Source organism: Streptomyces sp. AK08-02 (assembly GCF_033795085.1).
Lineage (GTDB): Bacteria > Actinomycetota > Actinomycetes > Streptomycetales > Streptomycetaceae > Streptomyces > Streptomyces echiniscabiei.
In genome coordinates this window covers 229,382-285,962 of the sequence record NZ_JARAZV010000007.1, presented here as the reverse complement: position 1 = coordinate 285,962, position 56,581 = coordinate 229,382, and the positions used below count along the sequence as shown (strand labels likewise).

Genomic DNA, 56,581 nt, shown 5'->3' with positions numbered 1-56,581 from the left:
CGTCGCCGCGCACGGCGAGGTCGGTCGTGAAGTCGGAGGAGTCCCGCACGAACACCTCAAGGAACAGCACGGGACGGCCGTCCGGGATGTGGGTCTGTTCGCGCTGGCTCTGTTCCTTGGCGCGGTACTCCCGAGTGCTGTGTTCCTGCGGCTCGTTCGCCACCAGGAGAAGCGGGCCGCTGGCCGCCGCCTCGTCGATGATGCGGACGGCGGCCTCGTCGAACGTCACCTCCGCGGCCCGCAGTTCGAAGGCGCGGCGCACCCGTGACGCGAACGACAGGACGAGGATCGCCAGGATGAAGATCATCGCGATCTTGATGCCGTCGGGCCGCTCGATCACGTTCGTGACCAGCGTGTACGCGAACACCGCGGTGATCGCGCCGAAGCCGATCGTGGCAGCCCGGTGGCCGCGCTGGTGCACCGCCACCGCCGACGCGAACGCCGCGGACAGCATCAGCACCAGCACACCGGTCGCGTAGGCGCCGCTCTGGTCGTCGACGTTCGCGTTGAACCAGAGCGTGATGAACACGGCCGCCGCCATGAACACCAGCACCAACGGCCGGACGGCCCGCGTCCATTCGGGCGCCATGCCGTAGCGGGGCAGATAGCGCGGTACGAGGTTCAGCAGACCGGCGAGCGCGGAGGCGCCCGCGAACCAGAGGATCGCGATGGTCGAGACGTCGTAGACCGTGCCGAACGCCTCGCCCAGGTGCTCGTGCGCGAGATAGGCGAGAGCGCGCCCGTTCGCCGGGCCGCCGCTCTCGAAGGCGGACTGCGGGATCAGGATCGTCGTCGCCAGACTGGACAGCAGCAGGAAGCAGCTCATGATGACGGCGGCCGTGGTGAGCAGCTTGCGCGTCTCCCGGATCCGTCCCTCGGGCCGTTCATAGGTGTCCGTCGCGTCGCCCTTGACCTGTGGCATCACCGCCACGCCTGTCTCGAAGCCGGACATGCCGAGCGCCAGCTTCGGGAAGACGAGCAGGGCCACGCCGATCATCGCGATCGGCGAGGAGTGCTCCGCGGTCATCGCGTCCGTCCAGTCGCCGATTTTGGCGGGGTGGCTGAACACCTCCCAGGCGGAGACGGCGAGGACGACGACATTGAGGGTGAGGTAGGCGCCCACGAGCGCCACGGCGATGCCCATGGCCTCCTTGAAGCCCTTCAGGAACACCGCGCCGAGCCCGAGGACCAGGACGAGCGTGATCCACACGTTCCCGTCGTGCGTCCAGTGCGGGGCGAAAGGATTCTCCACGACATGTGCGGACGCGTCCGCCGCCGACAGGGTGATCGTGATCATGAAGTCCGTGGCCGCGAAACCGAGCAGCACGAGCACGAAGATCTTCCCCGACCACCAGGGCAGCAGCCGCTCCAGCATGGCGATCGACCCCTCGCCGTGCGGGCTCTCCCGCGCGACCCGGCGGTAGACCGGCAGCGCGCCGAGCAGTGTCAGGGCGATCAGTACGAGGGTGGCGAGCGGCGAGAGGAGACCGGCCGCGAGAGCGGCGATGCCCGGCTGGTAGCCGAGCGTCGAGAAGTAGTCGACGCCCGTCAGACACATGACCCGCCACCACCGGTGGCCCTGATGGTCCTCGGCGGGGGTGGCGTGCGGCCCCGGATGCCGCGCCGACTGCTCGCTGAGCCCCTCCAGCAGCCAGGCCCGCCAGTGGGGCGCGGGCCGCGCGGACACCGTCGCGGAGGTCCTCGGCTCCCCGGGCCCGGCGCTGTCCTTGCCGTCCACCTCGACGCCGGTCATGCGGTGATCTCCTTGGGGTCTTCTTTGTGTGTTGTTTGCTTCTTTGTTGCTTCTCTGGGCATTCGGCCTGGCCTGCGGCCTTTCGGCAACGAGGAGTGAGTATCCACCACGTCTGCCCCCGTAGGGTGGCCGGATGCCGGACGAGTACCGCACGGTCGCCCAGGCGGGCGTGCACGAGACCGAGGTCAACCGCTCCCGCTTCCTGTGCGCCCTCGCCCCGGCGGCCACCGAACAGGAGGCCCAGGAGTTCGTCGCCGCCGTCCGCAGGGAGAACGCCGACGCCACCCACAACTGCTACGCGTACGTCATCGGCGCCGACGCCTCCGTCCAGCGGGCGAGCGACGACGGCGAACCGGGCGGCACCGCCGGCGTCCCCATGCTCCAGATGCTGCTGCGCCGGGACATGCGGTACGTCGTCGCCGTCGTCACCCGCTACTACGGCGGCGTCAAACTGGGCGCGGGAGGCCTGATCCGGGCCTATGGGGGAGCGGTCGGCGAAGCCCTCGACATCCTCGGCACCCGCACCCGCCGCCGCTTCCGGCTGGTCACGGTGACCGTCGACCACCAGCGGGCCGGAAAGGTGCAGAACGACCTGCGGTCCACCGGACGCGAGGTGCGCGAGGTGCGCTACGGGGAGGCCGTCACGATCGAGATCGGGCTTCCGGACGCCGATGTGGACGCCTTCAGGGCCTGGCTGGCGGACGTGACCGCGGGGACCGCCGGGTTCGAACTCGGGGGAGAGGCGTACGGGGACGCGTGAGTGCTACGACGCCCTCGGGGGCCGCACATCGGGCCGATACGGGAGTAACCGCCCGTGATGTCAGACCCGGCTGTTAGTTTCGGGGATCATGAGACTGCTGCACACGTCCGACTGGCATCTCGGCCGCGCCTTCCACCGGGTCAACATGCTCGGGGCGCAGGCCGAGTTCATCGGCCATCTCGTCTCCGTCGCGCGGGAGCGCGAGGTGGACGCGGTGGTCGTGTCGGGTGACGTGTACGACCGGGCGGTGCCTCCGCTGGCCGCGGTCGAGCTCTTCGACGACGCCCTGCACCGGCTGGCCGACCTCGGTGTGCCCACGGTGATGATCTCCGGGAACCACGACTCCGCCCGCCGCCTCGGCGTCGGCGCCGGGCTCATCGACCGTGCCGGCATCCACCTGCGCACCGACCCGTCGGCCGCCGGCACCCCCGTGGTGCTCCGGGACACCTTCGGCGACGTCGCCTTCTACGGACTGCCGTATCTCGAACCGGCGCTGGTGAAGGACGAGTTCGGGGTGACGAAGGCCGGCCACGAGAGCGTCCTCGCCGCCGCCATGGACCGGGTCCGCGCCGATCTCGCCACGCGCGCGGAGGGCACCCGTTCCGTCGTCCTCGCCCACGCCTTCGTCACCGGCGGCGAGGCCAGCGACAGCGAGCGGGACATCACCGTCGGAGGGGTCGCCGCCGTGCCCTCCGGGGTGTTCGACGGCGTCGACTATGTGGCGCTGGGCCATCTGCACGGCTGCCAGACCATCACCGGGCGCGTGCGCTACTCGGGCTCCCCGCTGCCGTACTCCTTCTCGGAGGCCGACCACCGCAAGAGCATGTGGCTGATCGACCTGGCGGGCGACGGCTCGCTCACCGCGGAGCGCCTCGACTGCCCGGTGCCGCGCCCGCTCGCCCGTATCCGGGGGGCGCTGGACGCACTGCTCGCAGACCCGGGCCTCGCCCGCCACGAGGACGCGTGGGTCGAGGCGACCCTCACCGACGCGGTGCGCCCGGCGGACCCCATGGCCCGGCTCACGGCACGGTTCCCGCACACCCTCGCCCTCGCCTTCGATCCGGAGCGCTCACCCGGAGACCCGGACGTGACGTACGCGCGGCGACTGGCGGGGCGCGGGGACCAGGAGATCGCGGAGGACTTCGTCCTGCATGTGCGGGGCGCGGGGGCCGACGAGCACGAACGGGGTGTGCTGCGGGAGGCGTTCGACGCGGTGCGGGCCGACGAGACGGTACGGGAGGTCGCGCGGTGATGCCGGCGCGGGCTGTAGGGACTGGGCGGGAAAGTGCGGGGCAGCAGGTCGGGGGCGGGTCGGTGGGGCTTCTCGCGCAGTTCCCCGCGCCCCTGAAAGGCGGGGGCTGCGCCCCTCGCCTTTCAGGTCACGGCGCGGGCCATGACGCGGGTCGTACCGATTCGCGCAGCGACTGGCACACGGAGGGCGCCCGGTGAGGTTGCACAGGCTGGATATCACGGCCTTCGGGCCCTTCGGCGGCTCCCAGCGGGTCGACTTCGGCGAGTTGTCCGCCGCCGGGCTCTTCCTCCTGCACGGCCCGACGGGCGCGGGCAAGACCTCCGTCCTGGACGCCGTCTGCTACGCGCTGTACGGCTCGGTGCCCGGCGCCCGCCAGGGCGGCTCGCTGCGCAGCGACCACGCCGATGCCGGCACCCGCACCGAGGTCACCCTCGAACTCACCGTCGCGGGACGCCGGTTGGAGCTCACCCGGCAGCCGCCCTGGGAGCGTCCCAAGAAGCGCGGCGCGGGCACGACGCTGGACAAGGCCCAGAGCTGGCTGCGCGAGTACGACGCCTCCGCCGGCGCCTGGAAGGACCTCAGCCGCTCCCATCAGGAGATCGGCGAGGAGATCACCCAGCTACTCGGGATGAGCCGCGAGCAGTTCTGTCAGGTCGTGCTGCTGCCCCAGGGCGACTTCGCCCGCTTCCTGCGCGCCGACGCCGAGGCGCGCGGCAAGCTGCTCGGCCGCCTCTTCGACACCCACCGCTTCGCCGAGGTCGAGAAACGCCTCGCGGACCGCCGGCGCGCCGCCGAGGCCGAAGTGCGAGACGGGGACGCGGAGTTGCTGGCCGACGCCCACCGTATGCACCAGGCCGCAGGAGACGCCATGGAGCTGCCCGGCCTCGCGCCGGGCGAACCGGGGCTGGCCGAGGCCATCATGGGCGCCGCCGCCGTCGCCCGCTGCACCGCACGTGAGCTGCTCACCATCGCCCACTGCGCCCGCTCCGCCGCCGAGTCCGCACAGGGCGCCGCCGACCGCGCGCTGGCCGACGTACGCGAAGTGGCCCGGCTGCAGAGCCGGTTCGCCGAGGCACGGGAGCGGGCCGGGAGGCTGGAGGAACGCGCGGACGCCCATCGGGAGGACCGGGCGCGGATGGAGCGGGCCCGCAAGGCCGAGGCCGTGGCGCCCGCGCTGGAGCTGCGGGAGGAAGTCGAGAGCGAGCATCGGCGCGCGGCCGACGCCGAGACACGCACACGGGCCCTGCTGCCGGACGGCTTCGCGGACGCCGGCGCCGCCGGACTGGCCGCCGCGGCGCGCCGAACCGCCGAAGAGCTGGGCGGGCTCGAATCCGCGCACCGCGCCGAACAGCGGCTGGGGCGACTCGTCGCCGAGCGCGCCGACCTGGACCGCCAGGAGCGCGCCGACGAGGACGTCCTGCACGACGCCGAGACCTGGCTCGGTGAGTGGGAGACGACAAGGGCGGACCTCCAGACCCGTATCGAGTCGGCCCAGGAAGCCGCCACCAGGGCCGAACAGCTCGCCGTGCAGCGGGAACCCGCGCAGAACAGGCTCAGGGCCGCCCGGCAGCGCGACACGTTCGCCCGTGACACGGACGAGGCGCAGAGCCGTGTGCTGGCCTCGCGCGAGCGGGCCACGGAGGCCAGGGCGCACTGGCTCGACCTCAAGGAACAGCGACTGAACGGCATCGCCGCCGAGTTGGCCGCGGGTCTGAGCGACGGCGAACCCTGCGCCGTCTGCGGAGCCACCGAACACCCCGCGCCCGCGAAGAAGATCGCCGGGCACATCGACCGTGACGCGGAGGAGCGGGCGCTCGCCGCCTGTCAGCGGGCCGACGAGCGGCGCACCGAGGACGAACGCCGGCTGGGCCTCGTACGCGAGGCACTGGCGGCTGCCACCGCCGAGGCCGGGGACGCGCCCACCGATCAACTCACCGCACAGTCGGAGGAGTTGGAGCGACGGTACGAGGTGGCCAGGCAGGGCGCTTCCGGGTTGCACGCCGCACACGAGGAACTGCGCCGGGCCGAGCAGGAGCGCGAGCGCCGCAGCGCCGCCCAGCAGGAGGCGGCGCTCAGGGCGGCGTCCAGGACCGCCCGCCGGGACACCCTCGACGGCGAACGGACAGCTCTGGAGGAGGAGTTGACGCAGGCCCGCGGTGACGCCGAGAGCGTCGCCGCGCGAGCCGCACAGCTGGAGCGGCGGACCGCGCTGCTCACCGAGGCGGGCGAGGCGGCGCGTGCCGCCGAGGACACCGCCCAGCGACTCAAGGACGCCGACGCCCGTCTCGCCGACGCCGCCTACCGTGCCGGCTTCGAGACACCGCGTGCGGCGGCGGACGCCCTGCTGGACGACGCGGCGCATCGCGAACTGCAACGGCGGCTGGACGCCTGGCAGTCCGAGGAGGCCGCCGTACGGGCCGCGCTCGCCGAGCCCGACACGGTGGCCGCCGCGCAGCAGCCGCCCGCCGACCTCGCGCGCGCGGAACAGACCGCCTCGGACGCGGCCCGGCGGCTGCGGCAGGCCGCCTCCGCACGCGACGCCGCCGCGAGCCGTTGCGTCGAACTCGACCGTCTCTCCGCCCGCTCGGCCACGGCGGTACGCCGACTCGCGCCGCTGCGGGCCGCCCACGACCGGGTGGCTCGCCTCGCCACCCTCACCGCGGGCACCTCGGCGGACAACGAACGCCGGATGCGGCTGGAGTCGTACGTCCTCGCGGCCCGCCTGGAACAGGTGGCCGCCGCCGCGACGGCACGGCTGCGGCGCATGTCGTCCGGGCGCTACACCCTCGTCCACTCCGACGACCGGGCCGGGCGGGGCCGCAGCGGCCTCGGGCTGCATGTCGTCGACGCCTGGACCGGCCGGGAGCGGGACACGGCGACGCTGTCGGGCGGGGAGACGTTCTTCGCCTCGCTCGCCCTCGCCCTCGGTCTCGCGGACGTCGTCACGGACGAGGCCGGCGGGGTCCGTCTCGACACCCTCTTCATCGACGAGGGCTTCGGCAGCCTCGACGACCAGACACTGGACGAGGTCCTCGACGTCCTCGACTCGCTGCGCGAGCGGGACCGCAGCGTCGGCATCGTCAGCCATGTACCGGACCTGCGGAGGCGGATCCACGCCCAACTGGAGGTGGTGAAGGGGAGATCGGGGTCGGTGGTGCGGCAGCGGGGCGGTGGGTGAGGCCGCGGGCGAACGGTCGGTGGAGGCTCGGTCGCTCACTGGCCGACGGGCCGGCGGGGGAGCGGCGAGGAGTAGACGACGCTCGTGGTCACCGAGCCCAGCGCGCCGATCCTGCCCGAGACCTCCTCCAGGTGGCGCATCGACCGCGCGACGACCTTGATGACGAAACAGTCGTCGCCCGTGACGTGATGTGTCTCCAGGATCTCGGGCGTCACGGCGACCAGGTCGTGGAACGGCTTGTAGTTGCCGGTCGGGTACCTGAGCCGGACGAAGGCGAGGATCGGCAGGCCGAGCCGCTCAGGGTCGACGACCGCCGCGTACCCCTGGATGACACCGGCCTCCTCCAGCCGTCGCACCCGTTCGGTGACGGCGCTCGGGGACATCGCCACGGCGCGCGCCAGTTCGGCGAAACTGGCGCGGCCGTCCCGCTGCAGGACGTCGAGGATGTGCCAGTCGGTGGCGTCCGGGGAAAACATGCTCATGCCCGAGGAATAGCAGGGGAATCCCCGGCTGATCAAGCAGAAGCCCGTGGATCACTCCTTCAGGTGAGGTTATCGTCGGCCGTAGATTTCTGGCCACGAAGTCCTGCCCCGGACTCGCTCTCTCCTCTCCTCCCCTCCCCGGGAAAGGCCGGCTCATGAGCGTCAGCACCCCGCTTCCCAGCACTCTCCTCGCTGGTACGCCCCTCACCAACCCCGTCCTGCGCGTCGCTCCGGCCTCCCCGGCCGAAGCTGTCGCCCACTTCGGCGCGAGCCTCGCCTTCCACGCCGACGTGTCCGACGTGGCCGCCGCACTCGCGGCCGACGGCGACCCCGGGTTCGTGGTCGTCGACTCGCGCTCCACCGAGTCCTGGGACCAGGGCCACATCCCGGGCGCCCTCCATCTGCCGACGGCCCTGATCCCCGAGCGGGCCGCCGGGCTGCTCGACAGCTCCGTTCCGGTGGTGACGTACTGCTGGGGACCAGGCTGCAACGGGGCGACCCGTGCCGCCCTCGCTCTCGCGCGGCTGGGCCACCAGGTCAAGGAGATGCTCGGCGGCTTCGAGTACTGGGTGCGCGAGGGCTTCGCGTTCGAGACGTGGGAGGGAAGGGAACGCCGCGCCGCAGACGCGCTGACGGCCCCGGTGGACGCGGCGGACTGCGGCTGCTGAAGCGAAGCCGGAGCGCCGCGGTCCCTTCCCCGCCCCACGGTGGCCTCAGTCCCGCACGACTTCGGGCAGCGGCCGCAGAAAGGCGCGGTCCGCCGGGCCGAACTCCCCTTCCGGGCGGGCGGCGTGGAGGACGACATCGAGGGCGGCATCCGGATCGCAGGCGTAATGCCCGCTGGCCCAGGCCGCGTTGGCCTCGACGACCGCCCATTCCGAGCCCTCCGTCAGCAGCCCGACGTCCACGACCACGGCACTCGGCAGCCACGAGGACGCGAGGCGCCCCGCGAAGGCGAGTACCTCCGTGCGCCGAGGGTCCTCGTCGAGCGGGACGACATCCAGCTCGCCGTGGGTCAAGTAGCGGCTGCCGGTGCGGACTTCACCGTCCAGCAGGAACAGCCGGTACTCCACGGCGAACGTCACGATGTCGCTCACCAGCACCGGCGTGCCGTCGTCGACCGCGTCCGGGCCCGGTAGCCGGCTTCCGTCCGGATAGACGCGCGCGGGGAAACTCTTGTCGTTGGGCGGCTTCACGAAGGCGGGCCGCCGCAGTTCCCGGGCAGCGGCGACCGTGCTGAACTCGATCTCCCTGCACGTGAGTTCGTACGGCAGCCGGGCCAGCCAGTCCGGCGGCGCCTCCAGCAGCCCGAGCCCCAGCCCGGCGGCCACCGCGTCCGCGAACAGCGGCCCGGCGTACAGTGTCGCGCCCTCGGCCGCTCGCCACTCCTCGGGCACGCGCCACTCGCGCAGGACCTCGGCACGGATGCCGCGCCGACGCGCCGCGTCGGCCAGTGCGTGTCCGGTCGCGGTGACTCGGGGGGAGAGAAACAGAGTTCGGGCGTTCATGGCACCGAGGGTGGCCCACGGGGAGGGTCGACCGACAGCGAATTTACTCGCGCGCACAGCGTGTAGGTTGCTGCGCATGGCAGTTGAGTGGGTGGAGTCGGGCGGTGGACCGCTGATCGCGGTACCGGAAGCGGTGCTGCCGTTCTGGGCGGGGGCGGACGGCGACGAGTTGTCGACGGACTACGACCGGGCCTGTGAAGTGGACGGCCTCATCGGCTTCGTGCCCGTCGGCGACACCACCGCTCTCGTCCTGGGCGGTGAACCCGCCTCGACCGCGTTCCTGCCGGAGCACGACACCTTCGTACGATGGTGCGCCGCCGACTCCGAGGACGAGGTGCTGGCCTGCGTCCCGGCGGCGCTCGCCGCGGCCGAGTGGGAGCCGGACAGGGAGTGGGAGACACCGGGAGACGCACTCCTCTTCGACTCCGCCTGGCCCGGCAAGGAGACCGACCGGACCGATCACCTGCGGGTCGAGCTGGCGCCGGGACGGTACGCGGTGCGGGCGGCGTACGTGGAACCGGGACCGGAGACGTGGGTGGGCCTCGTACAGCTGCGGCGGCTGTCGGACTGAACCGTGAGCGGGGCAGGGACAGGGGCCGGGGGTGCGGGGCGTGCCCCCGAACCCCACGACCCCCGTGTCCCAAGGCCGAGTTGATCCCGGCCGGCTGCCTCACAGCCGGGACAGCTCGTCCACCAGGTCGTCCAGCCCCAGGGAGCCCTGCGACAGTGCGGCCATGTGCCACGCCTTCGCGTCGAAGGCGTCGCCGTGGCGGCGCTGGGCGTTCTCCCGGCCCAGCAGCCAAGCCCGTTCTCCCAGCTTGTAGCCGATCGCCTGCCCGGGGATCGTCAGATAGCGCGTCAGTTCGCTCTCCACGAAGTCCGCGGGGCGGCTGCTGTGGGCGCCGAAGAACTCCTGCGCCAGTTCCGGTGTCCAGCGCTCACCCGGGTGGAACGGGGACTCTGCCGGGATCTCCAGTTCCAGGTGCATACCGATGTCGACGACGACCCGGGCCGCCCGCATCATCTGGGCGTCGAGGTAGCCGAGGCGCTGCTCCGCGTCCGTGAGATAGCCCAGCTCGTCCATGAGGCGCTCCGCGTACAGCGCCCAGCCCTCACAGTTGGCGCTGACGCCGCCGACGGTGGCCTGGTAGCGGGAGAGGTTCTCGGCGACGTGCACCCACTGCGCGAGCTGGAGATGGTGGCCGGGGACGCCCTCGTGGTACCAGGTGGAGACCAGGTCGTACACAGGGAAGCGGGTCTGGCCCATCGTCGGCAGCCAGGTGGTGCCGGGACGGGAGAAGTCCTCCGACGGGGCCATGTAGTAGGGCGCCGCCGCGCTGCCGGGCGGCGCGATACGGGACTCCACCTTCTTGACCCGCTCGGCGAGTTCGAAGTGCGTGCCGTCCAGCGCCTCGATCGCCTGGTCCATCAGGCCCTGGAGCCACTCGCGGACCTCGTCGACACCCTCGATGTGCTTGCCGTGCTTGTCGAGATGGGCCAGCGCCACCCAGGGCGTCTCGGCGCCGGGCAGAACGTTCTCGGCCTCCTGCTTCATCTCGCCGAGGAGGCGGTGGTACTCGGCCCAGCCGTACGCGTACGCCTCGTCCAGGTCCAGATCCGTGCCGTTCCAGTAGCGCGACCAGTGCGCGTACCGCTCACGGCCCACCGTGTTCGGCGCGCCCTCGACGGCCGGTGCGTACACCTCCCGCATCCAGTCCCGCAGCTCGACGACAGCCGTGTCCGCGCCCCGGGCCGCCTCGTCCAGCTCGGTGCGCAGCGCCTCGGGGCCGGCCGCCGCGAAGTCCGCGAACCAGCCGACGCCCTTGCCGTCCAGGTCGGACCACTCGCCGAGCTGCCCGATGAACGTGGCGGTGGGGCGCGGACCCGCGTACAGCTCGCGTTCGAGGCCCAGGGTCAGGCTCTCCCGGTAGCCCCGCAGCGCGCCCGGGACCGCCCGCAGCCGCTCCGCGACCGCCGTCCAGTCCTCGTCCGTCTCCGTCGGCGTCACGGTGAACACCTCGCGCACCGAGTGCGCGGCCGTGTGCATGTTGCCGACGGCACGCAGGCCCTCACCGGCCTCGTGCACGGCGAGTTCGGCGGTGAGTCGCTCGCGCAGCAGCCGCCCGCAGCGCCGCTCGATGTCACTGTCCGCGCCCGGCCGGCCCTCGGCCTCGTCAAGCCGGGCCAGCGTCGTCCGCGCCAGCTCCGCCAGGGCCTCCTGGCCCGCGGGCGTGGTGTCCGGAAGCCTGCTCGAACTCTCCTTCACGCCGAGGTACGTACCGGTGACCGGGTCGAGGGCGATGAGGTCGTCGACGTAGGTGTCGGCGACCTCGCGGGGCAGCGGGTTCTTGATGTCTGACATGCACTCATCCTCGTATGCGACGGCGGTCGACGTCACGTCGATTGGCGCCGGGACGCGCGACCGGCCCGGCGGAAGCCGCCGGGCCGGTCGCGCGGGCGATCAGTACAGATCAGTGCGGGGGATGGATATGGGGGGATCGGTGCGGGAGGTCAGTCCCGCGCGCTGTGGTCGTACGGCCTCGGGGCGGTGGCCGCGGTCGTGTCCAGGCGGGCCGTGATGACGAGGGTGCCCTCCTCGATCTGGTAGTCGAGAGGCAGACCGAGGCCGCGCATCGCGGCGACCATCCCCGTGTTGGAGGACTGGGTGACGGCGTACACGTGCTCGCAGTTCGCCTCGCGCGCCATCGACACCAGTCGGCGCAGGAGTTCGCCGCCGACACCGCGCCGCTGCCACTCGTCCTCGACGAGCAGCGCGATCTCGGTCTCGTCGCCGTCCCAGAGGAGGTGACCGAGGCCGACCACCCGCCCCGACGCGGTCTGCACGGCGAGTGTGCGGCCGTAGCGCGGGCTGAGCAGGTGGCCCAGGTAGCGGTCCGCGTCGCCCATCGGGCCGTGGTAGCGGAGCGAGAGGGTGCGCGGCGAGCAGCGCTCGTGCATCGCCTTCGCCGCGTCCAGGTCGCGCGCGTCGGCGCGCCGTACGGTGATGGGGTTGCCCTGCGGCAGCGTCAGCACGTCCTGGCCGTGCGGGACGCGGGGACCGAGCCGCGCGTCCAGCTCCACCAGTGCCCGCGCCCGCGCGAACTCGGTCGGGGTGAACGGCAGATACGGCCGCTCCACGGTGATCACTCCACCTTCCGGCGCACGCAGCCGCATCGCCGTGGCCGTCTCGTCGAGGGCGCCCTCGACCGGTACGCCGCCCCGGGCCGCCACATCACCGCCGGGCAGCGAACGGATCGTGCACCGCCCGAGCAACTGGCGCAGCGCGAGCGGCAGTTCGGCCGCGTCCAGGGCCGTACGGGTGGCCAGGCCCAGGACCCGGGTCGGCGCGTCGACGAGATCGTGGGCGTCGGCCCGTTCGATCCATGTCTCCTGGCCGCCCGCCCGGGACACCGACCCGGAGATCTCGGCGGCGGCGAGGTCACCGGGGGCGCGCAACAGGAACTCGTCGACCGTGCCCCGGGCCAGGGGGTGCGTCTGGAGGCTGAGAATGTCGATACGTCGCTCGGCGAGGGCGATGCACAGCGAGGCGAGCGATCCCGGCTGGTCCCGCACCGTCGTCCGCATCCGCCACAGCACACTCGCGCCGGTGTCGGCGTCCGCGTCGGTGGCGCCCGGCGGTGCGTGACCGTGGCGGCTTGCCCACCATGTGCGCAGCAGGGCGGCGAGTTCCACGATGTCCCGCCGCCACCGGCCTACCGGGTGGCCGCCGTCCGTCACAGGAGTTCCCTCAGATATCTGTCGAGTCATGCAGCCACCATGCGCCAACGGTGTTGCGTGATCACGAACGGACTGTGACCGAAGGGTTAAGTTGCGTTCCGCACCTTTTGTTTACTCCTGGACGATTGCTGCCCTGCGTGCGTCTACTGTCCCACCCGCCCCGGCTGCAGCACCTTCGTGAACAGCACGGTCCCGTCCTGCTCGCGCAGCCGTACCGTCAGCTCACCGCTGCCGCCGTCGATGTCGACCTCGCCGAAGAACTGGTAGCCGCCGGCGGGCGAGACGTTCGCCGCGGTCGGCGCCTTCACGAAGACCCGCTCGGGACCGAACGTGTTGTCGAGCGCGCTGGCGGGGAACGCCCCGGCGTTCAGCGGGCCCGACACGAACTCCCAGAACGGCTCGAAGTCGGTGAAGGCCGCCCGCGAGGGCTGGTAGTGCTGCGCCGAGGTGTGGTGGACGTCGGCGGTCAGCCAGACCGTGCCGGTGATCCGCCGGTGCTTGATGAACCGCAGCAGCTCGGCGATCTGCAGCTCACGCCCGAGCGGCGCACCCGGGTCGCCCTGCGCGACGGCCTCGATGTTGGCCCTGCCCTCCGTGGCGTCCGGCACGACCAGGCCCAGCGGCATGTCGGCGGCGATCACCTTCCACACGGCACGCGAGCAGGACAGCTCCCGCTTCAGCCACTCCAGCTGCTCGGCGCCGAGGATGCCCTGCGGGTCGACGGTCTGGTCGTCGGGCGAGTTGGCATTGCGGTACGTGCGCATGTCGAGGACGAACACGTCGAGCAGCGGGCCCTGTCGCAGCACCCGGTGGACGCGGCCCTCCCGGGCGCCCGGCCGGAGCGTGGAGATCGGGAAGTACTCGCTGAAGGCCCGCCGGGCCCGGCCCGCGAGGACGTCGACGCTCTTCTCGGTGTAACGGGTGTCCGAGTCGAGGATCCGTTCCCCCGGGTACCAGTTGTTGCGTACCTCGTGGTCGTCCCACTGGATGATCGACGGGACCTGGGCGTTGAACCGCCGCAGATTCTCGTCGAGGAGGTTGTACCGGAAGTTGCCGCGGAACTCGGCGAGCGTCTCGGCGACCTTCGACTTCTCCTCGGTGGTGATGTTCCGCCAGGTGCTGCCGTCGGGCAGCGCCGCGGTCGCGGAGATCGGGCCGTCGGCGTAGATGTTGTCGCCGCTGCACAGGAAGAAGTCGGGGTCGAGCTTCCCCATCGCGTCGTAGATCCGGTAACCACCGAGGTCCGGGTTGATGCCCCAGCCCTGCCCCGCCAGGTCCCCCGACCACAGGAACCGCACCCCGTCCCGCCGCTTCGCCGACGCCGTACGGAAGGTGCCGGCCACCGGCTCACCGGTGCGGCGCGGGTCGTCCGGGTCGGCGAGCAGGACGCGGTAGTGGATCTGCTCGCCCGACGGCAGACCGCGCAACCGTGTCGTACCGGTGAAGTCCTTGTCAGCCCCGAGCAGCGGACCGTGCCAGCGGCGGGGGTTGCGGAACGACCCGGTGGCGGACGTCTCGACGACCATCCGGGCCGGCCGGTCGGACCGCACCCACACCAGCCCCGAGTCGGCGGTCACATCGCCCGTCTGGACCCCCCACCCGGCCTTCGGCCGCCCGGACAGCGCGAACGCGGGCGCCGTCGCACCGATGGCGGCGGGCAGGGTCAGGGCCGCCGAAGCGGCGAGCGAACCGCGCAGCACGCTGCGACGACCGGGCAGGGAGAAAGCTGACATGGGGCGTGCCTCCGGGGACAGGATCCGGCGAGTGTGCACAGCCACAACTACGGGGGCGTCACAGCGGCCACGCAAACCTCACGTGAACAACTGCACCCGTGAGCAAGGAAGGTGGACGAACCGGATCGTCCTCGATCACCGCGGTCAGCGGCTGCCGTCGAGGATCACCCGGGCGACCAGTGCCGGGTCGTCGTTCATCGGGACGTGGCCGCAGCCGGGGAGCCGGATCAGGCGGGCCTTGGGGATGATCCGCTTGGCGCGGATGCCCTGGCGGCGCACGAGCAGCAGATCCCGGCTGCCCCACGCGACGGTGACCGGGATACCGGGGATGTCGTCCGTGAAGAGGATGTCGCGGCCCGCTTCGAGGGTCTCGGTGAAGCGTCGGGCGTTCGCCAGGGCGAGGGTCTCGGCGACGACGGCCTCGGGGGAACGGCGGCCGGGACGGGCGTAGATGCTGCTGGTGAGGACGGCCCGCCCCGCCGCCGACCGCGACAGCCGCTCGACCAGGGGCAGCGGCATACTCCGCGCGGCCCGCCGCATCGCGAGCAGCACCCCGAACGCGTACCGCCGCTCCGTCGGCGACCAGAACCCCGCGGGGGAGAGCGTGGTGACGGACCGTACGCGCTTCTCGCGCCCGAGTTCGAGAGCGAGCAGACCGCCCAGCGAGTTGCCCGCGACATGCGGCCGGTCCAGGTCCAGCGCCTCGCACAGGGCGCCGAAGACGGCGGTCATCGTCGGCAGGTCGTGCACGAAGTCGTCCGGCAGCGCCGGGGACGCGCCGAATCCGGGAAGATCGACGGCGATCACCTCGCGCTCGGTGGCCAGAATGTCGATCACCGGGTCCCAGGCCTGCCGGTGGTGCCCGATGCCGTGCAGCAGCAGAAGGGGTTCGCCGGCGCCCACGCGCTCGTAGGACAGGGTCACGGTCCTGGTGGCGCTCGGCGGGCCGTACGGAGAGGGGACCTCGAAGGCGACGGTGGCGGACATGGGGCTGCTCCTCTTCGTACGCGTCTGCGTGGTTGCGTGGCTGTCCGCGTACCTGCCCACGGGGACCGCATAGACAGCTTGTCAGCAAATGCTACCGGCGGGTAGCCCCCAATGGGGGTCGGCCGACAACTCGCTGGACATCACCCGCGGTGCCGGGTTGGGATGGAGCGGTGACCGCCGACACCGTGACCGACGTCTTCGAAGAGCACCGGCCCGTCCTCATGGGCGTCGCCTACCGGATGCTCGGCCGGGTGGCCGACGCCGAGGACGTCGTCCAGGACGCGTGGCTGCGCTGGTCCGGCGCCGACCGGACCGACGTACGCGAACCGCGCGGCTATCTCGTGCGCGTCACGACCCGGCTCGCCATCGACCGGCTGCGCCAGGTGAAGTCGCGCGGCGAGACGTACGTCGGCCCGTGGCTGCCGGAGCCGTACGTCACCGAACTCACCGGCGCCGCGGGGACCGCCCCGGACGCCGCCGAGCGGGCCGTGCTCGCCGACACCGTGTCCCTCGCGGTCATGGTCGTCATGGAGTCCCTCTCGCCGCTGGAACGCGCGGTGTTCGTCCTCCGTGAGGCGTTCGGATACCCGTTCGCGGAGATCGCCGGCATGCTCGACCGCTCCGAACCGGCGGTGCGTCAGCTCGCCGGACGCGCCCGCCGCCACGTCGACGAACGGCGCCCCCGCTACGAGGTCGACCCGGCCCAGCGCCGCGACCTGACCGAACGGTTCCTGGTCGCCGCCGAACAGGGCGACCTCGCGGGCCTCATGGAACTGCTCGCCCCGGACGTCTGCCTCGTCGCCGACAGTGGCGGCCTGGCACGGGCGCCGCGCCGGATCCTGGAGTCGGCCGACCACGTGGGCCGCTTCGTCGTCGGCACCGCCGGCAAGGGCCTCGTGGACGCGTCCTTCCGCTTCCTGGAGGTCAACGGCGGCTTCGCCGTACTGATCCTGGACGGCGGCAAGCCCGACGCCGTGTTCCAGATGGATGTGGCGGACGGCCGTATCCAGTGCGTGTACATCATCCGCAACCCGGACAAGGTGCGCTCCCTGGCGCTTCCCCAGGACGGCTGATTGGTCTTGACCAAGCATCGGGGCCGTCCTATGGTCGCAGGAAAGTGCAACAACCTTTAATAAACAAGGGCGCCAAAACGCCGATGGACCACGGCGATTGCGGAGGACACGGTGGGGACCACGCAGTTGGAGACGGTGCCGGAGCCGAAGTACTGGCATCTGAAGACAGTCCTCAGTGAGGCACTGGACTCGGAGTTCACGGTGGGCGAGATCCTGCCGAACGAGCGCGACCTCGCGGCCCGTTTCGGCGTCGCCCGGGCCACGCTCCGCCAGGCACTGGAACAACTCGAGCTCGAAGGCCGGCTCCAGCGCCGCCGCGGTGTCGGCACGACCGTCGCCCCGCCGCGTATGGGCGTCGCCGTCGGCACGGCCCAGCACGCGTGGCCGGGCGCGGCGGGTGACGCCTGGCAGCCCGTGGACAGCGGACTGACCGTACCGTCCGTGGGGGTGGCCGCCGCCCTGGAGACGGGCCCGGACGAGTCGGTCCACACCGTGCGCCGCTCCCGCGTCTCGCACAACCAGCCGGTCGCCGCCGAACTGCTCTACGTTCCGGCCACGTCGGTGCCCGAACTGTCGGCGATAGACGCCCCGTCCGGCGCGGCACGGGCGCGTGCGGTGCTGCGCGAACTCCAGCGACTGGAGCTGGAGGGCCAGGACCGTTCCGTGGAGCTGGGTTCGGCCCGCGCGGACGACGCCAAGGAACTGGACCGCCTCCCCGGAGCCCCCGTCCTCGTCGTCACGACCCGCTTCTTCGCCCGGGGCCGCACGGCCGCACTCTCCGTGGCGACCTACAGGGCTGACACGTGCCGCTTGACTTTCGGTGACACCGGGGGAGTGGAGATCCACCACGGCCCGGAACGCCGCGCGTCCTGACGTCCCAAAGGGGCGCGGGGAACTGCGCGACCAGCCACAACGGACCCGCAGCTCTTGAAACCGCGCCCCCGCGGAGCGCTCAGCGTCGCGCCGTCACCGTCCCCTCCACCGCGAACAACTGTTCCTCGACATGGTCGAGAGCGAGCCGTAGCGCGCCCGTCGCCACGGCCGCCTCACCGAGGAGCGAGAGGGCCACGCCGGGCGGGCGCAGACAGTAGCGCGCCAGCTCGTCGCGCAACGGCTCCAGTACGCCGTCCAGCCCCGCGGCCCAGCCGCCGACGACGACCAGCTCGGGGTCGAGGGCCAGTACGAGCGCGGCCACGTCGTGGACCAGCCGCTGGATGAAGCGGTCGACGGCGGCACGCGCCTGTTCGTCACCCTCGCGGGCGCGGCCGAACACCCCGGCGACCGCCACCTCGTCGAGCGGGTGCAGCGGTTCGCCCGTGGTCGACAAGAGCGCCTCCGGGGTGGCCTCCCGGCCCAGCAGATGCAGCGCGCCGATCTCCCCGGCCGCCCCGCCGTACCCCCGGTGCAGCCGCCCGCCGATCAGCGAACCGGCGCCCGGACTCAGCCCGGCCAGGACGAACACCACGTCGTCGGAGTCGATCGCCGCGCCCTTCCAGTGCTCGGCGACGGCAGCCGCGTTGGCGTCGTTCTCGACCAGCACAGGGCACTTGAAGGACCGCCCGAGCCGCTCACCGAGCGGCAGCCCCGTCCACTCGGGCAGCGCCGTGCACAGCCGTACGACCCCGTCGGCCTCCACGATCCCGGGTGTGGCCACGCCCACGGCCCGCAGCGAGTCGCGGGCCACCCCGGCCCGGCGCAGCAACTCGGCGACCGACGACCGCAGCCGCTCCAGCCGCTCGTCGGCGGGCGCCGCCTCGTCGACGTCCTTGGAGATCGACCCCAGAAGGTGCCCGTCGAGGTCGGACAGCAGCGCGGCGACCCGATGCGAGCCGATCTCCAGCCCCAGCAGATGCCCGGCCTCGGCCCGGAACCGGAACCGCCGCGCGGGCCGCCCCTGCCGCCGGGCGACACTCTCGTCGGCGGCCTTCTCGACGACGAGCCCGTTCTCGATGAGCCCCTCGACGACGCCCTCGACGGTCGGCCGGGACAGGCCCGTCACCCGGGTGATCTCGGTCAGTGTCGCGCAGTCCGTGGCACGCAGCGCGTGCAGCACCACCGCGGAGTTGATCCTTCGCAGCAGCGAGGGATCCCCACCGGTCAGCTGCCCCAACGTACGTCCTCCCAGCTCGTGCGCGTGTGGGGCGGATCGTACTCGGCGCGGAGCGCCCGGGCGAGAGCCGGACACCTCCGACCTGTCCGACGGGCCGGGATCATCCGGGCGCCACGAACCCGGACTCGGGCTCCCGGACAGTGACTCCCCGTCGACCAGCAGCCGCACCGCACGCACGATCTGGTCTGGCGGGCCCGCTTGGGCAGAAGCACGTCCGCACCGCCTCGCAGCAGCGTGCGCATGGCCTCGATGCCGCGTCCGTCAAGGGCATCGGCACATACCCGAACTGGTACCTGCTTGTAGTACGTGGCCTGATTGATCGTTGCCAGGCTTCCGTCCGGGGCTGAGACTGCTGAAGCAGCGGTGAAGGGCAGGACGGGGCGCACGGTGAAACGCATTCACTTCACGGCGGAGGACTTGGCGCGGATCCGGGTGGCCACGACGATCGGCGTGGCGGCTGAAACCCTCGACAGCGTGAAGCTGCTGAGAGACCGTGACCTCGGTCTCCCCTTCCGCCCCTGGCAGGCGTCGGTACGTGGACGGCTGGGCGAACAGGCCGGCCCACTCAGCGCGCTGCTGCCCCCACGAGGGCCGCTGCTCGACATGGCGAGCCTGACAGGGGATACGGCCTCCATCGACGAAGCGGTGGACAATCTCCTGGCAGCCTCACGTCGCCTGGTACGCCTCGAACTGGAGAACATCGAGTTTCGTCCCGCGCATCGCTCCTGGGCTCGCAACCTGGTCGACGGAGACCGGGAGACCCGGCTGCAGGTGGCCGCAGCTCTGCGAGCCGGCCATCGCGCGACCGTCGCTCCCTACTGGAACAGAGTGCGCTCCCATCTCAGCGAGGCCCGGGCGGCGTACCTGGCCACGATGGCCGAGGGGGGAGTCGAGAAACTCCTCACCACACTGTGCAGCCCGTTGGTCCGCTGGCGGCCGCCCGTGCTGGAAGTGGACCACGTGTGCGACGGGGACCTCCACCTGAACGGACGCGGTCTCGTCATCGCGCCGACGATGTTCTCCACCCAGCACGTCGAAGTGTTGCAGGCGCCCCTGGATCCGGCCCGGGCACCGGTCCTCGCCGTCCCCACCGTCAGCGGCACCATGCTCGACACAGCACTGTGGGGGGACGTCGACGAGCCCCCGGTCGAGCCGGTCGACGACCTGCTGGGACGTACCAGGGCCGCGGTGCTGAGGGCTGCCGCCGACGGGTGCAGCACGACGCAACTGGCGCGCACCCTGAACATCGCACCGGCGACCGTGAGCCACCACACCAGGGTGCTGCGCGACGCCCACCTGATCACCACCCGACGCGAGGGCAAAATGGTCATGCACACCATCACGGGACTTGGCCTCGCTGTGCTGGCGCAGAGGATTCCCCTCGTCTGACCCTCCAGCGTTCGATTGTCGCGCGGAACACTCAAGGCTCGCGGTGGAGCGCCCCGAAGCTCTCCAACTGTTGCAACAGGGCACGGGTCGCGTCGCGTTGGACGCCCGGCGAGACGGCTCCCAGCAGCACAGCGACCGCCACCGGGCCCGTCGTGGCCAGTGCCTGGGTCAACTGGTGTACGTCGCGTTGCTCGAGCGGCGTACGCGTGTGGTGACCGTTCGCCGCGCAGAGAGTGCCGCCGTCGCTGTCCGAGCCCCAGACGATGTGAGCAAGGCGGTCGGCGCGAAGGCGATCGGTGCCCGCGAGAGGACGTGGTGGTACGGCCGCGGGCACGGGTTCGAACCCCCCGGCTGTCCAGCGGCGCAGAGAGACGGCGGTGACGCGGCGGGCTATCCGGTCCGGCTGGGCGAAGGCATGCAGACTTCCCACCGGGGCGGTGAGTCCTTCGGGGAGCGTGGGCGAGAGGAGGCCGTCGACGCCGGGACCTGACGCCGTGAGCGGTACGTCGTGGACCGGGAGCAGGTTGTCCAGGCTGCTGCGGCCGGTGAGGCGGTTCGGGTCGAGGTCGGCGAGCAGAGCCTCCAGCTCGTAGCCGACATGGTGCTCCTCCCGGGGTACGCCGACGTTGACACTCGTGGCGGGAGCAGCCGTGGCGCTCTCGCCGACGTGGTAGTAGTCGGCCGGCCAGTACAGCAGGTCGCCGGGGCCGACATCGGCGGTGAACGACTCCCCGCTGTGGTCGGCGTAGTCGACCTTGGTGGAGACGGGCTCGTTCCACGGCTTCCGCGGCCAGAACCGCATGCGTTTGCGGCCACGGAGACCGAACATGAAGGTGGCGAAACGGTCCTTGTGCACGCCGACAGGGCTGTGCTCGTAGGTGCCGTGGAACAAGGTGGTGATGGCGCCCGTCAGAGGCAGGCCGACGACGTCCCACAAGCCGGCGAAGAAGGCTCGTTCACGAGACCACAAAGCGGCATCGAAGGTGTGGAAGCTGTTGACCACGAGTGCGTGCCGACGTCCGTCGAGGCGAGCGGCGAGGCGGGCGTCGTACGCGTCGAAGGAGCCGTCCTCGCGGGTGGGCAGCAGATCGTCCGAGATGTCCCGCTGGACCCGCTCGACCATGAACTGCATATGGGACGGCATGCGCCCGTCCAGGCGTGCGGACCGGCTGCCGTCGACAGCGGCACGAAACACCTCCCCTGCAGCGAACGGGGCGGGGGACAGGGACAGGGAACGGAACAGCACGGGAGACCGGTCCCAGTACCGTTCCACGAAGGTGCCCCAGGAGAACTCCGTCTCCACCGCCACAGACCCGCTCACGCCGTGTCCTCCTGTCCGACCACGTCCACGCCGCGCAGCGTGTACAACTTCTCCAGCAGCGCCAGGACCGATGCGTCACGGTCCGGTCCGGCCACGGCGCACAACTGCCGGACGGTGGGGATGTCGCCCTGGCGCAACCGGTTCAGGACGCGCTCGCCCAGACTGCCGCGCAGGTGGAAGGCGTGACCGTCGATCGCCCACAGCCATGTCCTGCTGTTGTCGAGGGGCATGCGGACCACGGCGGAGGCCGGCCGCAGGCGGTCGCCCGGCGAGAGACGGGCGGGGGGCCGCGGGCGAGGGGCCGGTTCCAGCGCGGCGGCGCTGACCCTTCGCGCCCATACGGCACTGAGAGCGTGGTCGAGGTGTGGCGTCGCGGTCGTTTCGCGCAACAACTCCGCTGTCCGCCGCAGTTCGGGCACATCTGGTGGCGTCGGCACGTCGCCGGGAGGGAACGGCAGGTACGGGACGCGGTCGTGGTCGCGCTGCTTGTGCATCATCTCGGCCACGACATCCTTGACCCCCGCGTTCAGCAGCCGGGGCTCACGGGGAACCAGCAGGCGCATCGCCAAGGTCCGCGGCCCGAAACGCACGCGGTGTGGTCGGCCTGCCGGCCAGTGCAGCAGGTCGCCGGCCCCGGCGCTGAGAGTGGGCCCCGCCTGTGCACCCCGAGGGGTGGCGGTCACGGTGCCGTGCAGTACCCAGGTCAGCGTGGAGTGCCGCGGTTCGTGTGCGGGGCCGTCGCCCTCCGTGATCCGCTCGCCGAGGACGAGTTCTGTGATGACCGGCAGGACGGGGTAGCCTGCCCGATCCCACAAGGGTGTGACCAGAGCGCGCACTTGTGCCCACAGGATGTGGTCGAGCACGAGCGGTTGCTCCACCACGAGGAGCCGACCTTGCCCGTCCATCTGATGGTCGAGCCGCTCGCCGTACCGCTGCGCGGTGGTGTCCCGCGGGCCGGGCAGCAGGTCTCCCGGTGCCCGGATCCGGCCGCCGTCGACGAGGAAGCGGACGTCCGGCAGGGCCTGGAACCGGGTCCCGGCGCGGAACGGCCGTGCGGCCTCGACCATCGTCGTGTAGGCGCGGTCAGCGTCTACGGTGCTTTGGCCACCCGGCGCAGGTACCACTCCCGGCTTCCGCTCCCAGTGGCGAGCGGTGAAAAGATCCCACCGGGACTCGCTCATCCGCTCTGCGGCTGGTATCTGCTGCGCAAGCGGCTGGCGTACCGGGCGAGCGGTTCCATCCTCAGACTGCGCCGGAGTGCGTCCACCCGGTCGGGTTGTTCGATGGGGCACGGCTCCAGTTTTCCTTCCTGCAAGCGGAACTTGGTCCCGTACAACTGCGGCCGGCCTTCCCGGATACGCAGCGCGTCGGTCACGTAGGCCACCTGCCGCCAGGGCAGATCACCGTTGCGGGCGGCCTCCTCGATGAGCCGGAGGCACTCGTGCTGGAAGTCCGGCGGTCCCGTGGCGTGCTGGACGAGCCGGCAGGCCGCGGCCGCCGCGGCCGGGCCCACAAGCGCCCGCCCGGGCCAGCCGTGCCGTTTCACGACGTCTGCCAGCCAGCGGGCGGCCACACCGGTCAGGACCTGCAGCCTGTCCCCGGTCTCCTGGTCGCCGAAGCCGGAGGCGGTCCAACGGGCGCGCAGTGCCGCGTCCACCCGGTCCATCGCCAGAAGACGGCGCCGCACGTCGAGCGCGAGAGCTGGGCGGGCGAGCGGCTCGGTGCGGACCCTGACATTGTCCCGGTCCCAGGTGTAGATGACCCGGCGCCGGGCCTCGGGCAGGTCGAATCCGACCTCGCCGGTGTGCCGGTCGGAGAGCCGGACACGTACCCCGTCCGTGTGGAGGGCGCACGGCTCCACGCGGTCGTACACGTAATGGGCCGCATCACGCAGTGCCACACCGAGCCCGGCCAGGTCGCGGCCCCGCTCGTCACGTACGGCTGTCGACGGTGGGCACTGCGCGAGTGATGGCACCGATACGGGAGTGTGCGGTGGGCCGACGCGCAGCAGTGGGCCGCCGCGGACCGGGCGGAGGAAGTAGGGGACGTCCATGGCGTCGAGTTGAACGGCCTCGTCCGGGCCGAACACGGAGTCGTGTACGGCATCGGGTCGTGCGGCGATGCCCGGTTCCGTCCCGGTGAGCCGGTCGGCGAGCACGTCGGTGTACGCCGCTGTCGGTTTGAGCAGCACGCGGACGTGACTGTCCTGTCCGGAGCGTGCCAGGAAGCCACGGATCGCGTCATGGTGGCGGCACATGAGGGTCCAGGCGTCGAACATGCCTTGGAGGAAGACGGCGAGGTAAGGCCCGTATCCGGTGCGGCCCTGAGTGTCGGCGACCACCGTGCGGGTCTGCGGGCGGGCACAGGGACGCCTCCGCCTGACCAGTCGCAGGCCACCGCCGGTGGTCTCGGTGAAGTGAGCGACGGGACCGTCCACGGTGCACCAGCGAGCCTGGTCCTCGAGCCCTGGGTGATGGTGGTCCCCGGCTTCGGCATCGGCGATCAGCCCGGTGTCGTAGAGGCGTCGCAGCGGTGCGAGGAAGATTTCCAGGTCGACGGGGTAGTACTGGGGGTCCTGCTGTCCGGGCCGTGTTCCGGACAGCACATTGCCTTCGCCCAGGTCAACGATGCCGAAGCGGAAGGCCGCAGCGGCGAGAGAGCCCGCTCGATGCCAGAAGCATTCCGCCCGGCGGCGGTCGAGCCTGGTCCCAGTGAGTCGCCTTCCGGGCGCCGACCGGATCACCCCCCACTGCGAAGGCGGCTCGATCCACTCCTGCCAGGTGTACTCCAGCCGATCGGGGCCGGTGCCCGCCGTGCAGCGCACGACGGGGAGGACGACCGGTCCCGTCACGGGCGGCAGGGAATTGAGGAACGCGAAGACGGAGCGCTCGGGGGCGAGGAAGAGCAGTTCGCCGCCTGGCGGGCGGGGCTTGTAAGCGACAGTGCCGCCGCCGCGCATGCTCACGCGCAGGACCCTGCGGCGCCCGTTGTGTGTCTCCCCGTTCTGGGCCTCGATGGCTGTCACGGGCGTTCGTAGCGAGGGCTGGTCGAACCAGGGGCCTGTGACATCCCGGGCGAGACGATGCAGGAACTGGTCGAGGAAAGTCGTCCAGCGGACATGCTGCTCGTCGGCCGGGTAGGGGACACCTGCGGCACAGGCGGTGAATGCCTCGGTCACAAGCGGACCGAAGAGGCCGCCGTCGGTGACGTCGAGCAGACCGGGGGCGAGCAGGTCGCCGTACCGCGTCGCGGCCCGGTGACACCAGGTGTCGAGGGCGTCGAGCAGCCTGGTGAGCGGGGCGAACCGAGGCGAGGCGAAGGCCGCCTCCAGGACGGCCGCATCGCTGTCCCCCGCCAGGAAGCGCTCATGCGCGAGCAGACCGTCGTCGGTGGGTCGCATCACCATGGGGAACAGCGGGCCGGCGATGCCCGCCCGTACGGCCTCCACCACCTTCTCGGCGGCGACGGAGCCATGCGGACGTGTGTGCTCCGAACCGGATGGCGGTGTGGTGTCCCACAGCACCTCGATCATGGTGGTGTGCCTCCCGTACGCGGTACCGCCCCGCATGTCGCGGAGCGGCACCGCGTGCTCTTCAGTGGGGTGTGGCGGCCGGGGCCAGGGTCAGACGCAGTACCAGCCGATACACGTGCCGGCCGCGGCGTCGGAGCGGTCCGGGATCTGCTGCTCCAGTTCGCCGATGACGAGGTCGAGGTCATCCTCGGCGGACGACCGGCTGTCGGGGCGAACCTGGGTGTCGTGGGCAGGTGCGTGAGTCACGGTGATTCCTCCTGGGTTGACGGGTTCCACATGGGTCGTGCATCGGGTGCACGTATGAGTTCGGCCGATTGAGCCGAGGGCGGAGAGAACGAGCTGGAAACCGCCCGGCAAATGGAATTCGGGCGCGGGGCGCTTCAGCTGGTTTCTCGATAAGGGTGACGTGTTCGTTTTGCGGCGGGCGGCGCTCTCACGCGAAGGCGGCGCTGACGATGTTTTCGCCGATCGTCGTGCAGCCCCCCGCGCTGCACGCTGTGCTGACGACGTAATAGCGGCCGGTGTTGCAACTGACGCCGATGTTCTTGCCGTCGGAGGCCCGGTAGGTTCGGGCTCTCTGGGTGTGTTCACCGACGGAACCGGTTTCCCGCCCGGCAGAGTCAGCAGGATTTCACCGCGGTCGCCGAGCAGGATCCTGTTCACGGACACCTGTGAGCCGCCTGTCACGGACAGAAAGGAGTCCACGCGCGGCTGACGGGCGTGCGCCCGTGCGCCGAAGTCGGTCCGGGCGGGGTCGTTCGCGGCGCTGGCTTCCCCCGGCGTGGTCGAGAGTGTGCGGATTCCCACCGCAACGGCCGTGAGCACACGGCATCCTGCCCCGTTTCGCATGGCCGTCACGTCACCCCCTCCATCTCGTGCCACAGCGGGTGGTCGATCCGCTGTTCACGACATGCTTCGCGTCAAGGCAGGTCCGCCGCCATCCTTTCGACGCTCGTCGAATTCACGCGTCGCCTTTCGGCTGCCCGCCCACCGTGTCTTTGGCGGGTGAGGGCGACTCGGTGACCTGGTCGAATTGACTGAAGGAGGCCGCTGCGGCGAGAGATTCCCTGACTGATCGTCGGCTCAAAAGTGCTGTTCCTCAGTGGGACGCGCGAAGTCCCACGACCTTCCGGTCGGTGCCGCTGCCAGAAGCGGCCGAAGGCGGACAGTGAGCCGGCCAGGCTCCCGTACCGCCCCGGCGGCCGAGCCTGAGCCTGTGGCGTCCTGGCCGTGTCACCGAGCCCAAGCCACGGCGGAACGGCGCCGACACCCCCGCGCTCTCGCACCCGAGGAGGAGGCAGGGTTCCTCGATGTGCTCCATTCCGCTGGCGAGGTCCGTGAACGCCGCCGTATGCAGGCCTAAATTGCCTGTGAAGCCGCCTCCCGCAGCCGCCCGAACTCCTCCGCCATGGTCGCCGCCGTCCAGTGCGCGTTCAGACCGCTCGGGTTGGGAAGAGCCCACACCCGCGTGTCCCCGATCAACCGCTCCTGCGGGCCCACCTGGGCCTTGCGGTCGTCGAAGGAGGCCCGGTACGCCGTCACGCCCACCACGGCCAGCCAGCGGGGCCGCAGCCGGGTCACCTTCGCGGCCAGCAGACGGCCGCCCTCGCGGTACTCCTCGGCGGACAGTTCGTCGGCCCGGGCGGTCGCCCGCGCCACGACGTTCGTGATGCCGAGGCCGTACGAGAGCAATTCGTCCTGTTCGGCGGGCTTCAGCAGCCTCGGGGTGAACCCGGAGAGGTGGAGGACCGGCCAGAAGCGGTTGCCGGGGCGGGCGAAGTGATGGCCTGTCGCCGCCGTCATCAGGCCCGGGTTGATGCCGCAGAACATGACGTCGAGGCCGTCCGCGACGACGTCGGGTACGAGACGGTCGCGGGCGGCCTCCAACTCGGCCTGGGTGAAGCGGGGCGTGCGGGTCAGAGGATCGCTCCGGGGGTGTAGGCCGCGGCCGCCGGGTGCTGCTTGGCGATCTCCTCGATCCGGCCGACGACGACGGCGACCTGGTCGGCCGCGGCGCCCGTGAACGAGAGCTTGTCGGCCATCAGGGCGTCGAGCTGCGCGCGGTCCAGAGGGATGCGCTCGTCGGCGGCGAGCTTGTCGAGGAGCTCGTTGCGCTCGGTGCCCTGCTCACGCATGGCGAGCGCGGAGGCGACGGCGTTCTCCTTGATGGCCTCGTGCGCGACCTCGCGGCCCACACCCGCGCGCACCGCGCCCATCAGCACCTTCGTGGTGGCGAGGAAGGGGAGGTAACGGTCGAGTTCGCGCGCGACGACGGCCGGGAAGGCGCCGAACTCGTCGAGGACCGTGAGGAAGGTCTCCAGCAGCCCGTCGAGCGCGAAGAACGCGTCGGGCAGGGCCACCCGGCGCACCACCGAGCAGGACACGTCGCCCTCGTTCCACTGGTCGCCCGCCAACTCGCCCGTCATCGAGGCGTAGCCGCGCAGGATCACCATGAGCCCGTTGACGCGCTCGCAGGAACGCGTGTTCATCTTGTGCGGCATCGCGGACGAGCCGACCTGGCCGGCCTTGAAGCCCTCCGTCACCAGCTCGTGCCCGGCCATCAGCCGGATCGTCTTGGCGGTCGAGGAGGGCGCGGCGGCCAGTTGCACCAACGCGGTGACGACGTCGTAGTCGAGCGAGCGCGGATACACCTGGCCGACGGAGGTGAAGGCGGTGGAGAAGCCCAGGTGCCCGGCGATCCGCTGCTCCAGCTCGGCGAGCTTGGCCGCGTCGCCGCCCAGCAGGTCCAGCATGTCCTGGGAGGTGCCCACGGGACCCTTGATGCCGCGCAGCGGATACCGCTCCAGCAGCTCCTCGACCCGGCCGTACGCGACGAGCAGCTCGTCGGCGGCGGTCGCGAACCGCTTGCCGAGGGTGGTCGCCTGCGCGGCCACGTTGTGGGAGCGGCCGGCCATGACCAGCTCGCCGTACTCGCCCGCGAGCTTCCCGAGCCGCACCAGCACGGCCACCGTGCGGTCGCGCACCAGCTCCAGCGAGAGCCGGATCTGCAGCTGCTCCACGTTCTCGGTGAGGTCGCGGGAGGTCATGCCCTTGTGGACGTGCTCGTGCCCGGCGAGGTCGTTGAACTCCTCGATCCGCGCCTTCACGTCGTGCCGGGTGACCTTCTCGCGCTCGGCGATGGACGCCAGGTCGACGGTGTCGAGAACTCGCTCGTAGTCGGCGAGGGCGGCGTCGGGCACCTCGATGCCGAGGTCCTTCTGGGCCCGCAGCACGGCGAGCCAGAGCTGCCGCTCCAGCCTCACCTTCTGCTCGGGCGACCAGAGCGTGGCGAGCTCGGCGGAGGCGTAACGCCCGGCGAGGACGTTCGGGATGCGGGGCTTTGCGGGTGCGGCGGTCACGTGTACGGAGTTTACCCGGCGTCCAGAAGGGGTCTGACCCGTCTGTGGAGTCTGTAGGGCGCAGGTCGGATGCACTCCGACCTGCGCTCTTCCGTGGGGTCTGTGAAAGAAAGGGCTCTGGCTCGTCTGACAGACCCAACAGGCGCGTGACGCTCGCCGCCAGGCCGCACGCAGCTGGTCGGTACGCGTTCGGCGAGCCGTGGACGACCTGATCGCCGGCTACCGCTGACCAAGAGCGGCTTCACCGTCCGCCAGGGCCCGTAGCTCCTTGGTCGTGTCGGACTGCTCGTGCCGGGTCTCAGTCAGCTGTGGTCACAGGGTGCTGCCGCTGCCGTACGGGGCGTACAGGTCCAGCAGCCGGGTGCGGGCCGAGCGCAGCCGGTGGGCGAGGATGTCGCCCACCCACTGGGCGACCGCGTGGCCCAGGGCGGGGTCGTCCTGACACATCGCGCGTACGGCGACGGCGTCGAACTCGTACGCCCGTACAGGCGTCGTGGTCTCGGCGCCCAGGTGCCAGGCATGCGGCGCGAACAGCCAGGACCAGCCGACGAGTTCGTTGTGGCCGAGGCTCTCGATGACCGCCGCCCGGCGGCCGGGCACCCGCATGTCGAGGTCGATCGTGCCGGTGCGGATGATCCAGAACCGGTCGGCGCGTCCGCCCTCTTCGAAGAGGCGGATTCCCTGCGGGAACGACACCTCACGGGCGATACGCATCAGCCGGTGCCGGTGCTCGGCGGGCAGCGCCCGCAGCATGCTGGGAGTGGGCGGAGCGTTCATGACGGGCCTCCAGGACGGGCGTACTCACCTGCCATGTCCAGCGTGCGCCCGTACTCCGGCGCGAACCATGGGCCACCCGGTCCCACCGCGGGGCCATCCGGCACTGCACGAGAACCCTTCGGCACCCTGTCCCTCCGCCTGCCCCGATGTTCGATGAAGACGTGACACACGTGAGGCAGCGCGGTCGAATAAGGGGGTGAGTACCGTGGGTACGACACTGACGCCGGACTTCTGGAAACTGTTCGCCGTCCTCCTGGTGATCGCCATGGCGGTGACCTTCGTGGTCAGTGCCATGCTCGACGCGCTGGCGTTGCGGATGCTGCGCCGCCGTGCCGCCCACTGCCGGCCGCCGGGCACGCGGGCGACCGAACTCGCCCACCGGTCCGCCCGGACTCCGGTGCATCACTGAGCTGAGCTGGATCGGGGACGCGTGGACGGGGATCGAGGTCTTCCGGTCGTCCTGGAGCCCGAGGACGAGGACTCCGCCGGTGGAGTTCGCGAACGCGGCGACGTCCTTGGCCAGTTCGCCTCCGCCCTCAGTGCCGTTGGCGTGCGGTTCGAGCTTGTGGTCGAGGTCCTGGCCCTCGGCGGCGAGGGGGTTGTTCAGCAACTTCCGCACGTCGTCGGCCGTGGCCTGGGCGGGGTCTGCGCCGAGCAGTGTGGCCAGGCGGCGGTAGTACGACATGTCGGCACGACAGCGGCAGGGCCGGGAACAGTGCTTCACGTTTTCGCGGCCGATGAGCCGCAGCCGACGTGTGGGCTTCGGGGCATGACCGGCAGGCGTTGGGCCGAAGGGTCCTCCGAAGGGGCTGGGCGGCCCCTGGTGGCACGGATGTCCCTGCACGAGGCTCGGCAAGGAGACCGGGCAGGCCGAGTAGGCCCGACAGCCACAGGAGGAGCCCACCATGCTTCGGCACATCACCACGGGAATCGACGGATCCGCCGAGAGCCTTGCCGCCGCGCACTGGGCGGCCCGTGAGGCGGTGCGTCGCGGCGTCGCGCTCAACCTCGTGCACGCCTGGACGCTGCACCCCCATCCCGCGCCCTTCGTCCCCGCGGACCGGAGCGAGCGGAGCTGGGCCGAGGAGACCCTGGACACGGCGCTGGGCGGTATCCGCGCCGCGCATCCCGGGCTGCGGATCGTCGAGCGGCTGGTGCGCGACTCCGCGGTGGACGCCCTTCTCACGGAGGCCGAGGAGGCGGAACTGCTCGTGCTCGGGTCCCGTGGCCTCGGCGGCGTCACGGGATTCATGACCGGCTCGGTGTCCCAACGGGTCATCGCCAGGTCCGCCCGCCCGGTCGTACTCGTACGGGCGGGCGATTCCTACGCCGATGAACACCTGTCGGTTTCGGACGGAGTCGCGCCGGACGAGATACCTGAGACCCCGTACCGCGATGTCGTCCTGGGACTGGACACCCAACACCCCTGCGACGAACTGATCGACTTCGCCTTCACGTCCGCCCGGCGCCGTAACGCCGCGCTGCACGTGATCCACGCCTTCAGCGCCCCGCCCTTCCACGTCGCCGACGGCGGCCCGGTCCCGCCCACCGGCCCCGAACTGCTCGCCGCCGAGGAACACTCCGTGGTCGCGGCGCTGCGCCCGTGGAGCGAGAAGTATCCCGAGGTCCGCGTGACCGAGACCGTCTCCGAGGGACGGGCCGCCACCGCGCTGGTGCGGGCGTCGGCCGGAGCCTCCCTCGTCGTAGTGGGGCGCCGGCCACGGGAGACCCGCCTCGGCCCGCACATCGGCGCTGTCACCCACGCGGTACTGCACCACGTCAGCTGCCCGGTGGCCGTCGTCCCGCACGACTGAACCCGCGCCGTGAGAGTGCTCCGGGCAGCGGCGGCCCCAGAGAGGGAAGAGCCATGACCACGCGTCACGTCGTCGTCGGTGTGGACAGCTCGGTCGCCGCCGTACGAGCACTGGATCTGGCCGCCGACGAGGCGGCCCTGCGCACCACCACTCTGGAGATCGTGTACGCGGTGCCCGGCTTCGACGAAGCCTGGCCGGTGCTGGCGTCTGCCGCCTCCCGGGTGGCGTACCGCCATCCGGGCCTGCCGGTCGTCACCCTCCCCGCCGAGGGGCACCCGGCGGCCGTGCTGGCGGAACGCGGACGTGAGGCCGCGCTGACAGTCGTAGGCCGCCGGAGCCCCGGCGAGCTCGCGGGTGCGGTGCTGCACTCGGTGAGCCGGAGTCTGGCCGCGCACGGCCCGCTGCTGGTCGTACGCGGCGACTCCCCACCGCACCTGCACAACGAGGTACTGCTCGTCCTCGACGCCGACGCCGACATGGCCGCGTACGCCATCCACGAAGCGGGTCTTCGCAGCGCGGAGCTGCGCATCATCCGGGCCCCGGCGCATCGGTACCCGGCTTCGGCGCCGGTGCCGCGCCGCCGAAGCGAAGCCGCCACGGCACACGTTGTCCCGGCCGGCGATGTGCTGGTGGGACAGGGCGAGCGGTGCCCGCGCGTCCGCAGGGTGACCCAGGACGCCGGCCCCGCTTCGATGCAGGCACTGCTGGAGGCCACCCGTACGTCCGACCTCGTCGTCATCGGCTGCCGACCTGGTCCGGGCGGCCATGGACGCCACCTCGGTTCCGTGGCCCGCACGTTGCTGAATCGGGCCCACTGCCCGGTGCTGATGGTGACCACCGGGCAGGAGAGCACCACGCCTTCGCCCACGTGAACAGACACGCGCCGGCATGGGCCGAACGGCCCCACAGGCAGGGACGGACGGCCAGGTTGGGGTGCGCTGCCCGGCCCTCCCGGAGGACGTCGCGCCTCACGAGTATCGAAGGCAAGGCATTCCCGTGCGAAGCGAGGGAGAGAACCGGCGATGACGGTAACGACGACGGCCGGAACCCAGGCACCCGAGGCACGGCGTGGCTTCGCCGGCACGGCCTGGCGCGAGCGGATCGACGTCCGCGACTTCATCCAGGCCAACTACACGCCGTACGAGGGCGATTCCGTCTTCCTGGCCGGTCCCACGGACCGCACCCGAGTCGTGTGGGAGGCGGTCAGCGCACTGTTCCCGGAAGAGCGACGCCGCGGCATCCTCGACGTGGACACCGCGACCCCCTCCACGATCACCTCGCACGCGCCCGGATACATCGACCGCGAACGGGAGTTGATCGTCGGCCTGCAGACCGATGCCCCGCTGAAGCGGGCGATCATGCCGAACGGCGGCCTGCGGATGGTCGAGAACAGCCTGAAGGCGTACGGGTACGAGCCCGACCCCTTCGTCTCCCGCGTCTTCGGGACCTACCGCAAGACCCACAACGACGGTGTCTTCGACGCGTACACCCCCGAGATGCGGGCCGCCCGCAGGGCCGGGATCATCACCGGACTGCCGGACGCCTACGGCCGGGGCCGGATCATCGGCGACTACCGGCGCGTTGCGCTGTACGGCACCGACCGGCTTATCGAGGCCAAGCGGGCCGAGAAAGACCTCCTGGACGCTCGCCCGTCGACCGAGCACGTCATCCGGGACCGTGAGGAACTCGCCGAGCAGATACGGGCATTGGGCGAGCTGACGCGGATGGCGGCCACCTACGGCTGCGACGTCACCCGGCCCGCGACCACAGCCCACGAGGCCGTGCAATGGCTCTACCTCGGCTATCTCGCCGCGGTGAAGGAGCAGAACGGCGCCGCGATGTCGCTGGGCCGCACCTCCACCTTCCTGGACGTCTACCTCCAACGGGACCTCGACGAGGGGATCATCGACGAGTCCCGCGCCCAGGAACTGATCGACGACTTCGTGATCAAGCTGCGGATCGTACGGTTCCTGCGCACCCCCGAGTACGACGCGTTGTTCTCCGGCGACCCGACCTGGGTGACGGAGTCCATCGGCGGCATAGGCACGGACGGCCGCCCGCTCGTCACCCGCACGTCCTTCCGGTTCCTGCAGACCCTCTACAACCTCGGCCCCGCCCCGGAACCGAACCTCACCGTGCTCTGGTCGCCCCGACTGCCCTCCGGCTTCAAGGAGTTCTGCGCCCAGGTGTCCATCGACACCAGCGCGGTCCAGTACGAGTCCGACGAGCTGACACGGCCGTGCACGGGCGACGACACCGCGATCGCCTGCTGTGTCTCCGCCATGGCGGTCGGCAAGCAGATGCAGTTCTTCGGAGCCCGGGTCAATCTCGCCAAGGCGCTGCTGTACGCGGTCAATGGCGGCCGGGACGAGATGACCGGCGAGCAGATCGCTCCCGAGGCGCCCGCACTGACGGGCGACTACCTGGACTACGAAGAACTGTCGGCGGCGTACGACCACGTCCTCGACTGGCTTGCCCGCACCTACGTCAGCACGCTCAACGTCATCCACTACATGCACGACAAGTACGCCTACGAGCGCATCGAGATGGCCCTGCACGACCACCCGGTGCACCGCTTCATGGCCTGCGGCATCGCCGGACTCTCGGTCGCCGCCGACAGCCTCTCCGCCGTCAAGCACGCCCGGGTGAAGGTGTTCCGCGACGCCACCGGCCTCGCCGTCGACTTCCGCACCGAGGGAGACTTCCCGGCCTACGGCAACAACGACGACCGCGCCGACAGCATCGCCGTCGGCCTGGTCGAGGCCTTCATGGCGAAGGTGCGTGAGCACCCCGCCTACCGGGACGCCGAGCACACCCAGTCGGTGCTGACGATCACCTCGAACGTCGTCTACGGCAAGCACACCGGCAACACCCCCGACGGGCGCCGCGCCGGAGCGCCCTTCGCCCCCGGCGCCAACCCCATGAACGGCCGAGACCGGCACGGCGTCGCCGCCTCCGCACTGTCGGTCGCCAAGCTGCCGTACGAGCAGGCCCGCGACGGCATCTCGCTGACCACGACCATCACCCCCGAGGGGCTGGGACACGTGCCCGCCGAGCGCGCCGGCAACCTGGTCGGCATCCTCGACGCCTACACCGCCTCGGGCGGCTTCCACATGAACGTCAACGTCCTCGACCGGGCGACGCTCGAAGACGCGATGGAACACCCGGAGAAATACCCGGAGTTGACCATCCGGGTCTCCGGATACGCCGTCAACTTCGTCCGCCTGACCCGTGAGCAACAGCTCGACGTGATCAGCCGCACCTTCCACGGAGCGTTGTGAACACCGCGACCAGGCCGGTGACGGGCAGGATCCACTCCTGGGACCTGTCCACCGGCGTGGACGGCCCCGGAACCCGGTTCGTCCTGTTCGTCAGCGGCTGCCCACTGCGCTGCCTGTACTGCGCCAACCCCGACACCTGGCACATGCGCGACGGCCGGGAGGCCACGGTCGACGAGGTGATGACGGAGATCGAGAAGTACCGCGCCTTCATCACCACGGCCGGCGGAGGAGTGACGCTCACCGGCGGCGAACCGCTGCTCCAGTCCGCCTTCACCGGCGAGATCCTCCGCCGCTGCAAGGAAGCCGGGCTGCACACCGCACTGGACACCTCGGGGTTCCTGGGCTCCCGCGCCACCGACGAACTCCTCGCCGACACCGACCTGGTCCTGCTCGACATCAAGGCCTTCGACGTCACCACCTACCGGAAACTGACCGGCGGCCGGCTTGCCCCCACTCTGAACTTCGCCACCCGCCTCGACCGGCTCGGCGTCCCGATGTGGATCCGCTACGTCCTGGTCCCCGGCTGGACCGACGACCCGGAAGCCGTCGACGGCCTCGCCCGGTTCGTCGCCGGCCTGGGACACGTCGACCGGGTGGACGTGCTGCCGTTCCACAAGCTGGGCGCCGCGAAGTACGAGGCCCTCGCCATCCCCTTCCCGCTGCGCGACACCCCTGCCCCCGATCCCGCGCTGACCGAACGGGTGCGGGAGCAGTTCAGGGAACAGGGTGTTGCGGCCCACTGAGCGCGGCCCCACCCGTTGTACGCGGCCACGGCGGTCGACAGTGTCCGGGAGATCAGGCCGGTGCCGACGGACTCCGCCAGGCCGTACGCGTCCAGCTCGCCCCGCAGGTCCTGCTTCACGCGGGCGAGGGCGAAGACGACGCCCCGGTCGGTCAGTTCGCCACGCAGCGAGTCGACGGCATCCAGGGCGCTGATGTCGACCTCCACGTTGGCCTCGGCGATGAGGACGAACCAGCGGACCGGGCCTTCCTGTTCGCCGACCTCGTCGACGGCGGCCAGGGCCCGGCCGTGGAAGTTCTCCGCGTTGGCGAAGAAGCGGGGCGAGTCGTAGCGGTAGACCACCAGTCCCGGGGATCGTCCGGGCCTGCGGACAGTCGTCCACGTCGTGCATGCCGGGCACCGCGCCCTCGACCACGCCGTGCGGGCGCGCGACCCGGTCAGCAGCACGGACGGGCGGGGAACCGCGAGTAGCCGGGCCGTTCCGAGGGACTTCCGGGCCCGCGTCCCGCCGTCCAACAGGCCCTCGGAATGGGGTCGTTCAGACCTCTGGTCCCGGACCTTCGGCATCGGGCGACGCCCGCTCCGCGCCACGAGAGTAAGTGGTGTCAGGCACCGCCCAGACCGTCCCCGAAGGGAACACCACCATGGCCGTGCACGAGCACCCTCACCGGAGCCCGGGCTTCCACCTGCCGTCCCTGCGCAGGAACCGGACCGCCTCCGCGCCCGAGTCCGCCGTGTCGGCACGTACCGACACGCACACCGCGCAGGCCTACGTCCTCGCCTCCCTGCGCCTGCTCACCGGGTTCGTCTTCCTGTGGGCGTTCCTCGACAAGACCTTCGGCTTCGGCTACGCCACCCCGTCCGGCAAGGGCTGGATCGACGGCGGCTCGCCCACCATGGGCTTCCTGGGCAACGTGGCCGTCGGACCGATGGAGTCCACGTTCCACTCCTGGGCCGGGGACACCTGGGCGAACTGGATGTTCATGCTCGGCCTGCTGGGCATCGGCCTCGCCCTGGTCAGCGGTATCGCGCTGCGGCTCGCAGCCGTCGCGGGCACCGTGATGATGGCGTTGATGTGGATCGCCGAGTGGCCGCCGGCCAAGCACCTGTCCGACGGGTCGCTGAGCATGTCGACCAACCCGTTCACCGACTACCACCTCATCTACGCCGTCGTCCTCATCGCCCTCGCGGCGGCCGGTGCCGGTGTCACCTGGGGCCTCGGCAAGCAGTGGACCAAGCTCCCGTTCGTCAGCCGCAACCGCTGGCTGCACTGACCGCGGGAGGGACGGCGGGGTCCCTCAGGGCTCCGCCGTCCTCAGTCGCGCCGCAGGCCCGTAGGGCCGGTCGGCCCTGGCCGGGGACCTGCGGCCCCTGCCCCTCGCACCCTCTCGACACGACGCTGGCATCAGGCCCCCGATTCGGGCGGCCCCTCAATCCGGGAGTTGGAGACCATGCCCCGCACCGTCACCGTCGGCCTCGACGGCTCGCCCGAAAGCCGCGCCGCCGCCGAATGGGCGGCCCGTGAAGCCGCACTGCGCGGACTGCCGCTGAAGATCGTCCACGTCTGGGAGCCGGTCCCGGCGCCCATGGCGCAGGCCCCGCTCCTCGGCCCCGAGACACAGCAGCACTGGAGCGAACGGATTCCCCGCGAGTCCGCCGAGGGGCTGCGCCTGCGCCACCCCGGGGTCGAGATCATCGCGGAACAGATTCCCGGTGGGGCCGCCGAGGTCCTCTCACGGCTGCCGCAGGACACCGAACTGCTCGTCCTGGGTTCCCGCGGGCTGAGCGGGATCGGCGGATTCATGGTCGGCTCCGTCGCCATGAGCGTCGTGGCGCACGCCACCCAACCCGTGGTCCTGGTCCGGGCCGGCGAACAGGCCGCCGACGAGCACGAGTTGGACCCGGCGGGCATCCCGTCCGCCGCCGCTCCCTTCCGGCCCGTCGTCCTCGGCCTGGACACCGGCAGCCCCGACGACTCCGTCATCGAGTTCGCCTTCGCCGAGGCCGCCCGTCGATACACGTCCCTGCGGGTTGTCCACGGCTGGAACCCGCCGCCTTACTACGCATACGGCCTCGCCGCCGACCTCGAACTCCACGCCGAACTCGGCCGGCAGCAGTCCGAAGCCCTGGCCGAGGTCATGCGCCCGTGGCGGCAGAAGTTCCCCGCCGTCATCGTCACGGAGGAGTCCCGCTTCGGCCAGGCCGCCAACCACCTGGTCGACGCCTCCCGCGAGGCATCCCTCGTCGTCGTGGGCCGCCGCATCCGCCGCAACCCCTTCGGCGTGCACATCGGCCCCGTCACCCACTCCGTCCTGCATCACGCCACTTCCCCCGTCGCTGTCGTCGCACACGGCTGACCCACCCCGAGGAGCAGAGATCATGAAGGCAGCGGTCGTACGGGCGTTCGGTGAGCCCCTGGTCATCGAGGAACGCCCTGACCCGGAGCCCGGCCCCGGCCAGGTCCGCGTCCGTGTGGAGGCCTCCGGGCTGTGCCACACCGACATCCACGCCGCCCACGGCGACTGGCCCGTCAAGCCGAACCCGCCGTTCGTGCCCGGTCACGAGGGCGTCGGCCTCGTGGAGAAGCTCGGTGACGGCGTCGCCCACCTTTCCGTGGGACAGCGGGTCGCCGTGCCCTGGCTGGGGAAGGCGTGCGGGCGGTGCGAGCACTGCCTCTCCGGTTGGGAGACGCTGTGCGAGCAGCAGATCAACACCGGGTACGGGTGCGACGGCGGGTATGCCGAGAAGATGCTCGCGTGGGCCGACTTCGCCCAGCCGGTGCCCGACGGGATCAGCGCGCTTGAGGCCGCCCCGCTGACCTGCGCCGGCGTCACCACGTACAAGGCGCTCAAGGTCGCGGAGGTCAAGCCCTCGCAGCTTGTCGCCGTCTCCGGTGTCGGCGGGCTCGGTCACCTGGCCGTGCAGTACGCGAAGATCGCCGGGGCGACCGTGGCGGCGATCGACGTCAGCGACGAGAAGCTGCGGCTGGCCGCGGAACTCGGCGCGGACATCGTCATCGACGCCCGCAAGGAGGACGTCGGCGCGGTGCTCCAGCAGCACGGTGGGGCGCACGCGGCCATCGCGCTCGCCGTGAACGAGGCCGCGTTCGCGTCCGTCAACTCCGGGCTGCGGCGCGGCGGAAAGCTCGTCATGGTGGCCCTGCCCGCGCACGGCACGATCCAGGTCCCGATCTTCGACACCGTCCTGCGCGGCACCTCGGTCATCGGGTCGATCGTCGGCACCCGGCAGGACCTCGCCGAGGTCTTCCAGCTGCACGCGGCCGGCCGTACGAAGGTCATCTACGAGACGCGTCCCCTCGCGACCGTCAACGAGTCCATGGAGGACGTCCTGCGCGGCTCGGTCAAGGCCCGCATCGTCTTCGACCTGGGCGCGGGGAAGTGACGAGGATGACCAGGCCCATGACGGACCTGCCCCTGGTGGTGGGCGTCGACGGTTCCGAGCAGAGCTACGGGGCCGTCGACTGGGCGGCGGACGAGGCAGCCCTGCGCGGAGTGCCGCTGCGGCTGGTGTACGCCTCGCTGTGGGAGCGGTACGAGGGCGGCGCCCTGGCCCACGGCCTCGGCAGGACCACCGAGCAGATCCTGGCCGACACGATCGTCGAGGCCGCGGCCGAGCGGGCCCACCGCCGTCAGGCGGACGTGAAGGTCACCACCGAGGTGTTGCCCGAGGGACCGGTGACGGTGCTGCTGCGCGAGGGACGCGACGCCTCGGCGCTCGTCCTGGGGACACGCGGCCGTAGTGGCATCACCGAGCTGCTGCTCGGCTCGGTGAGCCTCGCGGTCGCCGGCCGCGCCGAGTGCCCGGTGATCGTGGTGGGTTGCGGCCCCGAGCGCCGGCCCAGGATCCGGACCGAGCAGCGTGTCGTGCTCGGCGTCGGCGAAGAGCCCAATCCGGCTGCCGTGGACTTCGCCTTCCGGGCGGCGGCCGACCGGGACGCGACGCTGCGCGCGGTACGCGCCTGGCGGTGTCCGGCGCACGAGAGCACCGATCACCCCCTGCTTGCCGGTGAGCCCGCGCGGCTGCACGAGCAGCGGGCCGCGGAGATCCTGGAGGAAGCGCTGCGCGACGCCGCCGCGGAGCATCCGTCGGTACGGGTGCGCCGCCAGACCGTCGAAGGACCGGCGCGCAAGGTGCTGGTGGAGGCCTCGGCCACCGCCGATCTCCTGGTCGTCGGCGCCCGCCGACGGCACGGGCACCACGGACTCCAACTCGGCCGGGTCGCCCACGCGGCCCTGCACCACTCCGCCTGCCCCGTCGCCGTCGTGCCCCAGCGGGCGTGAGGACCGTGGCCGGCTCAGAGACCCGCCGCGTGATCGGGGACGTACGTCTGCAGATCACGCGGCGGGCGCTCGTACCCGGTCGACGGTGGCCGGTGCGGCAGCTCCAGCACCGGCGGTGGTACCTCGTGATAGGGGACCGTGCTCAACAGATGGGCGATCATGTTCAGGCGCGCCCGGCGCTTGTCGTCGCTCTCCACCACGTACCAAGGCGCCTCCGAGATGTCCGTGTGGACCAGCATCCGCAGCGGGTCCTTGAGACGCTGGCGGAACCGCTCCTGCTGCACCGCGTCGCTCACCGAGAACCAGTACTTGCGCAGCACGATGCCCGCCCGGTTGTACCAACTGCGGTCGAACAGCACGATCTCCCCGGCCGCCGGCAACTGCTCGACGTACCGCTGGAAGTACCACTGCGTGCGCTGACGCTCGGTCGGCTTCGGCAAGGCCGCGATGCGGGCCACTCGCGGATTGAGGTGTTCCGCGACACGCTTGATGGTGCCGCCCTTGCCCGCCGCGTCCCGGCCCTCGAACACGATCACCGGGCGGGCGCCTTCCGCCCGTATCCACTCCTGAAGCTTCACCAGCTCCGTCTGCAGTCGCAGCAGCTCCGGCTCGTACACCTTGCGCGGCAGGGTCGCCGCCTTCTTGCCGGCCATGCCGCCTGCACCGTCCGAGACCCACGTCGATGACTCAGGGAGCCACGATGCCCAGCGTCGAACACCAGGACAGCAGCACCGTACTGACCGACGACGAACTGCGCACCCTGCACGCCCACTGGCGGGCCGCCAACTATCTCGCCGCCGGCCAGATCTACCTCATGTCCAACCCCCTGCTGACCGAGCCCCTCAGGCCCGAGCACATCAAGCCGCGCCTGCTCGGCCACTGGGGGACCTCGCCCGGCCTCAACCTCGTGTACACGCACCTCAACCGGGTGATCAAGGCGCGCGGGCTGGACGCGCTGTGCATTTGGGGGCCGGGACACGGAGGGCCGTCCGTGGTCGCCAACTCCTGGCTGGAGGGCAGCTACAGCGAGACGTACCCGGACGTCAGCCGGGACGCGGCGGGGATGGACCGGCTCTTCCGGCAGTTCTCGTTCCCCGGCGGGATACCCAGCCATGTGGCTCCGGAGACGCCCGGCTCGATCCACGAAGGCGGTGAGCTCGGCTACTCGCTCGCGCACGCGTACGGCGCCGCGTACGACAACCCGGACCTGCTGGTCGCCTGTGTGATCGGTGACGGCGAGGCGGAGACCGGGCCGCTGGCCGCCGCCTGGCACTCGAACAAGTTCCTCGACCCGGTGCACGACGACGCGGTCCTGCCGATCCTGCACCTCAACGGCTACAAGATCGCCAACCCGACCGTGCTCTCCCGCATCCCGGAGCCCGAACTCGACCAGCTGCTGCGGGGATACGGCCACATCCCGATCCATGTCACGGGCGACGACCCGATGCAGGTCCACCGCGCCATGGCCGCCGCCTTCGACCAGGCGCTGGAACACATCGCGCTGATGCAGGCCTCGGCCCGCGAGGACGGCGTGGCCGAACGCGTCCACTGGCCCGTCATCGTGCTGCGCACCCCGAAGGGCTGGACCGGTCCGGCCGAGGTCGACGGCGTCCCGGTGGAGGGCACCTGGCGCGCACACCAGGTGCCGCTGGCCGGCGTACGCGAAAACCCGGATCACCTGCGGCAGTTGGAAGCCTGGCTACGCTCGTACCACCACGAGGAACTCTTCGACGCCGACGGGCGGCCCACCGCCGACGTCCTCGCGTGCGTCCCGGAGGGCACCAAACGACTGGGCTCCACGCCATACGCCAACGGCGGGCTGCTCGTCCGCGACCTGCCGATGCCGTCCCTCGACCGCTTCGCCGTGCCCGTCGACAAGCCGGGTGTCACCCTGCACGAGCCCACCCGCATCCTCGGCGACCTCCTCGAACAGGTCATGCACGACACGGCCGCGCGTCGCGACTTCCGTGTCGTCGGCCCCGACGAAACCGCCTCCAACCGACTGCAGGCCGTCTTCAACGCGAGCGGCAAGGCATGGCAGGCCGAACATCTGCCCGTCGACGAACACCTCGACCGGCACGGCCGGGTGATGGAGATCCTCTCCGAACACACCTGCCAGGGCTGGCTGGAGGGCTATCTGCTCACCGGCAGGCACGGACTGTTCTCCTGCTACGAGGCATTCGTGCACATCGTCGACTCGATGGTCAACCAGCACATCAAGTGGCTGAAGACATCGAGGGAGTTGCCGTGGCGGGCACCCATCGCCTCCCTCAACTACCTGCTCACCTCGCATGTCTGGCGCCAGGACCACAACGGCTTCTCGCACCAGGACCCCGGGTTCATCGACCACGTCCTCAGCAAGAGCCCCGAGGTCGTACGGGTCTATCTGCCGCCGGACGCCAACACCCTGCTGTCCGTGGCGGACCACGCCCTGCGCAGCCGCGACTACGTCAACGTGATCGTGGCGGGCAAGCAGCCCTGCTTCGACTGGCTGTCCATGGACCAGGCCCGCGCCCACTGCGCCCGCGGCGCAGGCATCTGGGACTGGGCCGGCACCGAGAACGGTGGCGAACCGGACGTCGTGCTGGGCTGCGCCGGCGACGTCCCGACACAGGAAGTCCTCGCCGCCGCGCAGCTGTTGCGCAGGCATCTCCCCGAGCTCGCCGTGCGGGTCGTGAACGTCGTCGACCTGGCCCGGCTGCTGCCCCGCGAGGAACACCCGCACGGGATGAGCGACTTCGAGTACGACGGCCTGTTCACCACCGACAAACCGGTGATCTTCGCGTACCACGGCTACCCCTGGCTGATCCACCGCCTCGCCTATCGCCGTAGTGGCCACAGCAACCTGCACGTACGCGGATACAAGGAATCGGGCACCACGACCACCCCGTTCGACATGGTCGTTCGCAACGACCTCGACCGCTACCGCCTGGTCATGGACGTCATCGACCGCGTCCCGGGCCTCGCCGTGCGCGCCGCCGCCGTACGGCAGTCGATGGCCGACGCCCGCACCCGCCACCACGCCTGGATCCGCGAGCACGGAACGGACCTGCCCGAGGTCGCCGACTGGACCTGGAACGCCTGAGACACGCAAACAGCGGTACGGCTGTGCCCCGTAACTCGTGGGGGACAGCCGTACCGCTCTCTGCGCTCCGCACCGACGACCGCCGTGACCGGGGACGACCGGCAGGACTTAGGGCCGACCGGCCCCCTGCCCGCCCCCGGACAGCCCATGGGATCACCCTCCGAACCGCTGGATGCTCAAGGTGTCGAGAGGCTTGGAGGAGACCCGCGATGACGCACGACGTACTCAGCCGACCACCTGTCCACGCCCTGCTGTCGGACGGCACCACCGTGTGCATACGTCCCTTGACACCAGGAGACCACGACCAGTTGCAGGGGCTCTACGAGGAGATGTCCCCGGAGAACCTGCGTCTGCGGTTCTTCGCGGCGAGCCGGCGGTCGGCCGCCATGGCCGCCGACCGGGCCTGCGCACCGGCACGAACCGGATACCGGGCCCTGCTGGCCGAGGTGACGGGCCAGGTGGTCGGTCTCGCCGAGTACGACGCCGTCGGCGCCGACGACTCGGCAGAGATCTCCATCGCCGTCGCCGACGGACGGCACCACCGCGGGGTCGGCACACTCCTCGTCGAACACCTCGTCTCGGCGGCCCGGACGGAGGGCATCCGGACCTTCACGGCCGATGCGCTGAGCGAGAACCACGAGGTACTCCGGCTCTTCACAGACCTCGGCCTGCACATCGACCGACGCCTCGACGGCCCCGAGACGAGCTGTGCCATCGCGCTCGACGAGGACGAGACCTACCTCTCGGCCGTCGAGGCACGCGGCAGGACCGCCGACGTCGCCAGCCTGGAGCCGTTGCTGCGCCCGCACACGGTCGCCGTCGTCGGAGCGGGACGCAGGCCGGGGTCGGTGGGCCGGGCGGTTCTGCACCACCTGCACGCGGGCGGATTCACCGGGCGCCTGTTCGCGGTGAATCCCCGTGTCACCTCGATCCTCGGTGTGCCGTCCCATACCTCCGTCGGCGCGCTGCCCAAAACCCCTGATCTCGTGATCGTGGCGGTGCCCGCCACGGCCGTCGCGGCCACCGCCGAGGAGTGCGGCAAGGCCGGAGTGCGGGCGCTGCTCGTCGTCTCCGCGGGCTTGGACAGCGCCCAGGCCGGGGCATTGCTGGCGGCCTGCCGGATGTACGGCATGCGTCTTGTCGGCCCCAACTGCCTGGGCATCTCCAACACCGAACCCGGACTGCGGCTCGACGCGACCTTCGCCGCCGAGCATCCGCGCCCGGGCACGGCGGGGGTCGCCGTGCAGTCCGGCGGCGTCGGTATCGCGCTGCTCGACGGGCTCTCCCGGCTCGGTGTCGGCGTCTCGACGTTCGCCTCTCTCGGCGACAAGTACGACGTCAGCGGCAACGACATGCTCCAGTGGTGGGAGAGCGACGGCCGCACCGAGATCGCGTTGCTGCACCTGGAGTCGTTCGGTAATCCGAGGGCCTTCTCCCGTACCGCCCGCCGGGCGACCCGCCGTTTCCCCGTGCTGACGGTCGACGCGGGCCGCACCGACGCGGGGCGGCGCGCGGCGGCCTCGCACACCGCTGCCGCCGCCACCCGGACCATGACCCGGCAGGCACTGTTCACCCAGGCCGGCATCACCGCGACCCGCTCGGTCGGTGAACTCCTCGAAACTGCCGCCCTGTTGCACTCCCAGCCGCTCCCGAAGGGCACCCGGGTGGCCATCGTCACCAACGCCGGCGGCGCCGGTGTCCTCGCGGCCGACGCCTGCGCGGAGGCGGGCCTGGCCCTGCCCCCGTTCACCCCGGAGGCCGTCGACGACCTGCTCGCCGTACTGCCCGACGGGGCCGCCGTCGGCAACCCCGTCGACGCCACCGCGGCGGTGACGGAAGAGCAGCTCAGCGAGTGCGTGGACAGAATCCTGCGGTACCCGGGCATCGACGCCGTCCTGCTGGCCCTCGTTCCCACCGCTGTCGCCGCCGCGACCGGAGACGACCTGGTCCGGGCCCTCACCCGTGCCCCGGCACGCCGGGCGCGACCGGTCGCCGCGATACGCCTGGAGCAGGGTGAGCCGGTCCGGCTGCTGCCCACCCCCGACGGCGGCGCGATCCCCTCGTACGCCGAACCCCAGGCAGCAGCACGGGCATTGGCCCACGCCGCACAGCGCGCGGCCTGGCTGAGCCGCCCCGCCGGAACGATCCCGGACCTCCAGGGCGTCGACACCGAGCGGGCCCACGCGGTCGTCGACGACTACCTCGCCTCGAACGCCGACGGCGGCTGGCTCGACCCGCGCACCTGCGCCGACCTCCTGTCCTGTTACGGCATCCCCCAGCTGCCCTGGGCCTGGGCGGAGACGGAGGACGAGGCCGTCGCCGCCGCCGACCGGCTGCGCGGCACCGACGGACGGGTCGTCATGAAGGCCCACTGGCCGGGACTGGTGCACAAGAGCGAGCAGCACGCAGTCCACCTCGACCTCCGGGGCGACTCCCAAGTGCGCGCCGCCTTCCGGGACTTCGAGACACGGTTCGCAGGCCTGATGACCGGAGTGGTCGTCCAGCCGCTCGCCGCACGCGGCACCGAGCTGTTCGCGGGAGTCGTCCAGGACGAGGTCTTCGGCCCTCTCGTCCTGTTCGGACTCGGCGGGACGGCGACGGAGGTGCTGGCCGACCACGCTGCCCGGCTCGCCCCGCTCACTGACCATGACGTACGCGACCTGATCACCGCTCCGCACTGTGCGCCTCTGCTGTTCGGTGCGCGCGGCAGCGGCCCGGTCGATCTCGACGGCCTCGAACAGCTGCTGCTGCGCCTGTCCCGCATGGCGAGCGACCTGCCACAGCTGGCCGAGGCCGACTTCAACCCCGTCCTCGCGACACCGGGCGCAGTCACCGTGCTCGACGCACGGCTGCGCCTGCTGCCGCGCAGGCCCCAGGACCCCTATCTGCGCCGACTTCGGTGAGGAAGGAACGGACATGAAGCACAACAAGGTCGGCTCCGTGATGACCACTGAGGTTGTCCGGGCCGAGTACGGCACCCCGTTCAAGGAGGTGGCACGGCTGCTCGCCGACCACCGCATCAGCGGACTGCCCGTCGTCGACGAGGACGACCACGTCATCGGAGTCATCTCCGAAACGGACCTGATGGTGCGGCAGGCGGCGACCCCGGACCCGTACGAACCGCCGAGGCACCGCTTGGGGCTCGCCGGCCTGACGCGCGACGCCAGGCGGCAGGCGGCGAAGGAGAAGGCACGCACCGCCGGTCAGCTGATGACCGAGCCTCCTGTCGTCGCGCACACCGACGACACCATCGTCCAGGCCGCCCGGACCATGGCACAGCGGCGCGTGGAGCGGCTGCCGGTGCTGGACGAGGAGGACCGGCTCGTCGGCATCGTCACCCGGCGCGACCTGCTCCAGGTCTTCCTGCGGCCCGACGCGGAGATCCGTAAAGAGGTGATCGACGAAGTGCTGGTCCACACGCTGTGGCTGGCGCCGAGCGGCGTCGACGTCTTCGTCACGGAAGGTGTCGTCACGCTGGCCGGCCACATGGAGCGCAAGACCGAGACCGAGATCGCCGTTTCCATGACCAGGCAGATCGACGGCGTGGTCGGCGTTGTCGACCAGCTCACCTACCGGCTGGACGACGCGTGCCTGCGCCCCGACGAGCCGGCCGTGCACGGCGTGGCCGACGACTGGCTGCGCAAGCTCTGACGTGAGAGGAGGCGGATCGTCATGCCCAGCAGTGTGTTGGTCGCCTACGGAACGACGAACGGATCCACCGCACGGATCGCCGAGGCCGTGGCCAGGGTTCTGCGCGAGGACGGGCTGACGGTCGACGTACTGCCGGCCCGCTCGGTGGTGAGCGTGGCGTCGTACGAGGCCGTCGTGGTGGGAGGTGGCGTGTACGCCGGGCGCTGGCAGAAGGACGCGCGTCGCTTCCTCCGCCACCACCGTCGTGCACTGGCCGGGCGCCCGCTGTGGTTGTTCAGCAGTGGCCCGCTCGACGCCTCGGCCTCTGAACGGGACATCCCGCCCGTACCCGGAGTGAAACGGGCCATGATCCGGCTCGACGCCAAGGAACACGTCACCTTCGGGGGCTGCCTCGAAGAGGGAGCGAAGGGATTCATCGCCCGGAAGATCATCTCCTCCGGCAAGGGCGGAGATTTCCGGGACTTCACCGCGATCGAGGCGTGGGCGAAGCGCGTAGCAAGTGAGTTGGCGCGAGTGTAGAAGGGATGGTTCCGCCCGGCCCGCGCCGATCGGTCGGCGCAGGCCCGGCCCGTGTTCGCTGCTCGGGCAGGAGACCTACACCACGGCGACTGGGCACTCGGCATCCCGCAGAAGAGCCCACGTGATGCCTGCCGACCCGCTGCCGGCACGTCGTCCGACCACCACGAGCGTGGCGCTCGCCGAGTTGAGGATCAGGGCATGCGCCGGGGCGAACAGGACGACGTCATCGAGTACCCACACCTCGGGGTACGTCGCGCGCCACGGCCGCAGACGTCGGCGAGCAGCTGCACCTCGTGATCCTCCCAGGCGCCCCGGTCCTCCTCCGGTATGCCGAAGGGCAGTTCGGCGGCACAGGAGGGGAGCCTCCCGGCATGCACGGCGTGCAGACGTACGTGCCTCGTCAGGGCGGTTTCGAAGGCGAAGTCGATGGCTGCCGCCGCCGGTTCACGAGCGTCCACGCCGAGCACGACCTCGTGTCGGCGGTGCGGCAGGGCTCCGAGGCCGGGATCGTCCGGCACCAGCACGACGGGACAGGAGGACGCTCCGACGACGGCGAGAGCGGCCGACTCCTGCGGGGGGCCGGCGGCATGGCCTTCTCCGGGCATGCCGAGGACGACCATCTTCGCCTGGCCCAGGATGCCGGGCCGCAGATGGTCGACGGTCAGGAGTGGCAGTCCACGCAGTCGTGCCTCATGGGCGGCTCAACCGGCCACCACACCCTCGTGATCCGATCGGTCGATACGCGCAACGATTGTCCGGTCCATGACGTCTGCCTCTCCGGCACCAGGAGAGATGCCGTCCTCGCAGGTCAGCCAAGTTCGACCGTGACCTCGGGCGGTTGCCGCAGCGTGCTGTGCACGGTGCGGTGGCCGACCACCGCGCGCGGCGCCTGCCGCTGGTCCGGCACCTTCATCCTCCTGCGGCATCTCGCTGACGGAGATGGGCCGGTCGGCCCCGGCGGGGGACGTCGGGTCCTCGCACGGGGGCGCTCGGTATGCGGCCGGACCCGCGGGGCGGCCTGGTGCCCCGCGGGAGCGGCGGGCCGGTCACTTGTCGGTCCAGATACCCGAGATGCGCCGTGTGGCGAGGTCGGAGCGGACCAGCAGGTGCGTGTGGTGGGCCGGGGCCTCGTGTCCTGGTCCTTCCCAGCGGAGGGTGACACGACTCCAGCAGTGCCCCATACCGCTGTCGTTGTAGGTGACGCTCCACCTGGCGGGGACGCCTTTCGCACGCAGTACGCCGTCCCCCTGGTGGGCGGCCTCCCAGCGAATCAGGCTCCGGCACAGCTCTGCGGTGAGGTAGTGGCGGCGGAGTGCGTGGGCCAGTTGCCCACGGCCGAGGTCGTAGAGCGCGTCGGTGTACGCGCCGTAGAAGTCGGCGACGTGACCGACGACGGACTGCGGGCTGCCCTCGCGGATCGGCACGGCAGCCTCGGAAGGTGGGCCGAGCGGTATGGCCGAGGTGGGTTGCCTGGGAGCCGGTACCGTGGCGCCCGGTGCCAGGCGGCGAAGCGCGCGGGTCGTGGTCATGGAACTCTCCTACCCTCTCTGGAGCACGACGGTTGGGTGCTCACTTTCGAGTACAGCGTGGTGAGGGGGCGAACACGAGGGCCAGGTGGCTTGTCCGTCCGGTCCGTTCGGTCCCTGAGCGAGACCGTGGGCAGGGCCGTGACCGCAGAACGGCCGACGACCCCGCCCACAGCACGCCGGTCGTCGAACGATTCCTCGGCCGCGAGGCAGGTGAGCGGAGTTCCGGGTGTCAACCGGTCATATGGCTCCACCGCGGGCCGACCTGGTCCCACTCCTGGCCCCACCGGTTGATACGCCGCTGGTCGAGCCGCCACCGTGCGAGGGCTCCGGTGCCGCAGACGATCCCGGCGAGGGCCAGCGCGGCTGCCGCACCGAGGAAGCCGGCCTCGACAGCCGCGTCCGATGGACTGATCGGCTCGGTGGTGAGCTCGCCCTGGCCGTCCTGCCAGACGGCGAGCTCGGATCCGGCCGTCAGCCCCGCCTTCACCAGTATCTCGCCGGTGCGGGTGGAGCCGTCCGTGGCTGTCCAGCGGACCGTCGCCATCGACCGGCCGCTCGCTCCCCTGAGTGTCGAAACTGCCGGTGGCACGTCGGTGAGCAGCACGGCTCGGACGGAACGGCGCTCGGCGCGCTGTGCGGCGAACACCTCGTCGGCGGCGTGGGCCGTCACCAGGCCGGCGACCGCGCCCCCTATCGCGATGACCGCCCACACGGCCAGCACGATCCAGGCCTCGACGATGTCGTCGTGGCGTCGCAAAGGGTTACGCCGCCACCGCCAGAACCGCTTCCTCGTACGCCTGCTGCCGTGCATCGGTCCGCACCTCCTCCTGAAGTTCGTGACATTCCCGAAGGTGACAGCCGGAGGAGGGATGGGACATGGGCCCACCGGGCGGAGCCGGTGGGCCGGTCGGGGTCAACTCGCTTTCGAAGAAGGGACGTTCAGCCCTGAACCGAGAGGGCGGGTGGGTGCCTCAAGGCCGGGAGGCTGTCACGGACCCGGTCGGGTCGGGGTTCCGGAGGCTTCCTGGCCCCGGGCGCGGGACCATCGGCCCTGACCCTGCCCGGGCCGGTGGGTCCACGCTCGGAGGACAGCATCGGCCGTTCGGATCCGGTGCGCGAGGAGGGCGTCATGACGAGCACATTCCTGGACGCCGCGATCCTGGAGACCTGCGTCTCGGCGGCGGTCGCCGCGCCTTCGATCCACAACACGCAGCCATGGCGGTTCCGGCTGGATCCCGCCACGGTCACCTTCCAGGTGTTCGCCGCTCCCGAGCGAGGCCTGAGGCACACCGATCCGACAGGCCGGGCCCTGTACCTGTCGGCGGGGGCATGTGTCTTCAACCTGCGGGTCGCGCTGGCCCATTTCGGCTGGGCGCCCGTGACGCGTCTGCTGCCCTGCCCGGAGAACCCCGGCCTGTTCGCCACCGTTCGTCCGACGGAGCCCGGCGATCCGCACCAAGGGCGGCAGAGCCTCGACCTCTACGCGGCCATCTGGCGCAGGCACAGCAGCCGGTTCCCCTTCTGCGGCATGCCGGTTCTCCCCGACCTGCGCGCGGAACTCGGCGCGGCGGCCCGTGCGGAGGGCGCACGGCTCACCTTCGCCGAGGCCACCGAGACGGACCGTCTCCTTCGGCTGACCGCGGAGGCCGAGCAGCGCAATCGTCTCGACGCCGACCGGGCGGCGGAAGGCCGCCGCTGGGTGAACCACGAGCTGGACCCGGCCCGCGATGTGGGCGTGCCGCGGAAGGCGCTCGGCCCGCAGGACGCCCGCGAACACCTCCCCGTGCGTGATTTCACCGCACAGCGCCATCCCGAGCGGCTCGTCGCCCAGCCCTTCGAGAAGGACCCGGTCATCGCCGTGCTGGCGACCGAGCACGACCGCCGTGCCGACTGGCTGCGCGCCGGGCAGGCGCTCCAGCACGTCTGGCTCCTCGCGACGGCCCAAGGCCTGCGCGTGTCTCTGCTGCATCAGGCGCTGGAGTGGCCCGACCTGCGCGAATCGCTGAGCCCTGGGCCCGACCGGACCGGTCACGCGCAGTTGCTCATGCGTTTCGGACACGGTCCGCAGGGCGCCGTCACCCCTCGGCGCGCCCCGGGTCCGGTGTTCGGGGAGGAGCGGCCGAACGGGTAGGCCCGGTCAGCCCGTCGCTGTCGTGAGCGTCGGCTCCTCGGGCAGGTGAGGGTGCACTTCGAAGACGCCGGACAGACCGGCATGACGGAGCACCCGCAGGAAACGGCCGCTGTCGGAGACCAGCCGCAGCCGGCCCTGGCGTGCCAGGGTCCGGTTCCGCGCCCGGCACAGCACGCCCAGGCCGGCACAGTCGATGAAGGACACGCGGCGGAGATCGAGTATCAGATCGGGTTGGCCGTGTGCGGTCAGTGTGTCGAGGCGTGCCGAAAGGGACAGCACCCTGGCGAGGTCGACCTCGCCACGCAGTTCCAGAACGGTCGCCCCGTGGGCGGGTTGTTCCGTGGGGTGCGGTACGGACCTGGTGCGGGTCTTGGACATGGTGAGAGAAAAGCGTGTTCGGCGACACGAACGGAAGGGCCGGTCGGCCCCTGCGGCACCGGCCCGAACGGCGTTTCGAGGCACGCTCATGGCCGGGCGACGACCCCGAACGGCCGGGTGATGGGTACCGACCGGCCCAAGCGAGGCCCACGGGCGCGGGACAAGCTGGATCCGCGGGGCAATCCCGACGTCGGTCGCGCGATGCTCGGCCCTACCGACCGTCGCCGAACCGTCGGGACCCGAGACCCGAGACCCGAGAGAGAACACGAGGGAGAGGTGCGTCATGAAGGGCTTCGTCTTCCACGGCCCCGGACAGTCCGCCTGGGAGGAGGTTCCGGATCCCGGCATCAAGGAACCCACCGACGCGATCGTGCGGGTCGACACCGTCACCATCTGCGGGACGGACCTGCACATCCTCAAGGGCGATGTGCCCGAGGTGAGCCCGGGCACGGTGCTCGGGCACGAGGCGGTCGGCGAGATCGTCGAGGTCGGCAGCGACGTGCGCACCGTGCGGCCGGGAGACCGGGTCCTGGTCTCCTGCATCAGCGCCTGCGGGCGATGCCGCTACTGCCGGGAGAGCATGTACGGGCAGTGCCAGGCCGGCGGAGGCTGGATCCTCGGCCACCTGATCGACGGCACCCAGGCAGAGTACGTCCGTGTCCCGTACGCCGATCTGTCCGTGCACGCACTGCCCGGCGCGGTGGACAGCAAGGACGCCGTACTGCTGGCCGACATCTTCCCGACCTCCTACGAGGTGGGTGTGCTCAACGGGCGGGTACGGCCCGGAGACACCGTCGCCGTCGTCGGCGCCGGCCCCATCGGACTGGCGGCGATCGCCACGGCCCGGCTGTTCTCGCCCGAGCGGATCGTCGCCGTCGACCTGGCCGCCACTCGGCTGGAGGCGGCCAAGCGGCTCGGCGCCGATGCCGTGGCCGACGCCCGTGAACACCCGGAGCAGCTGATCGCCGACCTCACGGACGGACTCGGCGCCGATGTCGTCATCGAGGCGGTGGGCGTGCCGGAGAGCTTCGAACTGTGCACACGCATGGTGCGCCCCGGCGGACACGTGGCCAACGTGGGCGTGCACGGCAAGCCCGCGACCCTGCACCTCGAAGACCTGTGGATCAAGAACGTGACCATCACGACCGGGCTCGTCGACACCTACTCGACGCCCACGCTGTTGCGGATGGCGGCGGCCGGCCGGCTGCCCACCGCGGAGATGGTCACCCACACCTTCCCGCTCGACCGCATGGAGGAGGCCTACGACGTTTTCTCCCGGGCCGCCGACACCGGCGCGCTCAAGGTGGTGCTCGGCGGGCCGCAGCACGAGGTCGCCGTCCGTGCGGCCTGACGAGAGGAAGCGACGGGTCATGGGCGAACAGGTGGAACCGAGCGGGGCGGAGGGACACCCGAAGAGTGACCTCGGACGCCGCCTCGCCCGGCGACGTGAGGAACTCGGGCTGTCCCGAGGGGAAACGGCCGAACGAGCGGGCATGGCACCCGGCTACCTCCAGTACCTGGAGGAACAGCCCGCCACGGCACCGGGAACGAGCGCCCTGCACAGGTTGGCCGGGGCCCTGCACACCACCTTGCGGGACCTTGTCGGCGGCACCGTGGACCTGCCGCCGGGCCCCGGGCGGGCGAGCCCGCACCCCGAGTTCACCGAACTGAGCAGACAGGAGTGCCGGGCCCTGCTCGCCACGCACGGCGTGGGCAGGGTCGCGGTGCCCACCGTGTCGGGGCCGGTCATCGTCCCCGTCAACTACAGCGTGGTCGAGGGCGCGGTTGTCTTCCGTACCGCGGACGGCAGCACGCCGGCGCAGGCGGCCGGCTGCCAGGTCGCCTTCGAGGTCGACCGCATCGACGAGGCGTTCAGCCAGGGCTGGAGCGTTCTGGTGCGCGGCCACGCGCGGACCGTGACGGACCCCGACGACGTACGGCACCTCACGGAGCGCGCGTACAGCCTGCCCTGGGTCGGCGGCGAACGTGACGTGTGGGTGCGCATCGACCCGCTCGCCCTCACCGGGCGCCGGATCACGGCGTGACGGCGGTTGTTCCCGATGTACGCGAACGACGGCTTCCGGGAACTCGGGCGGCAGGAGTGCCTGCGACTGCTGGCGAAGGTGCCGGTCGGCCGTATCGTCCACACGCGCCAGGCCCTGCCCGCGGTTCTGCCGGTCAACTTCGGCCTGGACACGGACGGTTCGGTGCTGCTGCGTACCTCGGCGGCCTCGGAACTGGTGCAGGCGATCGACGGGACGGTGGTCGCCTTCGAGGCCGATGAGATCGACGCGGCCACCCACTCCGGCTGGAGCGTCGTCGTCACCGGCTCGGCGACGGTCGTGACCGACCCTACCGAGCGGGAACGGTTGACCCGGACCGGCCCGCGCTCCTGGGTGCCCTCGCCCGAGGAGGTCTTCGTCCGTATCGAGCCCGAGCTGGTGACCGGACGGGAGTTGGCCGGCGGGCGCACCATGTACGGCGTGGTTCTTCCGGCGTCTTGACGGACCGTCACCGACATGGACCCGAACGGCCCTGCGACAAGGGGCCGTTCGGCGTTGCGACGGGTCTGGCGGCCCCTGCCCCCGGTGTCCGCGGAGGGCGAATGTGGACTGCGAAGCAGCCGCGACACCCGAAGGGAAGCAGGAGCCATGACTCTCCAACACGTGGTCGTAGGAACGGACGGTTCGCTGGTCGCCGTACGGGCGTTGGACTGGGCCGCGGACGAGGCGGTGCGCCGCGGAGCCGGCCTGCGCGTCGTGTACGCCGTGCCGGACCGGGACGAGGCCGGACCCGTACTGAGCGCAGCGGTGTCACGGGTGAGCGAGCGGCACCCGGCTCTGCCGGTCGTGACGGCGGCGGCTGAGGGCGGCACCGTACAAGCGCTGGTTCGTGAGAGCGAGCACGCGGTCCTGACCGTTGTGGGCACACGTGGCTTCGGTGGGCTCACCGGCCTGCTGTTCGGCTCGGTGAGCCTGCGGCTGGCCGCGCGGGCGCGGGGCCCGCTGTTGGTCGTACGCGGGGACCATCCGTGCGACGACGGCAGGGATGTGCTGCTCGGCCTGGAGAGCGACGCGGACGCGGATGCGGCCGCCTACGCCTTCCAGGAAGCCGAGCGGCGCGGCGCCCGGCTGCGTGTCCTGCATTCCTGGACGCACCAGCAGGTCGCCCCCGAACTGCCGTCGCTCGTGCCCGCGACGAGCCCGGGACAGGAGCGGCTCGCCCGGCACGGCCGCGCCGAGGAGGCCGTACCGCGCTTCGCCCTGACCCGGCTGCGGGAGCGGCATCCCGGCGTCGACGTCGAGACCCGCACGGTCCGTACCGGCGCGGCGCACTCACTGCTGGAGGCCACGCGGGAGGCCGCGGTCGTCGTGATCGGTGCGCACCGTCATGGCGGGGCGGCAACGCGGTTGGGACCGGTCGCGCACACCCTGTTGCACCGGTCCCACTGCCCTGTGGTCGTCGTGCCCGGCGGATGACAGGTGGCGACCACCCGGCCGACTGTGAAGCGGGCGGTCGCGATGGCGGGCTGCGTGCTCGACCAGACGGCGCTCATCATCGCGGGCATGCTCGTCAGCGCCTCGGGCGGCATCCTCACCAAACTGATGGCCGACGCCATGAACCGGTCCATCACCAACAGCGTCGTCGGCGGCTTCGGCACCGGCGACAGCGCTCCGCCCGAAGTCGGTGCGGGCGGAGCGCCCAGCCAGGTGCGGTCGGTGTCCGCAGACGACGTGGCGATCCAGCTGGCGTACGCCCGCAAGGTCGTCTTCGTACCGGGGCACGGCCTGGCCGCGGGCCGTATGCCGGGCCACATGAACGTGCTCCTTCGCCCGGTGCGGGGGCTCGCGTCCGCCCGGAGACCATCGGGACCTCGGGCAGGGCCACCCGGCCCATGCGCACGGCGGCGCCGTGATTCACGCTGAACGCATGGGTCCAACGCTTCGGCAGGCATGGAGGACGTCATGCACGGCACACCGCACATCGTGAGCGATGTCATGACCAGCACCGTCGTCGCCCTCGGCGGCGGGGCGATGTTCAAGGACATCGTCAAGACCATGCAGCAGTGGAAGGTCAGCGCCCTTCCCGTTCTGGACGGTGAGAAACGCGTCATCGGGGTCGTCTCCGAGGCCGATCTGCTGCCCAAGGAGGGGTTCCGCGACAGCGACCCCGATCGGTACTCGCAGCTTCACCGGCTGTCCGACCTCGTCAAGGCGGGCGCCGTGACGGCACAGGAGCTGATGACCGCGCCGGCCGTCACCGTCCATCCCGACGCCACCCTTGCCCAGGCCGCGCGCGTCATGGCCCGGAGCAGGGTAAAGCGCCTGCCGGTCGTCGACGACCGAGGCCTGCTGAAGGGCGTCGTCAGCCGCTCCGACCTGCTCAAAGTGTTCCTGCGGGACGACGAGGACATAGCCGGCGAGGTACGTCGCGGGGTCGTCGACCAGCTGTTCCCCGACCCCGTCGAGCCGATCCGGGTGGAGGTCCGCGACGGAGTCGTCACCCTCACGGGCCGTATCCGCGACACCACGCTCGTTCCTGTCGCCGCCCGCCTGGTGCGGGCTGTCGAGGGTGTGGTGGACGTCGACTTCGCACTGGCCGGGCCGCCCAGGCATCCGGATCTCGACCCTGATCTGCCGGACGACGCCGCGACCCGACGGACTTCCGGGACCGGAAGCGTGTCCTGAGGCAGGAGGGAGTGCCGACCGATGGCGGGGACGTCTCGTGCGAAGGTCACCAGGGTGCGGCTGTGGCGCTGGCGCCGCTCCCCGCTCCGGCGCCGCAGCGACCGTGCGGAAGCCTGGATCGTGCTCGGCACGTGGCTCCTCGCCCTACTGGGCGCCGTCCTCGCGGGCGTCACGACGGCCGACGCGATGGAGCGGGGCATGGCCGAGAACCGCGCCCGGACTCGTGCGGTGTCGGCCGTGCTCATGGAGGACGCGACGAAGTCCGACACCGGGACCGATCTCGGCACGGTGTGGGTGAAGGTGCGCTGGACCGATGCGAACGGCGGCTCCCACACCGACCGGACGAAAGCCGACACCGACGCCACGGCGGGCACCACGGTCACGGTGTGGGTGAACCGCGAGGACGAGCTGGTCTCCAAGCCGGTCGCCCCGAGCGAGGCGAGGCGCCAGGCCGCCGCGGGCGGCATGTTGGTCGCGCTCGGCGCGGGAACCGGGGTACTGGTCGCGGGCCGCCTCCCGCGGGCGCTCCTGGAGCGGCGGCGGCTGGCCGCGTGGGAGGCGGAGTGGGAGCGGGTCGGCCCCGGCTGGAGGAAACGGATGCTCGGCTGACAGCGGCCGACCGGATCCCGTACAGGGCCGGTCGGCCCACGCATGTCCGGCCGCCGCGCGGCACGCTGGAAGTGAGGAAGAAGGGGTACGGAGGAGGCAGAGGAGGGAGACATGAGCGGCATGATCGAGCGGCTTCCCGGCTTCCCGGCTGGCCGACGCTGCCCGACCTGTTCGGCTGGGTCGAGGCCGGAATCCCGGGCGCGCACACCGTCCCGGGGCTGCACGGGATCCGTGTCGAGGAGCGTCTGGCGGACGGGATCTATGTACTGCGAGCGGAGCTTCCGGGCATCGACCCCGGCGAGGACGTCGAGGTCACGGTGACCGAAGGCGTGCTGACCCTGCGGGCCGAGCGCGGTGAGGAGACGACGGAGAAGCACCGTACGGAATTCCGCTACGGCACCTTCGCCCGCTCCGTCCGGCTGCCCGCCGGAGCGCAGAGCGACGAGGCGACCGCGGAGTACAAGGACGGCGTCCTGACCATCACGGTCCCGGTCCCGGAGGAGAAGGCGGGGACCAGGACCATCCCGGTGCGGCACGGCTGAACAGCCGCACCCCCGTGCGCGGCCGGCGTACCCCAGCCGGTCGCGCACCTTCGTGTCCGTCCGCCGCATGGTCCAACGATCAGCAGATGCAGAGCCGTTGCCCGCCCAGCGGCAGGTCCACCACGTACCGTGCGGCCAGTTCAGGTCCGAGAGTGGGACGGCGTCGCCGGGGTTTCACCCGTCGCGACCGGAGTCTCGGCGACGCGGGCGGCCTTCCCCAGGGAACGGCGCGGCAGCCGGAGTTCGGACAGACGGAGCCGTACGTCGGTGCCCGGGATCATCGGTCGATGGGTGAGTGCCGGGTCGCGGTGCCGCCGAGACACCTCACCGAGGCTCACTCCGTGGCAGGCCGGCGGACA

The 56,581-nt window shown here is 71.3% G+C and carries 51 protein-coding genes and 2 pseudogenes (2 of these 53 cut by a window edge); 30 read left to right on the top strand and 23 right to left on the bottom strand.

The window, feature by feature from the left end:
• Positions 1–1,753, bottom strand: the 5' portion of a protein-coding gene (locus PV734_RS16875) for an amino acid transporter (RefSeq protein WP_319290113.1). Its footprint begins 254 nt before the window's first position; only the first 1,753 of its 2,007 coding nucleotides appear in the window; its start codon is at positions 1,751–1,753; its stop codon lies off the left edge, out of view.
• A 133-nt stretch (positions 1,754–1,886) separates the two neighbouring features.
• Between PV734_RS16875 and PV734_RS16870 the strand changes: the two genes are divergently transcribed.
• The 3 genes from PV734_RS16870 (at position 1,887) to PV734_RS16860 (ending at position 6,943) form a co-directional block, all read left to right on the top strand.
• A complete protein-coding gene (locus PV734_RS16870) occupies positions 1,887–2,513 on the top strand; it encodes a YigZ family protein (RefSeq protein WP_319095651.1) in 627 nt (208 codons plus the stop codon).
• 88 nt (positions 2,514–2,601) lie between these two features.
• Positions 2,602–3,765 carry an exonuclease SbcCD subunit D gene (locus tag PV734_RS16865; protein ID WP_319095652.1) on the top strand — a complete coding sequence of 388 codons (1,164 nt, stop codon included), beginning with the start codon at positions 2,602–2,604 and terminating at the stop codon, positions 3,763–3,765.
• Between the two features lie 193 nt (positions 3,766–3,958).
• Complete coding sequence (locus PV734_RS16860) at positions 3,959–6,943, top strand: SMC family ATPase (protein WP_319095653.1); 2,985 nt, start codon at positions 3,959–3,961, stop codon at positions 6,941–6,943.
• Between the two features lie 35 nt (positions 6,944–6,978).
• Here PV734_RS16860 and PV734_RS16855 read toward each other — a convergent pair whose 3' ends face one another.
• Complete coding sequence (locus tag PV734_RS16855; RefSeq protein WP_319095654.1) at positions 6,979–7,425, bottom strand: Lrp/AsnC family transcriptional regulator; 447 nt, start codon at positions 7,423–7,425, stop codon at positions 6,979–6,981.
• A 155-nt stretch (positions 7,426–7,580) separates the two neighbouring features.
• Between PV734_RS16855 and PV734_RS16850 the strand changes: the two genes are divergently transcribed.
• On the top strand, positions 7,581–8,093 hold the full coding sequence (locus PV734_RS16850) for a rhodanese-like domain-containing protein (RefSeq protein WP_319095655.1): 513 nt from the start codon (positions 7,581–7,583) through the stop codon (positions 8,091–8,093).
• A gap of 45 nt (positions 8,094–8,138) precedes the next feature.
• On the opposite strand, the gene PV734_RS16845 is transcribed toward PV734_RS16850, so the two are convergent.
• Positions 8,139–8,933, bottom strand: coding sequence for an ATP-grasp domain-containing protein (locus PV734_RS16845; protein WP_319290111.1), 795 nt, complete (start codon positions 8,931–8,933; stop codon positions 8,139–8,141).
• Positions 8,934–9,009: 76 nt separating this feature from the next.
• Between PV734_RS16845 and PV734_RS16840 the strand changes: the two genes are divergently transcribed.
• Positions 9,010–9,504: an immunity 21 family protein gene (locus tag PV734_RS16840; protein WP_319095657.1), complete on the top strand. Its 495-nt coding sequence runs from the start codon at positions 9,010–9,012 to the stop codon at positions 9,502–9,504.
• A 99-nt stretch (positions 9,505–9,603) separates the two neighbouring features.
• On the opposite strand, the gene PV734_RS16835 is transcribed toward PV734_RS16840, so the two are convergent.
• The 4 genes from PV734_RS16835 to PV734_RS16820 all read right to left on the bottom strand — a co-directional run bounded on the left by PV734_RS16835 (position 9,604) and on the right by PV734_RS16820 (position 15,391).
• On the bottom strand, positions 9,604–11,295 hold the full coding sequence (locus tag PV734_RS16835) for a DUF885 domain-containing protein (protein ID WP_319290109.1): 1,692 nt from the start codon (positions 11,293–11,295) through the stop codon (positions 9,604–9,606).
• Between the two features lie 149 nt (positions 11,296–11,444).
• Entirely contained in the window at positions 11,445–12,701 is a 1,257-nt protein-coding gene (locus PV734_RS16830; protein ID WP_319095659.1) for a GNAT family N-acetyltransferase, read from the bottom strand.
• 113 nt (positions 12,702–12,814) lie between these two features.
• Complete coding sequence (locus PV734_RS16825; RefSeq protein ID WP_319290107.1) at positions 12,815–14,404, bottom strand: alkaline phosphatase D family protein; 1,590 nt, start codon at positions 14,402–14,404, stop codon at positions 12,815–12,817.
• A 144-nt stretch (positions 14,405–14,548) separates the two neighbouring features.
• The gene (locus tag PV734_RS16820; RefSeq protein ID WP_319290105.1) at positions 14,549–15,391 is read right to left on the bottom strand and encodes an alpha/beta fold hydrolase; all 843 of its coding nucleotides are present in this window, start codon (positions 15,389–15,391) and stop codon (positions 14,549–14,551) included.
• Between the two features lie 170 nt (positions 15,392–15,561).
• Between PV734_RS16820 and sigJ the strand changes: the two genes are divergently transcribed.
• Positions 15,562–16,464 carry an RNA polymerase sigma factor SigJ gene (gene sigJ / locus PV734_RS16815; RefSeq protein WP_319095662.1) on the top strand — a complete coding sequence of 301 codons (903 nt, stop codon included), beginning with the start codon at positions 15,562–15,564 and terminating at the stop codon, positions 16,462–16,464.
• Positions 16,465–16,575: 111 nt separating this feature from the next.
• The gene (locus PV734_RS16810) at positions 16,576–17,337 is read left to right on the top strand and encodes a GntR family transcriptional regulator (protein WP_319095663.1); all 762 of its coding nucleotides are present in this window, start codon (positions 16,576–16,578) and stop codon (positions 17,335–17,337) included.
• Between the two features lie 79 nt (positions 17,338–17,416).
• Here PV734_RS16810 and PV734_RS16805 read toward each other — a convergent pair whose 3' ends face one another.
• A complete protein-coding gene (locus PV734_RS16805) occupies positions 17,417–18,574 on the bottom strand; it encodes an ROK family transcriptional regulator (RefSeq protein ID WP_319095664.1) in 1,158 nt (385 codons plus the stop codon).
• A gap of 387 nt (positions 18,575–18,961) precedes the next feature.
• Here PV734_RS16805 and PV734_RS16800 point away from each other — a divergent pair, with 387 nt between their 5' ends.
• Positions 18,962–19,963: a helix-turn-helix domain-containing protein gene (locus PV734_RS16800; RefSeq protein ID WP_319290103.1), complete on the top strand. Its 1,002-nt coding sequence runs from the start codon at positions 18,962–18,964 to the stop codon at positions 19,961–19,963.
• Between the two features lie 31 nt (positions 19,964–19,994).
• Here the strand turns inward: PV734_RS16800 and PV734_RS16795 are convergent, their stop codons facing one another.
• From PV734_RS16795 to PV734_RS16765, 7 genes are all read right to left on the bottom strand, one after another.
• Positions 19,995–21,284, bottom strand: a complete 1,290-nt coding sequence (locus PV734_RS16795; RefSeq protein ID WP_319290101.1) for a JmjC domain-containing protein — start codon at positions 21,282–21,284, stop codon at positions 19,995–19,997.
• Positions 21,281–22,351 (bottom strand): hypothetical protein, encoded by a 1,071-nt coding sequence (locus PV734_RS16790; protein WP_319095667.1) that lies wholly within the window; start codon positions 22,349–22,351, stop codon positions 21,281–21,283. The genes PV734_RS16795 and PV734_RS16790 overlap by 4 nt, the downstream gene beginning before the upstream one ends.
• A gap of 110 nt (positions 22,352–22,461) precedes the next feature.
• A complete protein-coding gene (locus tag PV734_RS16785) occupies positions 22,462–24,867 on the bottom strand; it encodes a DUF4135 domain-containing protein (RefSeq protein WP_319290099.1) in 2,406 nt (801 codons plus the stop codon).
• Between the two features lie 39 nt (positions 24,868–24,906).
• A complete protein-coding gene (locus tag PV734_RS16780) occupies positions 24,907–25,062 on the bottom strand; it encodes a hypothetical protein (RefSeq protein WP_319095669.1) in 156 nt (51 codons plus the stop codon).
• Between the two features lie 1,113 nt (positions 25,063–26,175).
• A complete protein-coding gene (gene mug, locus PV734_RS16775) occupies positions 26,176–26,703 on the bottom strand; it encodes a G/U mismatch-specific DNA glycosylase (protein WP_319290097.1) in 528 nt (175 codons plus the stop codon).
• A 29-nt stretch (positions 26,704–26,732) separates the two neighbouring features.
• On the bottom strand, positions 26,733–28,175 hold the full coding sequence (gene purB / locus PV734_RS16770) for an adenylosuccinate lyase (protein ID WP_319290095.1): 1,443 nt from the start codon (positions 28,173–28,175) through the stop codon (positions 26,733–26,735).
• 312 nt (positions 28,176–28,487) lie between these two features.
• On the bottom strand, positions 28,488–28,952 hold the full coding sequence (locus tag PV734_RS16765; RefSeq protein WP_319095672.1) for a cyclic nucleotide-binding domain-containing protein: 465 nt from the start codon (positions 28,950–28,952) through the stop codon (positions 28,488–28,490).
• A 205-nt stretch (positions 28,953–29,157) separates the two neighbouring features.
• Here PV734_RS16765 and PV734_RS16760 point away from each other — a divergent pair, with 205 nt between their 5' ends.
• Positions 29,158–29,361: a hypothetical protein gene (locus PV734_RS16760; protein WP_319290094.1), complete on the top strand. Its 204-nt coding sequence runs from the start codon at positions 29,158–29,160 to the stop codon at positions 29,359–29,361.
• 48 nt (positions 29,362–29,409) lie between these two features.
• Here PV734_RS16760 and PV734_RS45815 read toward each other — a convergent pair.
• A pseudogene (locus tag PV734_RS45815) lies at positions 29,410–29,637 on the bottom strand (helix-turn-helix domain-containing protein); the annotation flags it as partial.
• 220 nt (positions 29,638–29,857) lie between these two features.
• Here PV734_RS45815 and PV734_RS16755 point away from each other — a divergent pair.
• The 4 genes from PV734_RS16755 (at position 29,858) to pflA (ending at position 34,790) form a co-directional block, all read left to right on the top strand.
• On the top strand, positions 29,858–30,766 hold the full coding sequence (locus PV734_RS16755; protein WP_319290092.1) for a universal stress protein: 909 nt from the start codon (positions 29,858–29,860) through the stop codon (positions 30,764–30,766).
• Positions 30,767–30,819: 53 nt separating this feature from the next.
• Positions 30,820–31,638 (top strand): universal stress protein, encoded by an 819-nt coding sequence (locus PV734_RS16750; RefSeq protein WP_319290090.1) that lies wholly within the window; start codon positions 30,820–30,822, stop codon positions 31,636–31,638.
• Between the two features lie 150 nt (positions 31,639–31,788).
• Positions 31,789–34,047, top strand: a complete 2,259-nt coding sequence (gene pflB, locus PV734_RS16745; protein ID WP_319290088.1) for a formate C-acetyltransferase — start codon at positions 31,789–31,791, stop codon at positions 34,045–34,047.
• Positions 34,044–34,790: a pyruvate formate-lyase-activating protein gene (gene pflA, locus PV734_RS16740; RefSeq protein ID WP_319290086.1), complete on the top strand. Its 747-nt coding sequence runs from the start codon at positions 34,044–34,046 to the stop codon at positions 34,788–34,790. The genes pflB and pflA overlap by 4 nt, the downstream gene beginning before the upstream one ends.
• On the opposite strand, the pseudogene PV734_RS16735 reads toward pflA, so the two are convergent.
• Positions 34,790–35,225: pseudogene (locus PV734_RS16735) on the bottom strand (STAS domain-containing protein); the annotation flags it as partial. The gene pflA and the pseudogene PV734_RS16735 sit on opposite strands and share 1 nt — an antisense overlap.
• 208 nt (positions 35,226–35,433) lie before the next feature.
• On the opposite strand from PV734_RS16735, the gene PV734_RS16730 reads away from it, so the two are divergent.
• From PV734_RS16730 to PV734_RS16715, 4 genes are all read left to right on the top strand, one after another.
• A complete protein-coding gene (locus PV734_RS16730) occupies positions 35,434–36,063 on the top strand; it encodes a DoxX family membrane protein (protein ID WP_319095678.1) in 630 nt (209 codons plus the stop codon).
• A 177-nt stretch (positions 36,064–36,240) separates the two neighbouring features.
• Positions 36,241–37,146, top strand: coding sequence for a universal stress protein (locus tag PV734_RS16725; protein WP_319095679.1), 906 nt, complete (start codon positions 36,241–36,243; stop codon positions 37,144–37,146).
• 22 nt (positions 37,147–37,168) lie between these two features.
• Positions 37,169–38,191, top strand: a complete 1,023-nt coding sequence (locus PV734_RS16720; RefSeq protein ID WP_319095680.1) for a zinc-dependent alcohol dehydrogenase — start codon at positions 37,169–37,171, stop codon at positions 38,189–38,191.
• 17 nt (positions 38,192–38,208) lie between these two features.
• Complete coding sequence (locus PV734_RS16715) at positions 38,209–39,090, top strand: universal stress protein (protein ID WP_319290084.1); 882 nt, start codon at positions 38,209–38,211, stop codon at positions 39,088–39,090.
• A gap of 14 nt (positions 39,091–39,104) precedes the next feature.
• Here PV734_RS16715 and PV734_RS16710 read toward each other — a convergent pair whose 3' ends face one another.
• A complete protein-coding gene (locus PV734_RS16710) occupies positions 39,105–39,743 on the bottom strand; it encodes a polyphosphate kinase 2 (RefSeq protein WP_319095683.1) in 639 nt (212 codons plus the stop codon).
• A gap of 47 nt (positions 39,744–39,790) precedes the next feature.
• On the opposite strand from PV734_RS16710, the gene PV734_RS16705 reads away from it, so the two are divergent.
• From PV734_RS16705 to PV734_RS16690, 4 genes are all read left to right on the top strand, one after another.
• Positions 39,791–42,175, top strand: a complete 2,385-nt coding sequence (locus PV734_RS16705; protein WP_319290082.1) for a phosphoketolase family protein — start codon at positions 39,791–39,793, stop codon at positions 42,173–42,175.
• 209 nt (positions 42,176–42,384) lie between these two features.
• A complete protein-coding gene (locus PV734_RS16700; protein ID WP_319290081.1) occupies positions 42,385–45,078 on the top strand; it encodes a GNAT family N-acetyltransferase in 2,694 nt (897 codons plus the stop codon).
• A gap of 13 nt (positions 45,079–45,091) precedes the next feature.
• Positions 45,092–45,826 (top strand): CBS domain-containing protein, encoded by a 735-nt coding sequence (locus PV734_RS16695; protein ID WP_319290079.1) that lies wholly within the window; start codon positions 45,092–45,094, stop codon positions 45,824–45,826.
• Positions 45,827–45,847: 21 nt separating this feature from the next.
• Positions 45,848–46,345 carry a flavodoxin domain-containing protein gene (locus tag PV734_RS16690; protein WP_319290077.1) on the top strand — a complete coding sequence of 166 codons (498 nt, stop codon included), beginning with the start codon at positions 45,848–45,850 and terminating at the stop codon, positions 46,343–46,345.
• Between the two features lie 191 nt (positions 46,346–46,536).
• On the opposite strand, the gene PV734_RS16685 is transcribed toward PV734_RS16690, so the two are convergent.
• From PV734_RS16685 to PV734_RS16675, 3 genes are all read right to left on the bottom strand, one after another.
• The gene (locus PV734_RS16685; RefSeq protein ID WP_319290075.1) at positions 46,537–46,950 is read right to left on the bottom strand and encodes a universal stress protein; all 414 of its coding nucleotides are present in this window, start codon (positions 46,948–46,950) and stop codon (positions 46,537–46,539) included.
• A gap of 441 nt (positions 46,951–47,391) precedes the next feature.
• Positions 47,392–47,874, bottom strand: a complete 483-nt coding sequence (locus tag PV734_RS16680) for a hypothetical protein (protein ID WP_319290073.1) — start codon at positions 47,872–47,874, stop codon at positions 47,392–47,394.
• A gap of 229 nt (positions 47,875–48,103) precedes the next feature.
• Entirely contained in the window at positions 48,104–48,685 is a 582-nt protein-coding gene (locus tag PV734_RS16675; protein WP_319095690.1) for a hypothetical protein, read from the bottom strand.
• A gap of 318 nt (positions 48,686–49,003) precedes the next feature.
• Between PV734_RS16675 and PV734_RS16670 the strand changes: the two genes are divergently transcribed.
• Positions 49,004–50,005 carry an Acg family FMN-binding oxidoreductase gene (locus tag PV734_RS16670; RefSeq protein WP_319095691.1) on the top strand — a complete coding sequence of 334 codons (1,002 nt, stop codon included), beginning with the start codon at positions 49,004–49,006 and terminating at the stop codon, positions 50,003–50,005.
• A gap of 6 nt (positions 50,006–50,011) precedes the next feature.
• Here PV734_RS16670 and PV734_RS16665 read toward each other — a convergent pair whose 3' ends face one another.
• The gene (locus tag PV734_RS16665; protein ID WP_319095692.1) at positions 50,012–50,383 is read right to left on the bottom strand and encodes an STAS domain-containing protein; all 372 of its coding nucleotides are present in this window, start codon (positions 50,381–50,383) and stop codon (positions 50,012–50,014) included.
• A gap of 283 nt (positions 50,384–50,666) precedes the next feature.
• Here PV734_RS16665 and PV734_RS16660 point away from each other — a divergent pair, with 283 nt between their 5' ends.
• The 8 genes from PV734_RS16660 to PV734_RS16625 all read left to right on the top strand — a co-directional run bounded on the left by PV734_RS16660 (position 50,667) and on the right by PV734_RS16625 (position 56,222).
• Positions 50,667–51,734, top strand: a complete 1,068-nt coding sequence (locus tag PV734_RS16660) for a zinc-dependent alcohol dehydrogenase family protein (protein WP_319095693.1) — start codon at positions 50,667–50,669, stop codon at positions 51,732–51,734.
• A 19-nt stretch (positions 51,735–51,753) separates the two neighbouring features.
• Positions 51,754–52,428, top strand: a complete 675-nt coding sequence (locus PV734_RS16655; RefSeq protein WP_319095694.1) for a helix-turn-helix domain-containing protein — start codon at positions 51,754–51,756, stop codon at positions 52,426–52,428.
• Positions 52,429–52,443: 15 nt separating this feature from the next.
• The gene (locus tag PV734_RS16650) at positions 52,444–52,887 is read left to right on the top strand and encodes a pyridoxamine 5'-phosphate oxidase family protein (protein ID WP_319095695.1); all 444 of its coding nucleotides are present in this window, start codon (positions 52,444–52,446) and stop codon (positions 52,885–52,887) included.
• Positions 52,888–53,034: 147 nt separating this feature from the next.
• Complete coding sequence (locus tag PV734_RS16645) at positions 53,035–53,862, top strand: universal stress protein (protein ID WP_319095696.1); 828 nt, start codon at positions 53,035–53,037, stop codon at positions 53,860–53,862.
• 3 nt (positions 53,863–53,865) lie between these two features.
• Entirely contained in the window at positions 53,866–54,309 is a 444-nt protein-coding gene (locus PV734_RS16640; protein ID WP_319095697.1) for an NAD(P)(+) transhydrogenase (Re/Si-specific) subunit beta, read from the top strand.
• Positions 54,310–54,348: 39 nt separating this feature from the next.
• On the top strand, positions 54,349–55,071 hold the full coding sequence (locus tag PV734_RS16635) for a CBS domain-containing protein (RefSeq protein WP_319095698.1): 723 nt from the start codon (positions 54,349–54,351) through the stop codon (positions 55,069–55,071).
• A 21-nt stretch (positions 55,072–55,092) separates the two neighbouring features.
• On the top strand, positions 55,093–55,680 hold the full coding sequence (locus PV734_RS16630; protein WP_319095699.1) for a hypothetical protein: 588 nt from the start codon (positions 55,093–55,095) through the stop codon (positions 55,678–55,680).
• A 71-nt stretch (positions 55,681–55,751) separates the two neighbouring features.
• A complete protein-coding gene (locus PV734_RS16625; protein ID WP_319095700.1) occupies positions 55,752–56,222 on the top strand; it encodes an Hsp20/alpha crystallin family protein in 471 nt (156 codons plus the stop codon).
• Positions 56,223–56,546: 324 nt separating this feature from the next.
• Here PV734_RS16625 and PV734_RS16620 read toward each other — a convergent pair whose 3' ends face one another.
• Positions 56,547–56,581: the 3' portion of a CBS domain-containing protein gene (locus PV734_RS16620; RefSeq protein ID WP_319095701.1), read on the bottom strand. 631 nt of this gene lie beyond the right edge of the window; the window shows 35 of its 666 coding nt (coding positions 632–666); the start codon falls outside the window, past its right edge — the gene reads right to left on this strand; the stop codon is at positions 56,547–56,549.

Excerpts from the sequence above, each read along its gene's own strand:
- PV734_RS16675 (WP_319095690.1), bottom strand. The coding sequence starts at position 48,685 with ATGCACGGCAGCAGGCGTACGAGGAAGCGGTTCTGGCGGTGGCGGCGT.
- PV734_RS16655 (WP_319095694.1), top strand. The coding sequence starts at position 51,754 with ATGGGCGAACAGGTGGAACCGAGCGGGGCGGAGGGACACCCGAAGAGT.
- PV734_RS16830 (WP_319095659.1), bottom strand. The coding sequence starts at position 12,701 with ATGACTCGACAGATATCTGAGGGAACTCCTGTGACGGACGGCGGCCAC.
- PV734_RS16695 (WP_319290079.1), top strand. The coding sequence starts at position 45,092 with ATGAAGCACAACAAGGTCGGCTCCGTGATGACCACTGAGGTTGTCCGG.
- PV734_RS16825 (WP_319290107.1), bottom strand. The coding sequence starts at position 14,404 with ATGTCAGCTTTCTCCCTGCCCGGTCGTCGCAGCGTGCTGCGCGGTTCG.
- PV734_RS16750 (WP_319290090.1), top strand. The coding sequence starts at position 30,820 with ATGACCACGCGTCACGTCGTCGTCGGTGTGGACAGCTCGGTCGCCGCC.
- PV734_RS16755 (WP_319290092.1), top strand. The coding sequence starts at position 29,858 with ATGCTTCGGCACATCACCACGGGAATCGACGGATCCGCCGAGAGCCTT.
- PV734_RS16710 (WP_319095683.1), bottom strand. The coding sequence starts at position 39,743 with ATGGCCGGCAAGAAGGCGGCGACCCTGCCGCGCAAGGTGTACGAGCCG.
- PV734_RS16725 (WP_319095679.1), top strand. The coding sequence starts at position 36,241 with ATGCCCCGCACCGTCACCGTCGGCCTCGACGGCTCGCCCGAAAGCCGC.
- PV734_RS16850 (WP_319095655.1), top strand. The coding sequence starts at position 7,581 with ATGAGCGTCAGCACCCCGCTTCCCAGCACTCTCCTCGCTGGTACGCCC.
- PV734_RS16665 (WP_319095692.1), bottom strand. The coding sequence starts at position 50,383 with ATGTCCAAGACCCGCACCAGGTCCGTACCGCACCCCACGGAACAACCC.
- PV734_RS16730 (WP_319095678.1), top strand. The coding sequence starts at position 35,434 with ATGGCCGTGCACGAGCACCCTCACCGGAGCCCGGGCTTCCACCTGCCG.
- PV734_RS16650 (WP_319095695.1), top strand. The coding sequence starts at position 52,444 with ATGTACGCGAACGACGGCTTCCGGGAACTCGGGCGGCAGGAGTGCCTG.
- PV734_RS16630 (WP_319095699.1), top strand. The coding sequence starts at position 55,093 with ATGGCGGGGACGTCTCGTGCGAAGGTCACCAGGGTGCGGCTGTGGCGC.
- PV734_RS16870 (WP_319095651.1), top strand. The coding sequence starts at position 1,887 with ATGCCGGACGAGTACCGCACGGTCGCCCAGGCGGGCGTGCACGAGACC.
- PV734_RS16840 (WP_319095657.1), top strand. The coding sequence starts at position 9,010 with ATGGCAGTTGAGTGGGTGGAGTCGGGCGGTGGACCGCTGATCGCGGTA.
- PV734_RS16635 (WP_319095698.1), top strand. The coding sequence starts at position 54,349 with ATGCACGGCACACCGCACATCGTGAGCGATGTCATGACCAGCACCGTC.
- PV734_RS16820 (WP_319290105.1), bottom strand. The coding sequence starts at position 15,391 with ATGTCCGCCACCGTCGCCTTCGAGGTCCCCTCTCCGTACGGCCCGCCG.
- PV734_RS16705 (WP_319290082.1), top strand. The coding sequence starts at position 39,791 with ATGCCCAGCGTCGAACACCAGGACAGCAGCACCGTACTGACCGACGAC.
- PV734_RS16645 (WP_319095696.1), top strand. The coding sequence starts at position 53,035 with ATGACTCTCCAACACGTGGTCGTAGGAACGGACGGTTCGCTGGTCGCC.
- PV734_RS16670 (WP_319095691.1), top strand. The coding sequence starts at position 49,004 with ATGACGAGCACATTCCTGGACGCCGCGATCCTGGAGACCTGCGTCTCG.
- PV734_RS16700 (WP_319290081.1), top strand. The coding sequence starts at position 42,385 with ATGACGCACGACGTACTCAGCCGACCACCTGTCCACGCCCTGCTGTCG.
- PV734_RS16835 (WP_319290109.1), bottom strand. The coding sequence starts at position 11,295 with ATGTCAGACATCAAGAACCCGCTGCCCCGCGAGGTCGCCGACACCTAC.
- PV734_RS16855 (WP_319095654.1), bottom strand. The coding sequence starts at position 7,425 with ATGAGCATGTTTTCCCCGGACGCCACCGACTGGCACATCCTCGACGTC.
- PV734_RS16765 (WP_319095672.1), bottom strand. The coding sequence starts at position 28,952 with ATGAACGCTCCGCCCACTCCCAGCATGCTGCGGGCGCTGCCCGCCGAG.
- PV734_RS16845 (WP_319290111.1), bottom strand. The coding sequence starts at position 8,933 with ATGAACGCCCGAACTCTGTTTCTCTCCCCCCGAGTCACCGCGACCGGA.
- pflB (WP_319290088.1), top strand. The coding sequence starts at position 31,789 with ATGACGGTAACGACGACGGCCGGAACCCAGGCACCCGAGGCACGGCGT.
- PV734_RS16720 (WP_319095680.1), top strand. The coding sequence starts at position 37,169 with ATGAAGGCAGCGGTCGTACGGGCGTTCGGTGAGCCCCTGGTCATCGAG.
- PV734_RS16680 (WP_319290073.1), bottom strand. The coding sequence starts at position 47,874 with ATGACCACGACCCGCGCGCTTCGCCGCCTGGCACCGGGCGCCACGGTA.
- PV734_RS16685 (WP_319290075.1), bottom strand. The coding sequence starts at position 46,950 with ATGCCCGGAGAAGGCCATGCCGCCGGCCCCCCGCAGGAGTCGGCCGCT.
- PV734_RS16690 (WP_319290077.1), top strand. The coding sequence starts at position 45,848 with ATGCCCAGCAGTGTGTTGGTCGCCTACGGAACGACGAACGGATCCACC.
- PV734_RS16790 (WP_319095667.1), bottom strand. The coding sequence starts at position 22,351 with ATGGTCGAGGCCGCACGGCCGTTCCGCGCCGGGACCCGGTTCCAGGCC.
- PV734_RS16660 (WP_319095693.1), top strand. The coding sequence starts at position 50,667 with ATGAAGGGCTTCGTCTTCCACGGCCCCGGACAGTCCGCCTGGGAGGAG.
- PV734_RS16715 (WP_319290084.1), top strand. The coding sequence starts at position 38,209 with ATGACGGACCTGCCCCTGGTGGTGGGCGTCGACGGTTCCGAGCAGAGC.
- PV734_RS16865 (WP_319095652.1), top strand. The coding sequence starts at position 2,602 with ATGAGACTGCTGCACACGTCCGACTGGCATCTCGGCCGCGCCTTCCAC.